The sequence below is a fragment of the Brevundimonas diminuta 3F5N genome (genome assembly GCF_900163625.1).
GTDB lineage: Bacteria > Pseudomonadota > Alphaproteobacteria > Caulobacterales > Caulobacteraceae > Brevundimonas > Brevundimonas diminuta_A.
The window spans coordinates 1-55,497 of sequence record NZ_FUIE01000044.1 but is presented as its reverse complement, the minus strand read 5'-3'; the positions used below and the strand labels follow the sequence as shown (position 1 = coordinate 55,497).

Genomic DNA, 55,497 nt, shown 5'->3' with positions numbered 1-55,497 from the left:
TGGTTCCGACAGGAACCGGGAAGCCTCTCAGCATCTCGTCGGCTGGCTGCGCCGCCTTGCCGGGACGCTGCACGCGGGTCAGGCGCACGGCGCCGGTTCTGCAGGCGACCGTCAGGGCGTCGTCCAGCACCTGACCGGACGCGCCTTGCCCTTCAGCCAGCACGGACATCAGCGCCTTGATGCGCACCGGTTCGCCGTCAGCCTCGACCTCGAACCAGGCGCCGGGGAAGGGCGATAGGCCGCGGATATGGGCGTCCACCTCGGCGGCGGGGCGGGCCCAGTCGATACGAGCCTCGGCCGAGGTGATCTTCTTGGCGTAGGTCGGCTCGCCGACCTGTTCAGTCTCAGTGAAGGCGCCGCGTTCGATGGCGGCGAGGGCGCGGGGCCACAGGGCGGCGCCGACATGAGCCATGCGGTCGCCCAGCGAGGCGGCCGTGTCGTCGGGGTGGATGTCCATCAGTTCGGACAGGATGATGGCGCCTTCGTCCAGGCCCTCGCTCATCCGCATGATCTGGGCGCCGGTCTGGCGGTCCCCGGCCATGATGGCGCGCTGGATCGGGGCGGCGCCGCGCCAGCGCGGCAGCAGCGACCCATGCAGGTTGAAGCAGCCCAGACGCGGCGCCTCCAACACTTCGGGCTTCAGGATCTGGCCGTAGGCGACGACGCAGGCGGCGTCGAGATCAAGGCTCTGGAAGACGTCGATGGCCTCGGCCGCCTTCATGCTCTCGGGCGTGAAGACCGGCAGGCCCATGGCCTCGGCGAAGGCGTGGACCGGCGACGGCGTCAGCTTCTGGCCCCGGCCCTTGGGGCGCGGCGGCTGCGAATAGACGGCGACGATCTCGTGCCCCGAGGCGATCAGCTCGGCCAGCGACGGCACGGCGAAGTCGGGGGTTCCCATGAAGGCTAGGCGCATGGGCACGCCTTTAGACCGTGAGGCCGATTACATCCAGCGCGTATAGACGCCGCCGCCTTCGTCCCACTCGCCGCCCGCATCCAGCGCGTCGTCGAAATCGAGCAGGCGGTCGATGACCAGACCGGCCACCACGCCGACGGCGGCGACGGCCAGCAGGGTCGCGACGCTGGCGACGCCGACCTTTTCATTGCGGGTCAGGCGGCGGCGGCCGCGCTGGTCGATGATGCGGGTCTTGCGAGCCATCAGGCGGCCATCCTCGCTTGTTTCTTGACCTTGGCGACCGCGCGGTCGCGGCGCAGGCGCGACAGGTGGTCGATGAACAGGACGCCGTTCAGATGGTCCAGCTCGTGCTGGAAGCAGACGGCGTAGAGGCCCTCGATCTCTTCTTCGATCGTCTCGCCTTGATAGTTCATGTAGCGGACGCGCACGCGGGCCGGACGCTCGACGGCGTCGTAATAGGTCGGCACCGACAGGCAGCCCTCCTCGTAGGAGAACATCTCCTCCGACGACCACAGGATCTCGGGGTTGACGAAGAAGCGCGGGTTGCGGCGCTCCAGCGCCTCTTCCTCGGTCTGCGGTTCGTCAGACGCGCCCTCGACCGGCTTGTCGCCCAGGTCCATGACGACCACGCGGGTCAGCTCGCCGATCTGCGGCGCGGCCAGGCCGATGCCCGGCGCGTCGTACATCGTCTCCAGCATGTCATCCATGAGGGCGCGCACGGCGTCGGTGACGCCGCCCTCGACGGGCGCGGCGACGGTCTTCAGGATCGCCAGGTCGGCGGCGTTATCGATAGTCAGGATACGACGAATGGCCATGCGGGGGAGGTAGGGCGGCCGCCCCCGAACGTCAAGAATTACCGACTGCAGCGCTCGGACTTCTCAAACCGCCCTTCAGGCCGGCGGCACTTCGCGCGGCTTGCGCTCCTGGTCGATGGCCACATAGGTGAAGACGCCCTCGGTCACGCGGACCGACAGGGCCTCGGCCTGGCCGCGCGCGCGTTTCCACGCTTCGACGTGGACGCGGATCGAGGTGCGGCCGACGCGGATGATCTTGGCGTAGGTGGATACTTCGTCGCCGACCGAGACCGGCTGGTGGAAGACCATGCCGTCCAGGGCCACGGTGGCGCAGCGGCCGCCTGCGCGCTCGAACGCCGGGGTCGCCCCGGCCAGGTCCATCTGCGCCAGCAGCCAGCCGCCGAAGATGTCGCCCTCGGGATTGGTGTCGGCGGGCATGGCGATGACGCGGCCGACGGGCTGGCCCTCGGGCAGGGTGGCGGCGGTTTTGTCGACGTCAGACACAATGACCTCTCGAGCGGCTTTATCGGGGTCGGTTCATGCGCTTGTGCGTGATCGGGTGCAAGTCGTTCTCGTTTTCGTCGAAGTCGCTCCGGAGCATCGTCGACGCCAGTTCGTTTCAGACGTAGCACCGGATAGCCGCAGGACGTCAGCGGGGTTGCGCCGCTTTCAGCCTCGTCACGGCGCGGGCCAATTCGGTCTCGTCCAGGCTGGCGAAACCGATGCGGAAGGCGTTGGCGTGGTGGCCGGGCTGGAGTTGAAGCTGGCCGCCGTGCGTCAGGATCAGGCCTGACCGCTCGGCCTCGGCGGCCCAGGCGGCGGCGTCGATGTCCGGGTTCACGCGCAGCCAAAGGGCCAGCCCGCCTGCCGGTTTGTCGAAGGCGACGGCGTCGCCCAGCCGGGCGGCGATTTCGGCGCATAGCAGGTCGCGGCGTTGCTCATAGATCTTGCGCGCCTTGCGGGCGTGGCGGCCCAGGTCGCCGTCATCGATCAGCCGGGCCAGCGCCCGTTCCAGCGGCAAGTCGCCCTGGCGGTCGATGGCCTCGCGCCGCGCGGTCATGGCCTGGATCAGGTCCGGCGCGCCCGTCGCATAGCCGATGCGGACTACGGGCGACAGCAGCTTGGACACCGAGCCGATATGGATGATGCGATCCTGATCGCGCCCCTGGCTCAGGGCGCGGGCGGCCAGCGGCAGGACCGGGCGGCCCTCGAAACGGTATTCATGGTCATAGTCGTCCTCGATCAGGATCAGGCCATGGCGACGCGCCAGCTCCAGCAGGCGCAGACGCCGCCCGGCGCCCAGAGTCACCGTGGTCGGGAACTGATGGTGGGGCGTGACATAGACGGCGCGGATCGTCGGGTCGCGCGCCAGCAGGGCCTCCAGCTGCTCTACGTCCAGCCCCTGCGCATCGACTGGGGCGCCGACCACTCGGGCGCCCGCCGCGCGAAACGCCTTCCACGCCAGCGGATAGCCGGGATCCTCGACCGCGATGGCGTCGCCGGGGTTCAGGACGGCGGCGGCCAGAAACAGGGCCATCTGGCTGCCGCGCGTGATCAGGATGTCGTCGGCGCCGACCGTCAGGCCGCGCTCGGTCGACAGATAGCGGGCCAGCGCCGTCCGCAGCGACGGCGCGCCGCGCGGATCGCCGTATCCGGGCAGGGACTTCAGCTCGGCGGCGGTCATCGATCGCCGGAAGGCCCTGGCCAACTCCAGCCCCGGCATCAGGCGCGCATCGGGCGCCCCGTCCGAAAACTGCATCGGCGCCGGTGCGGCTCGGGCCTGCGACAGGGGCGAGGCGAGGCGCGCGGCGGCGGGGCGCACGCCCCAGTTCTGCGTGCCCAGATCGGGCAGATCGCGGGCGACGAAGGTGCCGCGCGACGCCTCGGCCGTCAGCCAGCCTTGCAGCACCAGTTCCTGATAGGCGGCGTCGACGGTGTTGCGGTGAACGCCCAGGGCGCCGGCAAGGGCGCGGGTGCCGGGCAGGCGGTCGCCGGGCTTCAGCCGCCCGCGCTCGATCTCGCGGATGACCGACCCCGCCAGATTGATGAACAGGGGCCGGGCGGCGTCTTCGATCAGTTCAATGACGACGGCGCTGCGCCCCATAATCCGGCCTATCAAGTTTCAGGAAAGCGGCTCTTCTGACGGTGCCGATAGGCCGGGTATCCCACGCGCACTCCCAGGCAGCAACACCGCTGCGGGATCAGAAACAAGGGATAGTGTCATGGCCGAGAAAGCCGTTTTCTATCACGCAGGCTGCACGGTCTGCGTCGACGCCGAGCAGCGCTTCGTCGGCGCGCTGAACCCGGCGGCCTATGAGGTCGAGGTGGTTCACCTGGGCGAGACGCCGCAGCGCCTGGCTGAAGCCGAGGCCGCCGGCGTGCAGTCGGTTCCGGCCATCGTCATGGGCGGCGCCGTCTATCACATCAATCACGGCGCGGACCTTTCGGCCCTGCGTTGACGCTCTTCGGCCTGGCTTCAGTCCCCCGAAGCCAGCCGCTCGGCGGGTCGGCGACCCTCCTCCTCACCGGCCGACCCGCCGTCTTTCACTGGAATGACGGAGACGACATGGTTTTCGATCTGGCGACACGGGCTCTGGACCCGGAACTGGCTCATGCTCTGGCTCTGGAGCAGAAACGTCAGCAGGACAGTATTGAGCTGATCGCCTCCGAGAACATCGTCAGCGCCGCCGTGCGCCAGGCGCAAGGCTCCGTCCTGACCAACAAATACGCCGAGGGCTATCCGGGCCGTCGCTACTACGGCGGGTGCGAGGCGGTCGACATCGCCGAGAAACTGGCCATCGAGCGCGCCTGCACCCTGTTCGACACGGCCTACGCCAACGTCCAGCCGCATTCGGGCGTCAACGCCAACCTGGCCGTGCTGTTCGCCCTGATCAAGCCGGGCGACCGCATCATGGGGCTGGACCTGGCCTGCGGCGGCCACCTGACGCACGGCTCGCCCGTCAGCCTGTCGGGCCAGTGGTTCGAGGTCAGCGCCTATCGGGTGCGCGAAGACGACGACCTGATCGACTATGACGACATGGAGCAGCGCGTCCTTCAGGACCGGCCGCGTCTGATCTATGCGGGCGGCTCGGCCTATCCGCGCCGTATCGACTTCGCCCGGATGCGCCAGATCGCAGACAGGGTCGGCGCATACTTGGTGGCCGACGTGGCCCACTACGCCGGGCTGATCGCGGCGGGCCTCTATCCCAATCCGACGCCGCACGCCCATGTCACCACCTCGACCACGCACAAGACCCTGCGCGGCCCGCGCGGCGGCCTGATCCTGTGCAACGACCCGGAACTGGCGCGGCGCATCGACAAGGCGGTCTTCCCCGGCACGCAGGGCGGGCCGCTGATGCACGTCATCGCCGGCAAGGCGGCGGCCTTCCACGAGGCGCTGCAACCGGACTTCGTCGAATACTCCAGGGCGGTGATCGAGAACGCCCGCGCGCTGGGCCAGACGCTGGCTGACGGAGGCTTGCGCCTCGTCTCGGGCGGGACGGACTGCCATCTGGTGCTGGTCGACCTGCGCCCCTTCGGCCTGACCGGCAAGGCGGCGGTCGAGGCGCTGGAGGATCACGGCCTGATCGCCAACAAGAACTCGGTCCCTTATGACACGGCCTCGCCCATGGTGACGTCGGGGCTGCGGCTGGGCTCGCCGTCCTCGACCTCGCGCGGGTTCGACGCCGAGGCGTTCCGCACGGTCGGCGGCATGATCCTGACCATCCTCAAGGGGCTGCGCGACGGCGATCTCGACAGCGCGGCGGTGAAGGCGCAGGGAAGAGAACTGACGCGGGCCTGGCCGATCGCCGGACCGGCGCTGACGCCCGCTTAAGGAGGTTCCGAACGCGCGTGCGGGTCATCTCGATTCAGAGCCAGGTCGTCTACGGCCACGTCGGCAACAGCGCGGCGGTCCAGCCGATGCAGGCCATGGGACTGGAGGTGGCGGCGGTGCCGACCACCCTTTTGTCCAATCACCCGCACTATCCCACAATGCGCGGCCGGATTCTGGAGACGGAACTGGTCGCCGACCTGCTGCTGGGGGTCGAGGAGCGCGACCTGCCCATGACATCCGGGGCGGTGGTGACGGGCTATATGGGCTCGGCCGCCAATGCGGCGGCGACGGCGGGCTTCCTGCGTCGCTGGAAGGCGAAGAACCCCGCGCTTCTGCACATCTGCGACCCGGTGATCGGCGACGATGATCTGGGCGTCTTCGTCGCCGAGGGTCTGATCGAACAGTTCCGCGACGAGCTGACGCCGATGGCCGACATCATCACCCCCAACCAGTTTGAGCTGGGCCGACTGGTCGGCGAACGGCCCGATACGGTCGAGGGGGTGATCGAGGCGGCGCGCATCCTGAACGCCCGCGGCACGGGGCGGACAGTGGTGACGGGCTGCGTCCTGACCGACACTGCGCCGGGCGAGGTCGAGACGGTGGCCGTCGAGGGCGGCGTCGCCCATCGCACCTCCATCCCCCGTATCCCGATCCGGCCCAGCGGCACGGGCGATCTGTTCACCGCCTATCTGACCGGCTGGCTGATGCGCGGCGAGGGTCTGGTCGAGGCCGCCGCCCGCGCCACCGCCGGGGTCCAGACCGTTCTGCTGCGGACCCAGGCGGCGGGCGCCTTCGAGATGCGCCTGACCGAAGGCTAAAAGCCTCAGCCGAAGCTAGCAACGGCGGCGATCACCCGGTCCTGCACGGCTTCGTCCAGATAGGCGCTCATCGGCAGGCTGATGACCCGTTCCGCCTTGGCCTCGGTCACGGCCAGACCGCCGGGGCCGACCGGGTGCTGGCGATAGGCGGGCTGGCGGTGCAGCGGGATCGGATAATAGACGGCGGTCGGCACGCCCTGCGTCTTCAGATGGGCGGCCAGGGCGTCGCGGTCGTCATGCTCGACGGTGAACTGGGCCCAGACCGAACGGCCGCCTGGAATGACCACCGGCGTCGCCGCCACATGACCGGCCAGCCCCCGCACATAGCGGTCGGCGATGCGGTTGCGGCGCTCGATCTCGTCCGGGAAGATCTTCAGCTTCTCCAGCAGGACGACGGCCTGCAGCGTGTCCAGCCGCCCGTTCATGCCCAAGCGCGGGTTCAGGTATTTCGGGTCGTGGGTGAAGCCCTGCGCCGCCGCATCCGCCGCCGTCGCCTGTCCGTGGACGCGCAGGGAAACGAGCTGATCCATCAGCGCCTCGTCCTTCAGCAGCACTGCCCCGCCGTCGCCGTAGGCGCCCAGCGGCTTGGCCGGGAAGAAGCTCAGCGTCGTGGCGTCGGCCCAGTGGATCGGGTGCTGGCCGTTCAGGGTGCAGCCGAAGCCCTGCGCCGAATCCGCGATCAGTTTCAGCCCATGTTTCTGTGCGATCTGCGACAGGGCGGGATAGTCGGCGGGCTGGCCGAACAGGTCCACGGCGATGACGGCGCGGGGCTTCAGCACGCCCTCGCGCTCGACCGCCTCGACGGCGGCGCGCAGATGGTCGGGGTCGATCGTCCAGGTGTCGGGGCGGATGTCGATGAAGACGGGCGTGGCGCCCGCCAACGCGACCACCTCGGCCGTGGCGGCGAAGGTGAAGGCGGGGCAGAAGACGGCGTCGCCCGGCCCCACGTTCCACGCCATCATCAGCAGCACCAGCGCATCCGTCCCGTTGGAGCAGGACAGGGTGTGGGGCGCCTGGCCGAAGTCGCACAGGGCCTGTTCCAAGGCGCCGACCGCCGGACCCATGATGTACTGGCCGCTGGCGGCGACCTCCATCAGGGCGGCGTCGATGGTCGCGCCGATGCGGCGGCGCTGGCTGAGAAGATCGATAAAGGGAATTGTCACGCGGTTACTCCGGGGAGGGAATGGTGATCAGGTCGGTCTGGGGTCAGGCCAGACCGGGCCAGTAGTGGGCGTTCGGCGTCGGGCGCGGGCCGAAGATGGCCTGGCCGACGCGCACCACGGTCGCGCCTTCGCGCACCGCCAGTTCGTAGTCGCCGGTCATGCCCATCGACAGGCCGGTGATGCGCGCATCGATGCGCTCGGCCTTGTCGCGCAGGGATCGCAGCAGGGTGAAGCAGGGCCGCACCCGATCCGCATCGTCACTGAATATGGCCAGCGTCATCAGCCCCTGCGGCTTCAGCCGGGGGAAGGCTTCCAGCCGTTCGATGAAGTCGAGCGCGTCGTCGGGGTGCAGGCCGAACTTGCTCTCCTCGCCCGAGGTGTTGACCTGGACATAGACGTTCATGTCGCGGCCGTCGGTCTCCAGCCGCTTGTCCAGCACCTCTGCCAGCTTGAGGCTGTCCAGCGCATGAAACTCGTCCGCCAGACGGGTCAGGTATTTGACCTTGTTCGACTGAAGGTGGCCGACGACGTGCCAACGTATCGACAGGTCGGCCATGGCCTCGGCCTTGTCGCGAGCCTCCTGCAGCTTGTTCTCGCCGAAGTCGGTGACGCCCGCCGCCCAGGCCAGGCGCAGGATCTCGGCCGGAACCGTCTTGGTGATCGGCAACAGGCGCACGCTGTCGATCGGCCGCCCGACCTGTTCGCAGGCGGCGGCGATGCGGCGATGAACCAGCGCCAGATTGGCGGCGAACCGCTCGCGCGGATCAGGACCGAACCGTTCGATGTTCTCAGGCGAAAGGGTCACGAAACATACTCCCGACACAGGCGGCGGCCCAGCCGCGCGATGACTTCATAGTCGATGGTCGCGCCGTCCAGCGCCAGTTGTTCCGGCGTGCGGTTCGGCCCCAGCAACTCTACCTGATCGCCCGCCTTCAGCGCGTCGGGCGGCAGGGCGCTGACGTCCACGACCAGACTGTCCATCGAGATGCGCCCGACGAAGGGTAGCAGGCACCCCTCGAATGCAGCGGCGCCGCTCGCCGACAATTGACGCGGCCAGCCGTCGGCATAGCCCACGCCGATGGTCGCCAGACGCATCCCCTTCGCCGCCGTGACGGCCCAGCCGTAGCCGACGCCCGCGCCCGCGGGCACGGCGCGCGTCTGGATGATGCGGCCCGTCACCTCGACCACGGGCTGCATGGGCCGCGCCGATGGCGAGGCGTCCAGACCGAACAGGGCGGCCCCGACCCGGCACAGGTCATAGTGATAGTCTTCGCCCAGCCAGCACCCGGCCGAGTTGGCCAGCGAGCGCGGCGCGTCCGGCGGCGCGTGGGCCAGAATGCGCTCGAAGGCCTGACGTTGCCGCGCATTGCCCGCATGGCCGGGCGTGTCGGCGACGGCCAGGTGGCTGAGGATCAGGCGCGGCGCGATCCAGCGGATCGGGCCCTCCGGGTCGAAGGCGAATGCGGCGTCCTCGGGCGGCAGGCCCAGCCGCGACATGCCGGTGTCGAACTGGATCGCCGCCGCCAGCGGCCGCCCGACCGCCCGGCCCAGACGCGCCCAGCCCTCCATCTGTTCGCGGCTGTTCAGCGCCGGGATCGCCCCGGCGGCCAGGGCGGCGTATTCGGCGCCCGGCGCCAGACCGTTCAGCACGAACAGTTCGGCGTCGGCGGGCAGGACGCGGCGCAGATCCACCGCCTCGAACAGATGGGCGACGAAGAAGGCCCGGCACCCGGCGTCATAGAGGGCGGGCGCGATGCGGGCCGCGCCCAGACCATAGGCGTCGGCCTTGACCACGGCGGCGCAGGCGGCGGGCGCGATCTGGTCCCGCATGGCGCGATAGTTGGCGGCGAGGGCGCTCAGGGAGACGCGAATTCGACCGCCGCCGTGGTCGGATCGGCGGCCCGGCTGGTCGGTTGGAAGCAGGGCGAGGGCAGACAAGGATGGATGCTTTCACGGCGTCGGCTCACCGCCGACGCCTGCACCCTAGACGACGCTGTCCCGGCCATTCCCCGCCACGTCGGCGCAGATCGTCAGACCGCTTTGTAAGCGTCGATCACGCGGGGAAGATTTTCGCCAGCCGGTCGACGGCGGCGCCGATCTCGGCCGGGGTCGAGGCGGCGAAGCCCATCAGCCAGCCGGGACGGCCCGCGCCCGCGTCGTGCAGGGGCGTAAGCCCGGTCAGGTGGACGCCGACGCGCCGGGCCGCGCGCACCGTCTCGGCCTCGTCAAAGCCGTCCTTCAGGAAGCAGGGCATCTGTAGCCCTCCGGCGGGCCGGTCGGGCGTGACGACGTGGGGCAGGCGCGCCGTCACCGCCGCCTCCAGCGCATCCAGCCGTTCCGCATAGACGCCGCGCATGGTGCGGACATAGGCGCCGAACCGGCCGTCCTCGATGAAGCGGGCCAGCGTCAGTTGCGCCACTGAGGCGGTGAAGCCGTCCATCAGGCTGCGCGCCGCGACCATCGGCTCGACCAGCGGGCGCGGCAGGATCAGATAGGCCAGCCTCAGACCCGGAAACAGCGACTTGGTGAAGGTGCCCAGATACAGGGTCCGGTCATGCGGGTCCAAGCCCTGAACGCAGGCGGTGGGCCGTCCGGCGTAGTGGAACTCGCTGTCGTAATCGTCTTCCAGAATCCAGGCGTCATGCTCGGCCGCCCACTGGATCAGGGCCAGCCGCCGGTCCAGCGACAGGGTGCGTCCGGTTGGAAACTGGTGCGAGGGGGTGACGAAGACCGCCCGCCCGTCCTCGCGTCGGGCCAGCAGGTCGTTGGTCCGCATTCCCTGCGCATCGACCGCCACGGGCAGCCGCTTCAAACCCGCCGCATCCAGCGCCTTGGCGGCGCCCTGATAGGCCGGGTCTTCGATGAAGACGCCGTCGCCGGGGTCGGCCAGCACCCGCGCGCACAGGGACAGGGCCTGCTGCGAACTGGTCAGGATCAGGATCTGGTCGGGATCGGCCCGCGCCCCGCGTTCCAGGTTCACATAGCCGGCGATGGCACGGCGCAGGCGCGGATGGCCCTGCGGGTCGCCGTGGTGCAGGGCGGCGGCGCCCTCCTCGCGCAGGGTCTGACGATGCAGCCGGTCCCACTGGGCGAAGGGAAACAGCCGCGTCTCCGGCACGCCGGGCGAGAAGGCCAGTGGGGCGTAAGGGTCGCGCAGACCCCCGCTGTCGGCCATCGCCTGCCCGCGTTTGCTCAGGGTCGGCGCCGTCGCCGGTTGCAGGGCGGGACGGCGGCCCGCCGGGCGCAGCACTCCGCGCTTCAGGCCCAGTTCGGTCAGTTCGCAGACGAAGCTGCCGCTGCCGACGCGCCGCTCGATGAAGCCCTCGGCGTGAAGCTGGGCATAGGCCGTCTCGACCGTATCGCGCGACACGCCCAGCGACCGGGCCAACGTCCGCGACGAGGGCAGAGGCCGCCCCGCCGTCAGCGACCGCTCGACGATCAACTGGCGCACGGCGCGCTGGATGCGGGCGTGCAGGGGCAGGCCGGACTGGGCCGGGTGGTCCATGAAGGCTTGAACGGATTCCAGTTGGGCGCGCTTCAGCAATGGTCTGCGGCTTCTTTCCAAAGTGGCCGGAATGATCCGGCCAATGCAGCGTTAGGTGTCACGCCCCCGGCGGGATGGCAATGTCGCCGCCCGTCCTGTGATGGGATGTGATGTCATGGGCGCTTTCGACTTCGCCGACTTCTTCAGCCGCGATCTGGACGATCTGAAGGAGGAGGGCCGCTATCGCGTCTTCGCCGATCTGGAGCGGCTGGCGCCTGATACCCCCTATGCGCGCGATCACCGGCGCGGGCGGACCATCACCATCTGGTGCTCGAACGACTATCTGTCGATGGGCGTCCACCCCGAGGTGGTCGAGGCGGCGCAAGGCGCGATCCGGACCTATGGCGCGGGCGCGGGCGGCACGCGCAACATCTCGGGCACCAGCCACGAACATGTCCTGCTGGAGCGCGACCTGGCCGATCTGCACGGCAAGGCGGCGGCGCTGCTGTTCACCTCGGGCTATGCTGCCAATGACGCGGCCTTGTCGACGCTGGCGTCGCGCCTGCCGGGGGCGGTGATCTTTTCCGACGCCCTGAACCACGCCTCCATGATCGAGGGGATGCGGCGCTCGGGCGTGGAGAAGCACATCTTCGCCCACAACGACTGGCGCGATCTGGATCGGCTGATGAGCGGGGTCTGCCGCTATCGGCCCAAGCTGGTCTGTTTCGAGAGCTGCTATTCGATGGACGGCGACTTCGCCCCCATCGCCGCCATCTGCGACGTGGCCGAAAAGCACGGCGCCTTCACCTATCTGGACGAGGTGCACGCCGTGGGCCTGTACGGCGCGCGCGGCGCGGGCGTGGCCGAGCGCGACGGCCAGTCGCACCGCATCAGCATGATTCAGGGCACCCTCAGCAAGGGGTTCGGCGCCATGGGCGGCTATGTGGCGGGCGATGTGGCGGCGGTCGACTTCGTGCGCAGCCACGCGCCGGGCTTCATCTTCAGCACGGCCCTGCCGCCCTCGGTGGTGGCCGGGGTGCGGGCGGCCCTGCGCCATCTGAAGGCCGACGGCGCGCCGCGTCGGGCGCTGGCCGCGCGCGCCGCCTCGATCAAGGCGGGGATGCAGCGGCTGGGCCTGCCGGTCCTGCCCAGCCCCAGCCACATCCTGCCGGTGATGATCGGCGATGCGGCCACGGCGCGGGCGGTGACGGACGCCCTGATGGATGAGCACGGCGTCTATATCCAGCCGGTCAACTTCCCCACCGTGCCGCGCGGGACCGAGCGGTTGCGCGTCACGCCGACGCCGCTGCACAACGACGACGACGAGGATCATCTGCTGGAGGCTCTGGCCGCCGTCTGGGCCGACAACGCCGACTGGCGCCGGTTCTCGGCCTCGGCCCTGCGGACGCTGGAACCGGCCTGAGCCTCAGTCGGCGGTCGCGGCCGCCTTCCACCGCTCCAGATACTCCAGCCGCCTCAGCACCTTTGAGCCGGGGTCCAGCAGGATGTGCGCGCCCGGCGGCGCCTCGAACGTCGCGCGCCCGTCGGTCATGGGCAGGGTGTGCAGGACGCCGTCCACCTCGATCTCGACCGGCAGGGGGAAGGGGCGGCCGTTTGCGGTCTTCCACTCCAGCGTCACCCGCTCGCCCTGCCGCGTCATGATCAGATCGGGCAGGGCGGCCTGATAGAGGTAGACGTCGAAGAACCAGCCCATGTCGCGCCCCGTCACCTCATTGACGATGGCGACATAGTCCGGCGTCGTGGCGTAGCGCGGCCGGAAGTTCCCCGGCTGCGGATCGGGGCGGCCATAGACCAGGCGGCGCAGGCTCTCATAGAAGGCGTCGTCGCCGATGTGCAGGCGCAGGGTGTGGGCGATTAGCGCGCCCTTGTAATAGAGATCCAGCGCCGGGCCGGTCTTGTCGTCATAGACGGTCCCCGCGTCCTGCGACTTGCCCGACACGACCGGGAAGCGGTTGGCCAGGGTCAGCCGCATGGTCTGAAGCTCGGCCTGCATGGCCCGCTCTCCGTTCAGCCAGCGGGCGTAGAGGGGCTGCATATAGGTGCCGAACCCCTCATGCAGCCACATGTCGTCCCAGTCGGCGTTGGTCAGTTGGTTGCCGAACCATTCGTGCGCCAGTTCGTGCTGCAGCAGCCAGTCGTAGCCCTTGCCGTCCAGCTTGTAGCCGTTGCCGTAGGCGTTGATGGTCTGGTGCTCCATGCCCAGGTGCGGGGTCTCGACCACGCCCATCTTCTCGTCGCCGAAGGGGAAGGGGCCGATGCTTGCCTCATAGAAGTCGAGCATCTGCGGGAACTCGTCGAACAGCGCCTGCGCCTTGGCCGGATCGGCCGAGGCCAGACGCCAGAAACGCAAGGGGATCTCATTGCCGAACCGGCTGCGATAGTCGGCGGCCATCTCCACATAGGGGCCGACGTTCAAGCTGATGGCGTAGGTGTCGGGCTGGCGCGCGGTCCAGTTCCAGGTGGTCGTGCCGTCGCCGTTGTCGGACTTGCCGAGGAAGCGGCCGTTGGCGGGGGCGCTGAGGCTTGAGGGGACGGTGATGTGCAGATCCACCCGCTCCGGCTCGCCCTGCGGATGGTCGATGCAGGGCCAGAACAGGTCGCAGCCCTCGCCCTGAACCGCGCTGGCGATCCATGGCTGGCCGTCGGGCGTCGTGGTCCAGACGAAGCCGCCGTCCCACGGCGCGCGCCTGGCTTGATGCGGGCGGCCCGAATAGGCGATGCGGACGGAGACGCTTTCACCGGCTGTCAGCGGGCGGGGCGGGGGGATGGTCAGTCGCCCCTCGGGGTTGGACCAGTCGGCGACCGCCAGACCATCGACCGTGATGGACGCGATGGCGAAGACCGCATCCAGTTCGACCACCACGGCCGCCGTCGGCGCTGTGGCGGTGAAGTCGAGGACGGCGACGCCCTCGATCGACTGGGTGTCTGGCAGAAGTCTGAAGGACAGGTCCGCCTTGTCGAAGCGCAGGGCCAGCTGCTCCATCGTGCGCGGCGTGCCGCTGGACAGGGTGAAGGCGGAGGTTTCGCGCGCGGTCTCCTGCGCCAGAGCCCTTGATGTCAGGGCGGGCGACGTCAGCAGGGCTGTGGTCAGGCAGAGGACGGCGAGAGGGCGCAAGGCGATGGCTCCGGCTGGGCAAGCCGCGAGGGTAACGGGTCAGCGCGCAAAAGAAAAAGGCCGGTGTCTCCACCGGCCTCTTCAAAATCCGTCAGTCGACGCCGATCAGGCGGCGGCTTGCTCGGCCAGCTTGGCGCGGACCTGACGCTTGATGCGCAGGGCGGCGATCGACAGCTGCTCGTCGCGAGCCTTGACGATGAAGGCGTCCAGGCCGCCCTTGAAGTCCAGGGTCCGCAGGGCGGCGTTCGAGATACGCAGCGAGAAGGTCTGGCCCAGAGCTTCCGACTGAACCTTGACCGTCTTCAGCGACGGCAGGAAACGGCGCTTGGTCTTGATGTTGGAGTGGCTCACGTGATGGCCGACCATGGGGCCGATTCCGGTGAGTTCGCAGCGACGCGACATCTGAAGATCCTCAAGGTCACATCCGCGATACCGGTGCGGACGCATGAAACAGGGACGCGGCGAGCAAGGAGGCCCGCGCGAGAGGGGGCCGTATAGAGGAAGGACTCGCCGGGCGTCAAGGCTGGAGTCGTCGTCCGGCGCGACAGAGTCATTGTGAAGGCCAAGAGTCATTGTGAAGGCAAGGGATCGCCTTCGTTCAGCAGTCGTTCAAGGCGTGACTATATAGAGCAGATCCATGATGAGTCCCATGAACGGCAAATCCATGAAGACCTTGATCCCCTTCGCCCGGCTGATGGCCGTGGCCGCTCCCGTGGTCGCCGGCGCCGTGATGCTGGCCGCGCCCGCGTCCGCGCCCCAGGCGCAGTCGGCGGCGCAGACCGAAGTCCTGCCTGGATACTGGGAATACACAACCAGCGTCATGGGCGCGCGCGACACTGAACAGAAGTGCGTGAGGCCCAGCGAGATCAACCGATTCTTCGGCGGCCTGTCGACGCGCAAATGGCGGTGCACCTATCCGACCCGCCAGGTCGGCGACGGCCGCGCGCGCTTTGAAGGCAGCTGTCAGGACCGCAAGGGCCGCCGCATCAACGTGCGCCTGAACGGCACCTATGAAGAGCAGGCCTTCCGCTTCAACGGCGGCGCCCAACTAGCGCGCGGCACGCCCTATATTCCGGCCAGCATCACCGCGCGCCGTCTGGCCGCCCAGTGCCCGGCCGGGGCGGAATATTTCTGATCTGGCTTTGAGAGCGTAGGAGGCCGGGACGCGCGTCTCGGTCTCTTTTTCTTCGCCTTATTCAGCCGGGCGCTCGGGCGTGGGCCTGGCCGGCAGAAGGGTCTTGGCGAAGATCGCCAGGCCGCCGTTCAGCGCCGCATAGGCGATCAGGCCGATCACCAGGCCCCAGAAGGCTCCGCCGATCCCGAACAGTTGGATATTGGCCGCCGCCGCCAGGAAGGTGATCAGGGCAGCCTCGCGCGATGCCGGTTCGGCCAGGGCGCCCGCCAGGCTGCCGCCGATGGCGCCCAGCAGGGCCAGCCCCGCCAGGGTGGTGATGAAGACGGCGGGCAGGGCCATGAAGACCGCCGCCAGCGTCACCCCGAACACCCCGATCAGGATGTAGAACACCCCCGCCGCCACGCCCGCGATCCAGCGCTTGGACGGGTCTTCGTGCGTCTCCTTGCCGGTGCAGATGGCGGCGGTGATGGCGGCCACATTGAAGGCGTGCGAGCCGAAGGGCGCCATCAGCAGCGACCCCAGCCCCGTCACCGTGACCAGGGGGTTGGCGCTAACGGCGTAACCGTCGTTCCGCAGCACCAGCATCCCCGGCATGTACTGGCCGGTCAGGGTGATCAGGAACATGGGGATGGCCAGGCTCAGCAGCGCCTTGAACGAGAAGACGGGCATGGTGAAGACAGGCGCCGCCAGCTTCAGCTCCAGCCCCGACAGGTCGACCCGCCCCTGCGTCAGCAGGAAGCCCAGCCCCAGTACGAGGATTCCCACCACCGCATAGCGCGCCGTGAACCGCTTCAGCACGACGTAGGTCAGGATCAGCAGGCCCGCCAGCACAGGATCGACGCCCACCCCGCCGAAGGCTTGAATGCCGAAGGGCAGCAATATGCCCGCCAGCAGGGCGGCGGCGATGGCGGGGGGGATCAGGCGGATCACCCTGTCGAACCCGCCGGACAGCCCCAGGACGACAAAGGCCGCCGCCGAGATCAGATAGGCGCCGATCGCTTCGGCGTAGGAGGTCGCCGCCAGGGCCGTGACCAGGAAGGCCGCCGCGGGCGTCGACCAGGCGGTGATGATCGGCGCCTTGTAGCGCCAGCTCAGCCACAGGCCCGTCGTCCCCACGCCGATGGAGATCGACCAGACCCAGGAGGCGGTCAGCTCAGGACTGAGGCCCGCGACCTTGGCCGCCTGGAACACCAGGATGAAGGTGCCGCCATAGTTGACGATGACCGAGATCAGTCCGGCGACGACGGGGTGCAGCAGGTCGCTCCACCGCAGGGATGGAGAGGGGGTGAGCATGGACATAGGAAGGGCCTCTGCGAACGACGACGATGCGCGCGCTCCTAGAGGATCAATGGCTGGTCAGGCCTGTCCATTCATGGCCATCTTGCCAGACCATTCGGTTTCGCTGAGCGCTTGCCGACGGCGCTCATGAAAAAGGCCCGGCGTCGCCGCCGGGCCTTTCGCGTCGTTTGCGGATCGCCTGAGGTCAGGCGGCCTCGGCTTCAGCCTCGGCGGCCGGAGCGACCGGCTTCTTGGCGCTGAGCGACTTGCCCAGCAGGGCCATGGCCGCGTCCTTGTCGATCTTGTTGGCGGCGGCGACTTCGCGGGCCATGCGGTCCAGGGCCGATTCATAGAGCTGGCGCTCGGAATAGGACTGTTCCGGCTGGGTCTCGGCGCGGTGCAGGTCGCGGACCACTTCGGCGATGGAGATCAGGTCGCCCGAGTTGATCTTGGCTTCATACTCCTGGGCGCGGCGCGACCACATGGTGCGCTTGACGCGGGCGCGGCCCTTCAGCGTGGTCAGGGCCTTGGAGACGGTGTCGTCGGCGGCCAGGGTGCGCAGACCGGCGGTCTTGGCCTTCTTGGTCGGGACGCGCAGGGTCATCTTCTCGTGTTCGAAGGTCACGACATAGACTTCCAGCGCCATGCCGGCGACTTCCTGAGTCTCGATCGCGGCGACCTTGCCGACGCCGTGTGCGGGATAGACCACCGCATCGCCAACCTTGAATTCCAGACCGGTCTTGCTCGTCATGTCATTCCTTTCCCGAACCGTAGGGATGAGAGCGTCGCCGCGCAGATAGTGAAAAACCGCCCCTCCGCCGAGCGCTGGGCCCGGCGGTTGAGGCGGAGGATCGCACTGTCAGACGCGAAAACGGATCACCAAACCCCTGGCCGACCTCGTCTCTAGCGGCGAGGTTCTGTCGTAAATGCGGGCGGCGCGCAGAGTTGCGGAACCGCCCGTTTCGAATAGGGAGGAACCTATCATAAAATTAGGAAATCTCAAAACATCCACAGGGCGAGCGGCGAAGACCGGCGCATTGTGACTGCATTGTGGCGAATTCTTAGGAGCCCTTGCCCGGCTTGGGGCTGAAGTACTTCTCGAACTTGCCGGTTTCGCGCTCATACTGTTCGCGATCCGCCGGGGGCACGCCCTTGACCGTGATGTTGGGCCAGACCTTGGCGTATTCGGCGTTGACCTGCAGCCACTTGCCGTCGGGCTCGTCCTCGGTGTCGGGGACGATGGCGTCGACGGGGCATTCCGGCTCGCACACGCCGCAATCGATGCACTCGTCCGGTGCGATGACCAGGAAGTTCTCTCCCTCATAGAAGCAGTCCACCGGACACACTTCGACGCAGTCCATGAACTTACACTTCACGCAGGCGTCGGTGACGATGTAGGTCATGGCGTTCGGGCGGGCCTGTGGCAGCGAGGGATGTCGAGGGCGGGCACATGGCCCCGACGGAACCAACTGTCAACCGAGGGCGCTGTTGCAAAGCTGTTCAGGCCCGATGTCGTCGGGTCCTGCTCTACATTCATGACGCCCGATCATCGTCCAGCAGGAGGCCCCGCCATGCGTTTCATCCCCCGTTCCATCGCTCATTCCGCCATCGGCCGCATCGGCGCCGCGAGCCTGGCGCTCAGCCTGCTGGCCGGCGGCGCGGTCGTCGCCCAATCCGCCCTGACCAAGGTTCCGTCCGAGGTCCAGTCCGGCGACTACAAGCTGGACCCGGCGCACGGCAAGATCACCTGGTCGGTCGATCACCTGGGCTTCTCGACCTATGTCGGCCAGTTCGTGAACGTTCAGGCCGAGCTGAAGCTGGACCCGGCTGATCCGTCCGCCAGCACCCTGACCGCGACCATTCCCCTGACGGATGTGGCGTCGAACTCCGACGGGCTGAACCGCCACCTGCAGACGCCGGACTTCTTCGACACCGCCAACCATCCGGTGGCGACTTTCCGCTCGACCCGGATCGTAGTCGACGCCGATGATCGCGACGAGGCGACGGTCCACGGCGAGCTGACCCTGCGCGGCGTGACCCGTCCGGTGGTCATGGAGGTCGAGTTCAATCAGGCCGGCCCGACGCGCGGCGGCTACAAGGCGGGCTTCGACGGCGAGGCGACCATCAAGCGGTCCGACTTCGGCATCAACTTCGGCCTGCCCGCACTGGGCGATGAGGTGAAGCTGCACATCGAAGGCGAGTTCGTGAAGGCGGCGGGCTAGGTCGGCGCGTCCAGCACGTCATAAAGGGCGCGGGCTTCCTCGGGCGGGCCGCGCCTTTCGCCCATCTGCACCACGCGCACGGCGATCAGCCGGCCGCCTTGGGCGAACAGAACCTCGTCGCCGGGGTGGACGCTGCGGCTGGGCTTGTCGAGCCGGGTCTGGGCGCCGTGGTGCGTCAGGCGGATCGCGCCCCGTTCGACCATGGCGGCGGCCAGGCTGCGGGTCTTGGCGAAGCGCGCGCGCCACAGCCAGACATCGATGCGGCAGCTCTCGGCGCTCATTCGGTCGATTGAGCGGTCGGTTGGGCGGCCGTTTGGGCGCCGGGCCGCCGAGGCCGACGGCGAGGCCGGCGAGCGGCCTTCGGCTTGGCCGGCGCCGCGGGTCGCGGCGGCTGCGTCAACTGGGCCAGGGCGGCGAAAGGCGAATCCTTGGGCGGCGGCGCGGGCTTGCCGGAGCGCGGCGCCTGTTCGGCGCGCGGCGTGCGCAGGGCGGCCTGGATCGCCTTCGCCTGATCCGCCGTCCAGCCCAGAGCGTTCAGCGCCTCATCCGACAGCGGCGCCTTGCCTGCCGCCCGCTGGGCCTCGGCGAAGGCTTCCAGCGCCTCGACCGGCGCGGTCCATCGCCCGATCGCGCGCCGCCCGAACGCCGACAGGGCGCGCGCGGACGGCGGCGGTTCCGGCAGGATCAGCAGGCCGTCGCCCGCCAGCCCCTGTGTCGCCTCGCGCGGCAGGAAGGCCTGGGCCAGGGCCGCGCCGCGCGGCTTCATCACGCCGGGCAGCCAGACCGAATGAGCGCCGACGCGGATGGCGAAGGTTTTCAGCGTGCGCCGCTCATGCTGACTCAGGGCCGCCAGATCGCGCTCGACCTCGCGCCGGGGGATCAGGCCCCCCGCCTCGATCAGCCGGAACGCCAGCCCGCGCGGCAGCCCGGTCAGGGCGCCGCTCTCGATGGCGTGGCGCAGGCGTTTCAGCGGCTTCAGCGCCCGCCCGGCCTCGCCCGCCAGCCAGGCCTCCATGCGCCGCTCGGCCCGCTCGCGCGCCGGGACCGGCCCCAGTTCGCCCAGCAGCCGCACGCGCGGCGAGAAGGGATCTTCATTGATGATGCGCCCGGTCAGGGCGTCGGTCCACAGCACGCCGCCATCGGGCATGACGGAAAAGGCCGCGTCTTCGTCCGCCGCCAACCGCCCCAGACGCCGCGCCACCTCCGGCCCCACGGCCCGCGTCGCCGCCTGCCGCAGCGCCCGGTCGGCCAGCGCCGATCCGCCCGCATCGACCGTGAAATACACCCCGTCCAGATGGCCGACCACCTCGCCCTCGACCGTGACTTCGCCGTCGTCCGCCACGCCCGCCAGCACGTCCGAACGCACGTTCAGCGCTCGCATCAGGGCCGCCGTGCGCCGGTCGACGAACCGCGCCGTCAGCCGTTCGTGCAGCACGTCGCTGAGCCGTTCCTCCAGCGCCTTGGTCCGGTCGCGCCATTCCTGCGCGCCCGCCATCCAATCGGGCCGGTTGGCGATGTAGCTCAGCGTCCGCACCCCCGACAGCCGCGCCGAAAGCTGGTCGATCTGGCCGTCGTCGCGATCCAGGTCGTTGAAGCGCGGCGCCACCCAGTCCTCGGTCAACCGCCCGCGACGGCTGGTCAGGGCGGTGAAGATTTCCTTCGACAGTCGGGCGTGTTCGTCCAGCGTCGTCTTCTGGAAATCCGGCAACTGGCACGCCTCCCACAGACGCATCAGGGCGCCGCGCGAGCGGGCGATCTTCTTGACGTCTTCATCGGCCGCAAAGCGCCGCAGCAGGGTCTCGTCCAGCGCCTGTGCGGTCAGCCGCAGCCCATGGCGATCCGGCGTCACCGTCAGCGACCGCAACAGGTCGGGCAGGGTGTCGAAGTCCAGCCGCCCGCTGCGCCACTCGGCCGCTTCGACCGGATCGAAGCGATGCTCGACCACCTGTTCGACCAGATCCTCGTCCAGCTCTTCCGCCTCGCCGGTGACGCCGAAGGTGCCGTCGCGCAGATGCCGCCCCGCGCGCCCGGCGATCTGGCCGATCTCGGCGGCGTGCAGCCAGCGCGTGCGCCGCCCGTCGAACTTCCTCAAACCGGCGAAGGCCACATGGTCCACGTCCATGTTCAGCCCCATGCCGATGGCGTCGGTGGCGACCAGGAAGTCCACCTCGCCCGACTGGAACAGCTCGACCTGGGCGTTGCGGGTGCGCGGGCTGAGCGAGCCCATGACCACCGCCGCCCCGCCCCTCTGGCGGCGCAGCAGTTCGGCGATGGCGTAGACCTGCTCGGTCGAGAAGGCGACCACGGCGCTGCGGCGGGGCAGGCGGGTCAGCTTCTTCGACCCGGCGTAAGACAGGGTCGACAGCCGGTCGCGGGTCACGATCTCCGCATCCGGAACCAGCGACCGCATCAACGGCGCCATCGTCCCGGCGCCCAGGAACATGGTCTCGAACCGACCGCGCGCGTGCAGCAGCCTCTGGGTGAAGACGTGGCCGCGCTCCGGATCGGCGACCAGCTGGATCTCGTCCACCGCCAGGAAATCGACCGACCGCTCCAGCGGCATGGCCTCGACCGTACAGACGAAATAGGCCGGGCGCGGCGGGACGATCTTCTCCTCGCCGGTGATCAGGGCGACCGAGGCCGCTCCGCGCCGCTTGACGATCCGCTCATAGATCTCGCGCGCCAGCAGACGCAGCGGCAGGCCGATCGTGCCGGACGCGTGGCCCAGCATGCGCTCGACCGCCAGATGGGTCTTGCCGGTGTTGGTGGGGCCCAGGATCGCCGTGACGCGCGATGGAGCCATGCCTGCGGAACGGTCGCTCATGACCGGCCCAAGGTGGCGAACCCCGCCGACTTTCACAAGCGGCGCGGCGGTTTGGATGCGGGCGAAGAAGGAATGGTAAGCGGAACCTTACCGGCCCCTGGAACACGGGCGAAACGAATCATGACCGAATCGGCGACGTCTGCCGATTCAGGCTTTGTTCCATACTAGGGATTGTAGCTTAACGGCTCTTAACCACAAGGCGGGACCGCCGCATGCGGCTGGTGACGCGAAGGGAAACCGCAGGGGCTTCCCTGACGCCGCAACCTCCTTTAGGCAGTGACGCCGTGGCCCCGTAGCTCAGCTGCATAGAGCAAGGCTTTCCTAAAGCCGAGGTCGGAGGTTGGAGTCCTCCCGGGGTCGCCATCACCTCAATCCGAACAGTCGGCCGGGTCATTGCGCCGCCGCACGTTTCAGTTCTTCGGGGCGATGCAGGCGGCCGTTCTCCACCACGGCCGCGACGCGCGCCAGAGCACGGATGTCGAGCGACGGATCGGCCTCCAGGAACAGGATGTCGGCTTCCATGCCGACGGCGATGCGTCCTGTGCGATCGTCCATCTTCAGCGAGCGCGCCGCGTTGCTGGTCGCTATCGCCAGGACGTCCCAGGCCGGAATGCCGGCTTCAACGTGCAGCTCCGCCTCGCGAGCGAGACTGACGCCCGGCGCTACGAAGGGGTTGTTCATGTCGGTGCCGAGGGTCAGAGGCACGCCCGCTTCGTGCAACATGCGAACGAAGCGCTGCACCTTGGGCCAGATCGCTTTCGCGCGGGCGTAGTCTTCCGGCTCCCAACCCAGATCGAAGCGGAAGGCCGTGCGCCAGTTCTCCGCCATGCTGGGGTGGGCCCAATCCACGTCCTTCTCGCGATAGGCGAGGTCATCACCATTGAAGGCGAGGCTGAAGGCGATCAACGTCGCATCCACTGAAACGCCCTGGTCCGCCAGCGCGCGGATCATGGCCTGGATTTCGGGACTGTCGAGATCGGCCTGTTCATACCATTCGAAGAAGGCAAAGGCGCCGGGCCGCCGCTCGGCCAGATAGTCGGCGCGCCTGTCCGGCGGCAGCAGGTCCGGTGAAATCGGCATGGCGTGGACCAGGGAATTCACCCCCAGCCGCACAGCTTCGGTCCAGCTCACATCGCCCAGGTGGGCGATGACGGGCACGTCGGCGGCGCGAGCGGCGGCGATCCCCGCCGCCAGGTCCTCAGGAGTCAGGGCTTCGTACAGCTTGACGTAGTTCACGCCGGCCGCGGCCTGCGCCTTCACCCGGCCGGCCACGCCATGCGCTGCGTCGACACGATCGACCAGGCCGACCACCGGGAAGGCGGAGCGGTCGATCACCGCGCCTGCAATCCGTGCTTCGGGCCCCGTCAGTCGTTCCTCGGCGACGGCTTGGCGATAGGCGATCATGCGCGCCGTATCCCCGCCCGTATCCCGGATCGTCGTCACCCCGGCCGCCAGCAGCATCAGGGCGTCATGACGGGTGATGGCGTCGTTCCCGGCCACCACCAGACTGACTTCGCCCTCCGCATCGACCTGTGGCGTCACCGGACCCAAGGTGATGTGAGCGTGGGTGTCGAAAAGGCCCGGCATGGCGAAACGACCGCTCATGTCCGTGTGAGCAGCCTTGGCGTAACGCTCGGGCGCGCGACCTTCGCCCATCGCTTCGATGCGTTCGCCGCGCACGACGAGGTAATGACCCGGCAGGCGACGCTGCGTCAGAGGGTCAAGGATGGTGACGCCGGTATAGACAGTCGTATCGTCGGCAAGGGCGGACGACGCCGCGCCGAACATCAGGACGGCGAGAAGCAGGGACTTTGTGCGCAAGGGTCAGGCCTTCTGTGAGGGCGCGTTCCGTCGCTCAACGGCGTCGCGCAGGAATGTCAGGGCGTCTTTCAGGGCCGGATCGGCCATCATGCGAGCGGCGACACGGCGAAGGGCGTCAGCCTGGTCAGTATTTGCGGCAGGCAGGTCGAGCGCCTCGGCCAGGCCGAGCCAACGTTCGGCCAGCGCCTGGGCTCGACGAGATCCCGGCTCGCCTTCCGCTGCGGCGATGACCGCTTCCGCCAGAAGGTCGCGGATGCTTGCCTCAGTGGCAGGGTCGGCCCCGCGTCCATCGATGACGGCGTCGACCGCAGCCTGCTCGCTCCCGTCCAGCGTCGCCGTCTGGATGGCGGCCCGCACGTCAGCCAATTCCAGGGCCGGCGCGGGCGCTAGGTCGCGCGCCAACTCCAGCAACAGAGCATCCGACACCTGCCCCTCGCTCGCCAGTTGGTCCCGCGCCCGCTGAACCCGTTTCAGCCGATCCCGTGCGGCGCGTATGGTCGTCGCCAGATGCTGGGCCTGAAGCTCCATGATCCGACCGATCGCCATGTCGTCCTGATCAAGCGCGTCTTTGATCTGTTTGAGCGACAGGCCCAGCGCCTTGAGCGCCAAGACCTGATGCAGGCGCGCGACGTGCTGGGGCCCATACAGACGCCACCCGCCTTCGCGCCGGTCAGGCGTCAGCAGGCCCGCCTTCTCATAGACCCGCAACGCCTTGATCGACGTGTTGACCTGGCGCGCCAGCTCGCCTGGCCCCAGCCAGCGCGGCCTCGTCGGAGATGAAAAGCTGTTCGACATGAGGCGATCTTGGGACCGGACCCTGGGGTCGGTGCAAGGTCCAACCAGCGTCTTTGTCGAGACGGATGCGCCCCTGTGACGTTGCGCCTCAGAGTTTTGCGTGCGGCGGCCTCAAGGGGCTGAGTCTTCTCTCAGGAAGGCCGGGGTGCCGACGTAGAGCAGCAGGACTTCTTCGTCGGAATCATTGCGGACGAAATGGATGACGCGTCCGTCGAAATGCATCCCGTCGCCAGGACCGAGCCGCGCTTCAACGTCGCCGGCGACTGCGGTCAGGGTTCCCTTGATGACGTATCGGAAAATCTCGCCGTTGTGGGAGTCCGGCGGAAAGGCGAATCCCGGCGGAATACGAACCAGAACCGCATCCATCTTGCGGTCCGGCAGTTCGGACGAAAGGTCGACGTATCCCACGACGGAATCGATATCGACGGTCTTGGGCGCCGAGGCGCGGAACACGATCTGGTTGGTCTGGGGCCATTCCATGAAGTGGGACACCTCCACCTCCAGTCCCTTGGCCAGACTCATCAGGGACCAGACCGACGGTGTGGTGAGGTTGCGTTCGGCCTGTGAAATGAACGGAGCGGACAGGCCGCTGCGGGTCGCCAGCTCCTGAAGCGTCAACCCCAGAGCCTTGCGACGTGCCTTGATGCGATCCCCGATCGGCAGCTTCCGTGTCTGGGATCGCGTCTCGAACTTCAGAAACGCGCTGCTCTTGTCGCGATGAGTCGTCATTCTTTATTCTGCAACGCCCGTTCGTGGTCACATGGTCGAAGCGCTTTCTCGCCAGATACGGCGGCGAGCCAGCCTTGCGCCGAATGCAGCGGTCGCCGCCTTCGTTCCGTGCGCCTGAGCACAGTGACAGCGGGTCAGGGTCGCCGCAATCCAAACAAACCTTCGACACGATGATGATCGCGCGTTCCGAAGAATTTCATGAAAAGCGCGTGCATATCAAAATTTTTGAAGCTCCAAATTTATTGCGGCCTTTAAGGATGTGAGGCAAGAATGTGATGCTTTTGTGAGGGGTGGGCGCCAATGAAATTCGCATCAAAACTATATGTCGGCGCTGCAGCGGCGGCGCTTGGCATGGCGGCCTTCCCGGCGGCGGCTCAGATTGAGGCCACGCAGGACGACAATGCGGCGACGGCTGTTGAAGAGATCGTCGTCACCGGCAGCCGCATTCGACGCAGCGGCGTCCAGACGCCGACCCCGACCACCATCATCAACGCCGAAACGATCCGCCGGTCGGGCGTTAGCGAAATCGCCGACCTCGTGAACGAGATTCCGAGCCTGTTCGTCTCGCAGAACAACCAGACCTCGAACCAGCAGGGCAACGCGGGCCTGAACGCGCTGGATCTGCGCGGCCTCGGCACCGAGCGTACGCTGGTTCTGGTCAACGGCCGTCGTCGCGTGCCCGCCATGCCGGGTTCCTCGGCCGTCGATATCAGCGCCATTCCTTCGGCCCTGGTCGAGCGGGTCGACGTGATCACTGGCGGCGCCTCGGCGCTGTACGGCGCGGACGCCGTGGCCGGCGTGGCCAACTTCATCCTGAAGCAGGACTATGAAGGGCTGGAGTTCACCGGCACCTATTCCGGTTCGACGCGCGGCGACCTGCAGGGCTACGACGCCAGCGTTCTGGTGGGTCGGAATTTCCACGACAACCGGGGCAACGTCACCCTGTTCGGCAGCTACAACCAGCACAACGACGCTGTCTTCGGCCAGGACCGGCCTTGGACCGCGGGCGGCGCGCCTTTCTATATTCGAGGCGAAGACGGCAAGTACACGCTGACCGACGGCAACCGCCAAGTGTACGATCTCGACAGCGCCGTCGTTCAGCTGGGCGGGCCGGGCAACCTCTATACGTTCAACCCGGACGGCAGCCTGCGTCGTCCCGTGTATGGCCCCAGCGGTCTGCTGGGCGCCACCACGGGCAATCCTTCTCTGATCAGCTTCCGTACCGATGGGGGCGAGTTCGGCGGACGCTATGACGATTGGGCGTTGGCGGTGCCGAGCGAGCGATATTCGGTCGCCGTTTCGAGCAACTATCAGATCACCGAGAACATCAAGCTGTTCGGCGACCTGACCTACGCCCAGACCGACTCCAAGGGCCTTTATCGCGCCTATTCGGCCTATGGTACGGACGTTCTCTCGGCCAGCAATCCGTTCATCACGTCGGAAATGATCGCGGCCAATGGCGGCGTGGCGACGGGCATCGGCTTTGCGCGGCGCTTCTCGGAACTGGGCCGCCAGGAAACCGAATACGACCGCAACATGTACCAGCTGACCGTCGGCGCCGAGGGTAGGTTCAGCCTGCTGGGCCGCAACGACTGGGAATGGGTCGCGCACTATTCGAACGGCCGCACGCGCCAGGAAGTGCGCACCCGGAACGCCACCGCCAACGGCCGTTATATCCAGGCGCTGAATGCGGTCGCCGGCCCCAACGGCTCGGTTGTCTGCGCCGATCCGTCCAACGGCTGCGTGCCGCTGAACCCGTTCAAGCCGCTGACGCAGGACGTCATCGACTTCATCCAGTACGACACCAGCCCCTCGGTTCAGACCCTGAAGCAGGAAGTCGTGTCGGCTTATGTGACCGGGTCCGCCTTCGACTTGCCGGCTGGTCCGGTTCAGGTGGTGTTCGGGGCCGAGTATCGCACCGAAAGCAACGACATCGGCGCGACCCCGGAATACGACCCGCTGAGCCCGAAATTCGATGAGAGCATCGGCACGACCGCCACGTCTCTGGTGGGGGATTATGACGTCGCCGAGGTGTTCGCCGAAGTGCGCGTGCCCCTGATCAGCAACGTCACCGGCATCGAGGATCTGTCGTTCGAAGGCGCCGTGCGTCAGTCGGACTACAGCACCGCCGGTGAAACCACGGCGTACAAGGCCTCGCTGAACTAGACCCCGGTCAGCGACATCCGTTTCCGCGGCACCTATGGTCAATCGGTGCGCGCGCCCAACATCAGCGAGCTGTTCACGGCCGGACAGGTGGGCGGCGCATGGCTGGCCGACCCCTGCAACTACCATGACGTCGTCAACCGCGTGGACCGGACCGATTTCACGGCCGCCAACTGCGCGGCGATCAAGCCGCAGAATGTGAACACCTACTGGCAGTGGCTGGATGTGATTCAGTCGGGCAATGAGGGCCTGGGCGTCGAAACGGCCCAGACCTATACCGCCGGGGTCGTGATCCAGCCGCGCTGGATTCCGAACTTCTCGCTGACGGTCGACTATTTCGACATTGAACTGGAAGACGCCATCGGTTCGTTCGGCGCGCAGGCCATTCTGAACAAGTGCGTGGACCTGCAGTCCATGAACAACATGTTCTGCGGCCTGGTCGAGCGCGATCCGACGACCAACAATCTGGTCGCCGTGAACGTGCAGGAGCTGAACATGTCGATGTTCAAGACTCGCGGCATCGATTTCGAGGCCAACTACCGCTTCGATCTGAGCTCGGTCGGCATGGGCGAGGAAGCCGGTTCGATTTCGATCAACGCCGTCTACACCAAGCTGCTGGAGCGCAGCTTCATCCTGGACGCCAGCGACGCTTCGACCATCGACGAGACGGTGGGCCTGTTCGGCGCGCCCGAATGGAAGGGCGCCATCCGCACCACCTGGAACGCCGGACCGTGGACGGCCAACTGGACCCTGCGCCACTTCAGCCCGATGCGACCCGGCAGCCATGTCACGCCCGACCTGTACGACGTGACGGAAACCGACCACGTCTTCTACAGCGACCTGTCGGCCTCTTATGAGGTGAACGAGCGCGTCTCGCTTTATGGCGGTCTGCGCAACGCCTTCGATGAGGCCCCGCCGCGTATTCCGGGCGCGGAGGCTGGCGGCGCCAACTTCGAGTACGGCTATCAGGCCGGCACCTATGACGTGATCGGGCGCACCTTCTATATCGGCGTGACCCTGCGTCGATAGGCCGAGCTCAAACCACGAAGAGGCGAACGCCTCTTCGACTGCTCTTCAATCAGGCGGCGTCGGCTTACCGGAGCCGCCTGATGTCTTTCAGGGAAAGCACAGGGACCCCGCCATGAGAACTTTGCTCCTGACGGCGTGCGCCGTCTCGTCCATCCTGGTCGGCGCCGCCCCGGCCCTTGCAGCCGACGTTTCGCCGCCTGCGGCCCGGATGCAGGAGGCGGGGACGCGCCTGAAGGCTCTTTATGAGGCGGAAACCGACGCCGGCATGGCCCGCTACGGCATCGTCAAGCGGGCGGACGGCGAGTACAGCCCGGCTGTTCGCCATGAGAACGTCGATCCCGCTTCGCAACAGGAGCGCCTGACCTATGTTCGGGGGCTGCTGCGCCAGCTGGACGCCATTCCGCTGGACGATTTGTCGGCCGAGGATCGCATCAACGCCGCCGTCTTCCGCACCAATCTGGAGCACGCCCTGGTCGACGGCCAGTTCCGTCAATGGGAGATGCCGTTCAACAGCGACAGCTCATTCTGGACCTATCTGGACCAGCCCGGCGCCCTGCGCACGGCCGAGGAGTATCGCGCCTATATCTCGCGGATGCGCGACACGCCGCGCTACTTCGACCAGCACCTGTCCAACATGCGCGACGGTCTGGCGCGCGGGTTCAGCGTGCCGCGCGTGACGCTGGAGGGGCGCGAAGCCTCCATCACCAACTTCATCACCGACACGGCTGAAGCCAACGCCTTCTATGCGGCCTTCCGCCAGATGCCGGCGACCATTCCGGCTGAAGAGCAGACCCGCCTGCGTGCCGAGGCGGCGGCGGCCGTCAATGAGGCGGTGATCCCGGCCTATAAGGTCCTGCTGGCCTTCTATCTGGATGAGTATCAGCCCCGCGCCCGCACCGGACTGGCGGCCCGCGACATGCCCGACGGCGCCGCCTACTACGAAGCCCAGGTGCGCAAATACACGACGCTGGAGTTGAGCGGCGAAGAGATCCACCAGATTGGTTTGTCCGAGGTCGCCCGCATCCAGGCCGAGATGCGCCAGACGATGGCGGACGCAGGCTTCCAGGGGTCGTTCGACGAATTCCTGCACTTCCTGCGCACGGACCCGCAATTCTACGCCAAGACGCCGGACGAACTGATGATGGTCTCGGCCTGGGTGGCCAAGCGCGCCGACGGCCAGATTGGCAAGCTGATCGGCGCCCTGCCGCGCCGCCGCTTCACCATCATTCCGGTGCCTGATGCGCTGGCGCCCTTCTACACGGCGGGGCGCGGCGGGTTGGAATCCTGCCAGATGAACACCTACGACCTGCCCAGCCGGCCGCTGTACAATATCCCGGCCCTGACCTTGCATGAGTGCGCGCCGGGCCATAGCTTCCAGATGGCCCTGGCTGAGGAGCAGGCCGATGGGCCCGCCTTCCGTCGCCACACCTATTTCTCGGGCTATGGCGAGGGCTGGGGACTCTACACCGAATGGCTGGGCGTCGAGATGGGCATTTATCGCACGCCCTATGAGAACTTCGGCCGCCTCAGCTATGAGATGTGGCGCGCCGCGCGTCTGGTGATCGACACGGGGGTTCATCTCAAGGGTTGGTCGCGCGAACAGGCCATTGACTATCTGGCGGGTCATACGGCCCTGTCGCGCCACGAGGTCGAGACCGAGGTCGATCGCTACATCAGCTGGCCGGGCCAGGCCCTGTCCTACAAGCTGGGCGAACTGACCATCCGCCGTCTGCGCACCGAAGCCGAAGCCGCTCTGGGCGAGAACTTCGACCCTCGCCCCTTCCACGATGAAATCCTGGCCCTGGGGTCCGTGCCCCTGACCACGCTGGAAGAGCATATGCGGGCCTATATCGCTCGTGGCGGCAAGCCTCCTGAAGCGGCGCAAGGCGTCGTCGCTCCGCCCCAGTCCTAGGAGCGGAAAGCTCATGTCGGACATCAGCATGCTCAACCGGCGCCGCGCCTTGTTTCTGGGCGTCGCGACGGGGGCGGGCCTGCTTTGTCCGGCCGTTGCGGCGGCCCGGCCGGAGCCGGCGTGGGGCCTCTATCCGCCGACGCCCATGGAGCCTGTGATCGACCTCTATGGCGAGGTCGCGGTCGAGGACCCCTATCGCTGGCTGGAAGCGGACATCCGCACGTCCGAGCGGGTGCAGGCCTGGACCACGGCGCAGAACGCCGTCTCCGACGCCTATCTGGAGGGCCTGGACGGGCGCGAGCAAATCCGCGCCCGCCTGGACGCCCTGTTCGACATTGAAACCATCGGCCCGATCGCCACGGCCGGAGAGGCCCAGTTCTTCATGCGTCGCGCCAGAGGCGAGGAACAATCCTCCCTATGGGTGCGCCATGGCGAGACGGGCGAGGCGCGCAGGTTGCTGGACCCCGCGCAATGGTCCGCCGCCGGTACGGCGGCGCTGGCGGGCTATGCGGTGTCGCCTGACGGCCGCTATGTCGCCTATGCCCGGCAGGACGCCGGTTCCGACTGGCGCGTCTGGCGCGTGCTGGATCGCAACAGCGGTCAGACTCTGGCTGACGCCATTCACTGGAACAAATACTCCAACGCCTTTTGGGCCGCAGACGGTTCGGGCTTCTACTACGCGCGCTTCCCCCAGCCTGATGCGATGTTCCTGTCGGGCAACAGCGGGCAGCAGCTCTATTTCCACCGGCTCGGCGAGCCTCAGGACGCTGACGTCCTGATCTACGAGGACAAGGCCAACCCGGACTATATGTTCATCGGCCAACTGTCCGCCGATGGCCGCTACCTGCTCATCAACACCGGCTATGCAGGCGGCGGGCTCACCCTTCTTTACAAGGATTTGAGCCAGGCCGGTTCGGACTTCATGCCGATCGACCTCGGCCCCGCCGAGCCGCTCGCGGGCAACTATTTCATCGGCTCGCGAGGCGCGACGCTTTATGTGCTGACCAGCGTGGGCGCCGCCAATTGGCGCCTGGTTTCCGTGGACGCCGAGCATCCTGGAGAAAACAAGGAGGTCGTGCCCGAGCGGGGGTTCCCGCTGCGAGGCGCGCTGTTGGCCGGCGACGCCCTCATTCTGAAGTATCTGACGGACGGCAGCGACACCCTCGTCAGTCGTTCGTTGCGCAATGGTCGTGAGCGCGCCATCTCGCTGCCGGGCTTCGGCGTGGTCCAGGGGCTGTCGCGCGCGGCGCAGCCTGGCCAGATCTATTATCAGTATTCCGGCTTCGCTCAGCCGCTGACCACCTATCGGTACGATGTCGCGCGCCGACGCTCCGTGGTCGTCGACAAGCCGCAAGGCCCGATCGATCCCTCCGCCTATCAGGTTGAACGCGTGGTCGTGACGGCGCGCGACGGCAACCGCGTTCCCCTGTTCATCGCGTCCCGCAAGGGCCTGGCGCGGCGCGGCGACGCCCCGACCATCCTGTACGGTTACGGCGGTTTCGGCGCCTCCTATCCGCCTGACTTCAGGCCGGAGCAGGTGACGTGGATGGATATGGGCGGGGTGTTCGCCATCGCCGCCCTTCCTGGCGACGGCGTCTATGGCGAGGTCTCTCACAGGGCCGGGATGCTGGCGAACAAGCCGGCGGTGTTCGACGCCTTCAACGACTGCGCGGTTCACCTGATCGCGTCCGGCTATACGCGGCCCGAACGGCTTGCGGCCTTCGGCTACAGCAACGGCGGTCTGCTGGTCGGGGGCGCCGTCGCCCGCCGCCCGGACCTCTATGCGGCGGCCATGCCGACCGTGGGCGTTCTGGACATGCTGCGCTTCACCCAGTTCACGAACGGCCGGTTGTGGGTTCGCGAATACGGCGATCCTCAGGACGCCGCCCTGTTCCCCATCCTGCACGGTTACTCGCCCTACCATGCCGCCGTGCGGGGGCGACGTTATCCAGCCTTGCTGATCGGCACGGGAGACACGGATGACCGCGTCGCGCCGATGCACAGCTTCAAATACGCCGCCCGCCTGCAGGCGCTGGCCGATCCTGCACGACCGGTTCTGTTGACGGTCGACAAGGATTCCGGCCACGGCGCAGGCAACAGTCGATCCAAGACCGCCAAGAGCGCCGCCGACCGTCTGGTCTTCGCGGCGCGTCACCTGGGGCTGACGGTCGACGCCCTGGAGTGACGACTAAGCGAGCACAAGAACGTCTGCGCACTGCCGTCGCCGACAGGCTTTCAACGAGTCCTTCCCCCGTCTTCAGAAGTTATTGCGAGGATTTCTGGGGGGCTAAGCAGCGGGGAAAGCCCTAACTGCTTGAAAAGAATGGTGGACGCGACAGGGATTGAACCTGTGACCCCTACGATGTCAACGTAGTGCTCTCCCGCTGAGCTACGCGTCCGCCTGTTCTGCGGCCCGTCCGACTGGTGTGTCGGTGGGCGGGAAGGCGGCGTCTATAACCCGCAGTTTGCGGGGGCTGCAAGGGGCTTTGACGCCTTTCTTCGACTTTTCTTTTGGTTAGGCCGCGATCATGCGTTCGACCTCGTTCACTAGGTCGCGCAGGTGGACGGGTTTGGACAGGACCTTGGCCTGGGGCGAGGCCTGGGCGGCGCTGAGGGCCACGGCGGCGAAGCCGGTGATGAACATGATGCGCAGGCCCGGCTGGCGGGCGGCGGCGACGCGGGCGACCTCGATGCCGTCGGCGCCCGGCATGACGATGTCGGTCAGCAGCAGGTCGTAGGGCCCTTGGTCCAGGGCGTCGATGGCGTCGTCGCCGTTTTCGCAGGCCACGACCTCATGCTCGGCCCGTTCCAGGGCGCGGGTCAGGAAGCCGCGAAGAGAGTTGTCGTCTTCGGCCAGAAGAATGCGCGCCATGATCGTATCGAAACCGTTGGGGAATTGGCGGCCAGCCTAGGCCCTGCGGAGTAAACCGGCGATGAAGACGAACGGGGGCGCGGCGGCATCGGGGCGCCCTTCCGCTGCGAAGCAGGGTATGGCGAAGGCATGGATGCGCCTCAGCCGCCCTTCTGGATCGTTCCGGCGGACGCCGGGCGGGCGACGCCTCTGGTGTTCGCCTCGCCGCATTCGGGCGATCTCTACCCTGAGGACATGGGGACGACGGCTTCGGCGCGGGCGGTCCGCAGCGCCGAAGACGCGGCGGTGGATCAGTTGATCGACTGCGGGCCCGGGGAGGGGGCGAGCCTGATCGCGGCGCGCGTCGGTCGGGCCTATGTCGATCTGAACCGGGCGCCGGACGAGTGGGATCCGGCCCTGATCGTCGATGCGGTCGCGCCGCGCGCCAGCGCCAAGGCTCAGGCCGGCTATGGCGTGGTGGCGCGGCTGGCGGGGGATGGGACACCGCTTTATGGGCGTCGGTTGACGCGGGCCGAGGCGGAAGCGCGGGTGGCGCGGGTGCACGCCCCCTATCACGCGGCGCTGGCGGGGATGATGCAAGCGACGCGGACGCGGTTCGGGCGGGCGGTGCTGATTGACTGGCACTCCATGCCTGCGCGGGCGACGAACGGGGTCGTGGACGTGGTGCTGGGGGACCGGCACGGGACGAGTTGCGAGGCCTTGCTGATGCGACGGCTGCGGCGGCTGTTCGAGGCGCAGGGGCTGACGGTCGGGCTGAACCGGCCTTATGCGGGCGGTTATGCGACCCAGACCTGGGGGCGGCCGGATGAGGGCTTTCAGGCGGTTCAGGTGGAGCTGAGCCGCGGATTGTACTGGGATGAGGCGGCCTGGGCGCCGTCGCCGGGCTGGAAGCGCTGCCGCTCGGCCCTGCGTCGGGTGATCGCCGAGCTTTGCGCCGACCAGCGCGCCTGAGGGCGGCGATCGAGGCAAAAAAAGAGCCGCGCCAAACGGCGCGGCTTTGGAAAGTCTATAGGGAGGAAACGCCCAGGAAGGGCAAGACGCTCGAAAGCGTCGAAAACCAAGCTAGTTTGCAGCGCACAAAAACACAAGCCTGGATTCAATCTTATACAATCACGGGATGTTACGGAGTTTGGCGCTCAATCCCATGATCCTGAAACGTGGACGCGTTTGGCCGATTTCGCAGATGCGAGATAATCAGCCCCGTTCCAGCAGGCGGCGGGCCTGCCGGATCGCGCTGGCGGCGGGCGAGGCCAGCTGGCGCCAGGCCAGAAGGGCGAACACCGACACCGCTCCGAGCATCAGCCACAGCGGCCCGAACAGCCAGGCGGCGGCCGCCAGGGCGAAATAATAACCGCGAACGCCCTGGTTGAAGCTGGTGAGGGCGGGGTTCAGCACGCGGGCCACGGCGCGGCCATAGGCGACGCGGTCGGCCTCTTCATGGATTTCCGGCGCGGCGCCGATCAGGGCGACGGTGTAGTTCAGCTGACGCAGCGCCCAGATGAAGTCGAGGAAGCCGCGCGCCAAGCATAGCAGCACCACGGCCAGCTTGGCCTCCATCAGGCGCGGGGCGACAGGCTCGGCGCCGACGGCGGCGAAGCCGCGCATGGCCGCCTCGCCCCCGAACAGTACGCCGGCCACGGCGGCGATCAGCAGCAGGTTGGTCGAGGCGAAGAAGGAGGCGGAGTTGATCGAATGGCCCATCAGCTGGCTGTCGATCAGTCGCATCTCGCGATGGGTCATGGCGCGCATCCAGGCGTCGCGCACCGACAGCATGTCCATGTTGAGGGAGCCGCTGCGTCGCGCCACAAGGCGGATCAGCGGGCCGTAGCCCAGCCAGGCGACGACAAAGATGAACAGGGCGATCCAATCGAACAGACTCATGCCTGATTGACGCCACGTCGGACCGCGCAAGGCAAGCTTGATCGCCGCGACGCTTGCCGTAAAGGCGCGCAAAGCTTATCACGCGCGTCAAATCTCCCCGTTCGCACCTGCAACAAGAGCGCATCATGAACATCGACGCCATCCCGGTCGGCCCCAACGCGCCGTGGGACATCAACGTCATCATCGAGATCCCGCAAGGCGGCCTGCCGGTGAAGTATGAGATGGACAAGGAATCGGGCGCCCTGTTCGTCGACCGCTTCCTGCACACCGCCATGTACTATCCGGGCAACTACGGCTTCGTGCCGCACACGCTGTCGGACGACGGCGACCCCTGCGACGTCATCGTGCTGAATCCGACGCCGGTGGTGCCGGGCTGCGTCATCCGCTCGCGCCCGATCGGCGTGCTGAAGATGGTCGACGAGGCCGGCGGCGACGAGAAGATCCTGGCGGTGCCGGTCGACAAGCTGAACCCTTACTACACCGAGGTCTCCAGCTACCGTCAGCTGCCCGCCATCCTGATCGAGCAGATCGAGCACTTCTTCACCCGCTACAAGGATCTGGAGAAGGGCAAGTCGGTCACGGTCAACGGTTGGGGCGACGCTGGCGAAGCCGCTGAACTGATCGCCGCCGGCATGGCCGCCCACCAGGCCAAGCTGGCCGCCAAGGGCGACGTCGCCGCCTGATTGGCTTTGGCGCTTGAATATGAAGGGGCCCCGCTTGAAACGGCGGGGTCTTTTTTGTGCGGTTGAGTGCGACATTCTCCCTCCCCGTCCCGGGGAGGGGGGCTGAGCCTGAAAGGCGAAGCCGGGTGGGGGCGGCAAGGCAAATCCAGCGCTGAGGCCAGCCAGGTCGCGTTCCAAATCACCAAGCCCTCCCCACCCGGTCGCTGCGCGACCACCCTCCCCAGAAGGGGAGGGAGAGGCTCAGCCCTTCTTTCTGAACGCCGCGATCGCCTCGACCGTCCGGCGCACCTTGGTCTCGATCCCGGCCCAGTCCTTCGCCTGGATCGCCGCGTCGGTGATCAGCTTCGACCCCATGCCCGCCGCCACGATGCCCGAGCCGAACCATTTGGCGATGGAGGCCTCGTCCGGGTCGACGCCGCCGGTCGGCATGATTTTGGTCCAGGGCATCGGCCCCAGCACGGCCTTGACGAAGTCCGGCCCGCCCACCGAGGCGCCGGGGAACAGTTTGACGATCTCGCAGCCCAGCTCCTGCGCCTCGGAGATGTCGCGAACCGAGCCGCAGCCGGGCGAATAGGCTGTCTGGCGACGGTTGCAGACCTTGGCGACTTCGGGGACCAGGCAGGGGCTGATGACGAAACGCGCGCCCGACGCCAGGTAGAGGGCCGCCGTCGGCGCATCCAGGATCGAGCCGACGCCCATGATGATGTCGGGGTCGGTGCGCGCGAACTGCTTCGACAGGGCGGTGAAGGTCTCCCAGGCGAAATCGCCGCGATTGGTGAACTCGATCGCCTTGGCGCCGCCGCGGGCGCAGGCCCGGATCACCTCGGCGCAGACCTCGACGTCGGGGTGATAGAAGACCGGCACCACGCCCTGGGTTTCAAGGGCGGTGAGCACGCTGAGGCGGTCGTGGCGCATGGGGTCTCCTTCGCAAGCCTGACGCCCGCAGATCGACGGTCGCCGCCCTTGGCGTCAAGGGCGGTCGGGATCAATCCTGGTAAGCGTCGCTATTCGGCGGTCGCCAGCTCCACCAGTCGCTTCACCATGGCGCTGTCGGGATCGGCCAACGGGTCCAGTATGGTGAAGTGGTCGGCGCCCTCTACGATCTCGACATGGGTGTCGGCGCCCTTGCCCCCCCAGGCGGCGGCCATTTCGCGACTCTGACGGACGAACTCATTGCTTTCGTTTCCGCCCACCCAGCAGTCTAGGGCGGTGCCGCCGGGCGTCGCCCCGTTCGGCGCGGGCCAGTGGATCGGCGACAGGGCGCGCGCGACCGGCGCATCCAGGCCCAGAGCCTCGTTCAGCGAGGTGTGGATCAGCGGCTCCAGATCGAACACGCCCGAGATCGCCAGCGCCGCCCGCGCTCGACCTTCGGACAGCATCCCCGCGGCCATATGCCCCCCGACCGAATGGCCGAACACCAGTGGGCGCTTGCCGGTGCGGGCGCGCACGGCCTCGGTCGCCTGGCGCATCTGGCCGATGATCTTGCCGACCGCGACGCCGGGGGCGAGGTCATAGCCCGGCACGACGACGCTGATCCCATGCTCCAGCAGGGCGGGCGCCACCCAGGCGAACCAGCCCCGGTCCAGCGCCTGCCAATAGCCGCCGTGCATGAAGACGGCGACCGGCGCGCCGGGGCCGGCGTCGAACCATTCCATCTTCTGTCGTTCGGACGGGCCGTATTCGATCGTCTCGGGACGGCGGGCGTCGATCACCCGCAGCGATTCCTTGCGCCAGCGATCCAGAATGGCGGGGTGGCCCGGCACGCGGGCGCGGTTGTTATAGGCCGCCTCATAGGCCGCGGCCCGTTCCATCTGCGTCGCCTCGGGCGACAAAGCCTTACCCATGTCGTCTCCATCCGCTAGAGACCTCCGCTTGAACGGGAGGCTTGAAGGCCATGATGACCGCCATTTTCGTCTTCATCAAATGCGAGTTGGGCTACGCCAACGATGTTGCGGCCGATCTGGTCGACAATGTCGAGAATGTGAGCGAGGTCTATTCGACTTCGGGCCAGCACGACCTGCTGGCCAAGTTCCAATTGCCCAAGGACGCCGACATTGGGACCTTCGTGACGAAGCAGGTGCAGACGCGTCCGCACATCCGCGACACCTTCACCGTCATCACCTTCTCGCCCTTCCTGCCCAGCAAGAAGTAGGTTCCGTTTTTAAAAAGGACCGGCTAGCGTCCTTCCCTAGCAAGAACGCGAGGGAGGGCGGCCATGGCCGATCTGGAGACGTTCCGCGCCGAGACGCGCGCCTGGCTGGAGGCGAACTGCCCGCCTGAGTGTCGCGGCGCGCCGCCGCTTGAGGCGGACATGGTGTGGGGCGGGCGCAACGCCGTCTTTCCGACCCCTGCGCATAAGGTCTGGCTGGACCGCATGGCCGAACGCGGCTGGACCGCGCCGGAATGGCCGCGCGAATACGGCGGCGGCGGGCTGAGCCGCGAAGAGGCCAAGGTGCTGGCCGCCGAGCTGCGCCGCATCAAGGCGCATTCTGCGCTCTACAGCTTCGGCGTCTGGATGCTGGGCCCGGCCCTGCTGGCCTTCGGCACGGAAGAACAGAAGCAGCGCTTCCTGCCGCCCATCGTGCGCGGCGAAATCCGTTGGTGTCAGGGGTACTCTGAGCCGGGCGCCGGTTCCAACCTCGCCTCGATCCAGACCCGCGCGGCGGACCAGGGCGACCACTGGATCGTCAACGGCCAGAAGATCTGGACCTCCTACGCCGACAAGGCCGACTGGATCTTCTGTCTGGTCCGCACCGACCCCGAGGCGCCCAAGCATCTGGGCATCAGCTTCGTGCTGTTCGACATGGCGACGCCGGGCGTGACGACGCGGCCCATCACCTTGATCAGCGGCAAGTCGCCCTTCTGCGAGACCTTCTTCGACGACGTGCGGGTAGAAAAAGAGAACCTGGTGGGCGTGCTGAACCGGGGCTGGGACGTGGCCAAGGCCCTGCTGGCGCATGAGCGGACCATGATCGGCGCCATGGGCGACACCGGCGTCGGCCGTCCTCTGGGGCAGGTCGCGGCCGATAATCTGGGACTGGATGAAGCTGGACGATTGGACGAGCCGCTATTGCGCGCCCGCATCGCCGACTACGACATCGACGCCGCCGCCTTCCGTCTGGCGATGGAGCGGGCGGGCGATCAGATGAAGGCGAAACAGGCCCATCCGGCCATCGCCTCCATGCTGAAATACTACGGCTCGGAACTGAACAAGCGCCGCCACGAACTGGCCATGGCGGCGGGCGGATCGGACGCGCTGGAATGGGAGGGCGAGCGCTCGAAAGACGGTCAGGCCGCCCGCGACTGGCTGCGCACCAAGGCCAACTCCATCGAAGGCGGCACCAGCGAAGTCCAGCTGAACATCATCGCCAAACACCTGCTGCAACTGCCGGGAGCCTGAGTCCATGCCCCTGATCTTGACCGAAGAGCAGATCATGCTTCAGGACGCCGCCGACGGCTTCCTGAACGAACGCGCGCCCATCGCCCATCTGCGCCAGTTGCGCGACAGCCGCGACCCTGACGGCGTCTCACGCGACCTGTGGCGGGCGTTCGGCGAGATGGGCTTTTCCGGCGTCGTCATCCCCGAGGAAGACGGCGGCTCGGGCCTCGGCGCCGTCGAGGCGGGCGTCATCGCCGAGAGTCTAGGCCGTACCCTGACGCCGTCGCCCTTCATGGGCTCGTCCGTGCTGGCGGCGACGGTGCTGAAGGCGGCGGGGTCGCAGACGCAGAAGGCTTGGCTGGGCCGGATCGCGGCGGGCGAGGCCATCCTCAGCCTCGCCGTCGACGAAGGGCCCAAACACGCGCCCGCAAAGATCGCTGCGCACGCCGAACGCTCCGGTAATGGTTTCAAACTGGACGGCGCCAAGGGCTTCGTGCTGGACGGCCATGTCGCCGACGCGCTGATCGTCGCGGCGCAAACCGACGACGGCCTGACCCTGTTCCTGATCGATCCGGCGACGCCGGGCGTCTCGGTCGAGCGCACCGTCATGGTCGACGCCCACAACGCCGCCCGTGTGACCTTGGCGGGCGTTCAGGTCGACGCCGACGCCGTCATCGGCGTCGTGGGTGAGGGGCAGGGACCGCTGGACGCCGCCCTGACGCTAGGCCGCGCCTGCGCTGCTTCGTCGCTGGTCGGAGCGGGGGATCAGGCGTTCAGGGTGACGCTCGACTATCTGAAAACCCGCAAGCAATTCGGCCGACTGATCGGCGAGTTTCAGGCCCTGCAGCACCGCGCCGCCCACCTGTTCACCGAGTTGGAGCTGGCTAAGGCGGCGACGCTGGCCGCGCTTCAGGCCATCGACGCGGGCCGCCCCGACGCCGAGCAGGCCGCGGGTATCGCCAAGGCCAAGGCTGGTCGCGTCGCCGAACTGGCGGTGCAGGAGGCGGTCCAGATGCACGGCGGCGTCGGCATGACGGACGAGTTCGACGTCGGCCTGTTCATGAAGCGCGTCCGCGTCCTGAACGAACTGCTCGGCGACGCCCATTTCCACGCCGAGCGTCTGGCGCGCGCGCAGGGCTTTTAACCCCTTCTCCCCTTGAGGGAGAAGGTGGCCTGCGAAGCAGGTCGGATGAGGGGTGTCAGCGCGTCCTGATCTGGTTAAGCTTTGCGCTATGGAGAAGCCCTCCGACAGAAGCCGCACATTCGCTCGCCGGTCACGCAGCGCGCCGACTGAGGCTGAAGCCGCGCTCTGGGGGCTCCTGAAAGAGCGGCGGCTGCATGGATTCAAATTCCGCAGGCAGGTTCCGATCGGTCCCTATGTCGCAGACTTCGCCTGCCACGCCCTCAAGCTGGTCGTCGAAGTCGACGGCGGGATCCATCGCCTGACCGAAGCACGGGACGCCGACCGTGACGCCTGGTTGGCCGAGGCTGGCTATACGGTGCTGCGCTTCGACAACTCCGCGATACTGCACAACCCGAACTTCGTGTTCGACGCAGTGCGCCGACACGTTGAAGGGCGGCGCTAACACCCCTCATCCGTCTTGCTCCGCAAGCCACCTTCTCCCTCAAGGGGAGAAGGATGATGCGTTTGATCCAGGGCAAAGCTGGACCGTGCCGGGGTGACGCATCGGTCTCGCCCGGCTAAACCTCCCGCAAGGGAGAAACGACATGACGCGATCCAACGCGCCCGCCTATCAGACAGGCTTCGCCAACCACTTCGCCACCGAGGCGATGGACGGCGCCCTGCCGGTCGGCCGCAACTCGCCGCAGCGCCCGGCGCTGGGCCTCTATGCCGAACAGCTGTCGGGCGCGGCCTTCACCGCCCCGCGCGACCACAATCTGCGCAGCTGGCTGTATCGCCTGCGGCCCTCGGCCCAGCACGGGCCGTATCAGCCGTTCGCGCAAGGCCGTGTGCGCTCCGGCCCCTTCACCGAGACGCCGCCCAATCCCAACCGGATGCGCTGGGATCCGCTGACCATGCCGGACCAGCCGACCGACTGGGTCGAGGGGCTGACCACCTATGGTGGTAACGGCGACGCCGATTCCGGGACGGGCGTGGGCGTCCACCTCTATGTCGCCAACCGTTCGATGGTCGACCGCGTCTTCTATTCCGCCGACGGCGAATTGCTGATCGTGCCGCAGCAAGGGGCGCAGCGCTTCGTCACCGAGATGGGCGTGATCGAGGCCGCGCCGGGCCACATCGTCGTCATCCCGCGCGGCGTGCGCTTCCGGGTCGAGGTGGATGGCGAAGTTCGCGGCTATGTCTGCGAGAACTACGGTTCGCCCTTCCGCCTGCCGGACCTCGGCCCCATCGGCTCGAACGGCCTGGCCAATCCGCGCGACTTCGAGACGCCGGTCGCCACCTTCGAGGACGTGGATCGCCCGACGCAGTGCGTACAGAAATACGGCGGCCAGCTGTGGGCTACGACCTTCGACCACAGCCCGCTGGACGTTGTGGCGTGGCACGGCAACTACGCCCCCTATCGCTATGACACGGCGCGGTTCAACACCATCGGCACGGTCAGCTTCGACCACCCGGACCCGTCGATCTTCACTGTCCTGACCTCGCCCAGCGACACGCCCGGCACGGCCAACTGCGACTTCGTCATCTTCCCGCCGCGCTGGATGGTGGCCGAGGACACCTTCCGCCCGCCGTGGTTCCACCGCAACGTCATGAGCGAGTTCATGGGGCTGATCTTCGGCGAGTATGACGCCAAGGCGGGCGGCTTCGCCCCCGGCGGCGCCTCGTTGCACAACCGCATGAGCGGCCACGGCCCGGACCAGGCCAGCTGGGACGGCGCGACGAAGGCGGATCTCAAGCCGCACAAGATCGAGAACACCCTGGCCTTCATGTTCGAGACGCGGATGCCGATCCGCACCACGGCCTGGGCCGAACAGACGCCGTTGATGCAGCTCGACTACGACGACTGCTGGACCGGCTTTGAAAAGGGCAAGGTCTGAAGCCTTCCCCTGATCCGATATGAAAAGGGCCCCGCCGCGATCGCGACGGGGCCCTTCTTCTATGCGAGGTCCGTTTAGGACTTCGGCGGCGTGTTCGAGGTGGTCATGCCGCCATCGATGTTGCCGGCCTCGGCCTTGATGGCGTCGGCCTTCTCATCGGCCTTTTTCTCCACGGCGTCAGCCTGAGCGTTCAGGGCGTCGGCCTGGGCCGCGGTCGGGGCGGCGTCGGCCTGGTTCTCAAGCTGGGTCGCCGTCACATCGGCCTGGGCCTCCACGGCGTCGGCGCGGGCGTCGGCTTCCTTTTCGGCCGGGTTCTGGCAGGCGGCTAGGCCGGTCAGGGCGGCGACGGAGACGGCGGCGAGAACGAGTTTGCGCATGGTGATGCTCCAGATGGTTGAACCTTGGAAACTCGCTGGATCACATTCGGTTCACGCGTCCGTGATCACATTTTCAGCCCGCCTCGGCGAATGCCACGCGCGCGGCGCCCAGAAGGGCGGCGTGTTTATGCAGGATCACCTTGGTCGGAATAGCGGCCATATAGTCCTGGAACCGACCCTTGCGCTCGAACCGTCGACGGAAGGGGCTGGCCTGGATGAAGGGCAGGATGCGCGGCACGATCCCGCCGGCGATATAGACCCCGCCGCGCGCCCCGGTGGTCAGGGCGATGTCCCCAGCCGCCGCGCCCAGCATGGCGCAGAAACGGGCCAGGGTGGCGCCGCAGGGGCTGTTCGGATCGTCCAGCGCCTGGGCCGTGATCTGGGCGGGGTCGTCGATATGGGTCTCGCGGCCGTCGATCTCGGCCAGTGCGCGGTGCAGGTTCAGCAGGCCCGGCCCGCAGATCAGCCGTTCGATCGAGACGCGGTCATACCGGCGGCGCAGGATGCGCAGCACTTCGTCCTCGACAGGATCGCCGGGCGCGAAACAGGCGTGGCCGCCCTCGCTGGGCAGGGCCATCTCGCGGCCGTGAGCATCACGCGCCAAGGCGGAGACGCCGAAGCCCGTTCCCGGTCCGACCAGGGCGATGGCGGCGTGCGGGTCGCCCTGGGCCGGGCCGCCCAGAGACGCCAGTTCGTCTTCGGGCACGACCGGCGCGCCCCAGGCCAGGGCCTCGAAATCGTTGATCAGCCGGATCGGGTTCAGCCCCAGCGTCTGAAGCTCGCCCTCCGATACGCGCCAGGGCGAGTTGGTCAGGTCGATGGCGCCGTCCGTCACCGGCCCGGCCACGGCGATGACGCCGCCCGTCGGCTGGACCGGGCAGCCGTCGAGATAGGCCTTCACCCCCTCCAGAAAGGTCGGGTGGGTCTCGGCGGGAAAGCTCTCGAAATGCTCCAGTCGAGGGCGACCGTCGACCATGCGGGCCAGGGCGAAGCGGGCGTTGGTGCCGCCGACGTCGCCGACCAGAAGCAGGGGATCGGTCATGCGGCTCTCCTTCAGGCGTCGACCGTCCGGTCGACGAGATTGGGGTCGGGCGGGCCGTCGTCATGGCCATCGGCGCCGATGGCGGAGGCGAAGCAGACGCTGGCCCCTGCTTCCGCCGCCGACACCGCCTGGCGGAAGGCGCCGAACAGCTCGCGGCCATAGCCCCAGGACGAGCCCTCGGCATGGGCGCGCGAGCGTGTCGCCGCCGGACGGGCGGACAGGTCGCCGACGTCGACCGTGGTCAGCACTCCGGCCTCGGGGTCCAGACGAATGACGTCGCCGTCGCGGACATGGGCCAGCGGCCCGCCCGCCAGCGCCTCGGGGCTGACGTGGATGGCGGCGGGCGTCTTGCCGCTGGCGCCCGACATGCGGCCGTCGGTGACGAAGGCGACCTTGAAGCCCTTGTCCTGCAGCACGCTCAGCGCCGGGGATAGGCTGTGCAGTTCCGGCATTCCATTGGCGCGCGGTCCCTGAAAGCGCAGCACCACCACGACGTCGCGGTTCAGCTTCCCGTCCTTGAAGGCCTGAAGCGCGTCTTCCTGCGTCTCGAACACGGCGGCGGGAGCCTCGACGATGCGGTTCTCAGGCTTCACTGCCGAGATCTTGATGACCGCTCGGCCCAGATCGCCCTGCACCAGCCGCAGGCCGCCCTCGCGGTCGAACGGGTCGGAGGCGGGGCGCAGGATGCTGAGATCCAGACTCTGCTTCACCGTGTCGCGCCAGACCAGTTCGCCGTCCTCCAGCCGCGGCTCCTTGAAATAAGCCTCCAGTCCTCGGCCCATGATGGTCGTCACATCGGGATGCAGGTTGCCCGCCTCGACCAGTTCTCGGGTGACGAAGGCGACACCGCCGGCCGCCTGGAAGGCGTTCACATCGGCTGAACCGTTCGGATAGACGCGCGCCAGCAGCGGCGTGACCGAGGACAGCTGGTCCATGTCGGTCCAGTCGATCAGCACCCCCGCCGCCCGCGCCATGGCGACCAGATGGATGGCGTGATTGGTCGAGCCGCCGGTGGCCAGCAGGGCGACGATCATGTTGACGATGGTCTTTTCCGACACGACGTCGGCCAGTCGACCTTTGCCTTCGCGCGCCAGTTCGATCGCCCGCTTGGCCGCCGCCGCCGTCAGGGCGTCGCGCAGGCCCGTATCCGGGTGGACGAAGGCGGTCGAGGGCATATGCAGCCCGGCGATCTCCATCATCATCTGGTTGGAGTTGGCCGTGCCGTAGAAGGTGCAGGTGCCGGGCGAATGATAGGAGGCGATCTCGCTTTTCAGCAGTTCGGCGCGGTCGATCAGCCCCTGCGCATATTCGGCGCGGACGCGGGCCTTCTCGGCGTTGGGAAGGCCGCTGGGCATCGGCCCGGCCGGGGCGAAGACGACGGGCAGATGGCCGAACGCCAGCGCCCCCATGAACAGGCCCGGCACGATCTTGTCGCACACCCCCAGCATCAGGGCGGCGTCGAAGGCGTCGTGGGTCAGGGCCACTCCCGTCGACATGGCGATGACGTCGCGGCTGAACAGGCTCAGCTCCATGCCGGGGCGTCCTTGGGTGACGCCGTCGCACATGGCCGGGGTTCCGCCTGCCACCTGCGCCGTGGCGTCGACCTCGCGTGCGGCGTGTCTGATGATATCGGGAAAGCGTTCGAACGGCTGATGCGCCGACAGCATGTCGTTATAGGCGGTGACGACGCCGAGGTTGGGCTGGGCGCCGGTCATGGCCGTCAGCTTGTCGGCCACGGTTTGACCGGCGAAGGCGTGGGCCCAGTTGGCGCAGGACAGCTTGGCCCGCCCGGACCCCGACCCCGTCGCCGCGTCCATGCGGCGCAGATAGTCGGCGCGGGTCTTGCGGCTGCGTTCGACGATGCGGGCGGTGACCTCGGCCACCACAGGATTGAGCGCCATCACCCGGCCTCCGTCCACAACACTTCAAGGGGGGCGTTCGCCGCGATCAGGGCAGCGACAGGGCTGACGGCGGGGTCGCCCGCCGCCTCGCGCTCGAACACGGCGCGCTTCTTCGCCCCGGTCAGGGCCAACACCACGCGCCGGGCGCCGGCCAGCCACGAAAGGTTGAGCGTCAGCCGCTCCTGCGGCGGCGCCGCGCCGTCGCGCCCGGCGGGCACGCCATAGACGGCGGGTTTCAGGCTCGGCGTCAGCAGGGTGGTCAGCGTCGGACTGCCGGGGAACATCGAACAGATATGCCCATCCTCGCCCATGCCCAGCAGGACGGCGTCCAGCGCCCGCCCCTCGGCGGTCAATGCCTGAGAGGCGAGGGCGGCGGCCCGATCCACCGTCACCGCGGGGCTATAGAGCGGGATGAAACGTGCGGTGGCGGCCGGTCCGATCAGCAGGGAGCGCTTCAACAGGGCCGCGTTCGAGTCCGGCGACGCCTCGGGCACATAACGCTCGTCCACCAGCGTCGCCGTGACCTTGGTCCAGTCGAGATCGCTCTGCGCCAACCGCGTATAGATGGGTGACGGCGTCGACCCGCCCGACCCGGCGAACAGAGCGCGGCCGTCAGCGGCCAGCGCATCCGCCAGCGCGCCGGCCAGCCGGTCGGCGGCGGCGTCCGCCCAAGCATCGCGGCTATGAAAATTCTGGATCATGCCGACACTTCCCTTCTCCCCTCGGGGGAGAAGGTGGGCCGCAGCGGGGCTCGGATGAGGGGGCGGCCGGATATGGTCGCGACGTCAAAGGTCGAGCGGGCGGACACAGCCCCCTCATCCGACCTGCTCCGCAGGCCACCTTCTCCCTCGAGGGGAGAAGGAAAGCAGTGGGCGTTTCTCATCGCACGTTCCACTTCCGCCCTGTGCGCGACAGCAGCACGTCGGCCGCCTCCGGCCCCCAGCTTCCCGCCGGGTAATCCAGCGGCCGACACTCGCGGCAGGCCCAGGCGTCCGCCACCTCATCGACCCATTTCCACGCCTGCTCGGCCTCGTCGCGGCGCACGAACAGGGTAGAGTCGCCGTGCAGGGCGTCCAGCAGCAGCCGTTCATAGGCCACGCGGCGACGCGGCGGCGCGCCATCCTTGCCGTCCTGCCCCCACGACAGGCTCATCCGGATCGGCTGAAGCTGCATCCGCTGCTCCAGCCCCGGCTTCTTGTTCATCACCGACAGGGCGATGTCCTCGTCCGGCTGCAGCTCGATCACCAGCCGGTTGTCATAGATGTCTCCGCGCTCTCCATGTCCGAAGATGGAGTGGGGCACCGGCTTGAACTGGATGACGATCTCGGTGCGCTTTTCGGATAGCCGCTTGCCGGTCCGCATGAAGAAGGGCACCCCCGCCCAGCGCCAGTTGTCGATATCGGCGCGGATGGCCACGAAGGTTTCGGTGTCCGACGGTTGGCCGCGCTCGGTCCGGTAGCTTTCGACCGGGCGCCCCTCGACCTCTCCCGCCGTATACTGGCCGCGCACGGTGACGCGCTCGGCGTCCTCGGCCATGACGGGGCGAAGTGAGCGCAGCACCTTCACCTTCTCATTGCGCACCGAGTCCGGGTCCAGATCGCTGGGCGGTTCCATCGCCACCAGGCACAGCAGCTGCAGCATATGGTTCTGCACCATGTCCCGCAGGGCGCCGTATTCGTCGTAATAGGGCCAGCGATCGCCGACGCCGACCGTCTCTCCGATCGTGATCTGCACATGGTCGACGGTCAGATTGTTCCACAACGGTTCGAAGATGGCGTTGCCGAAGCGCAGGGCGATCAGGTTCTGCACCGTCTCCTTGCCGAGGTAGTGGTCGATGCGGAACACCTGCCGCTCGTCAAAGGCGTGGGCCACGGCGTCGTCGATTTCGCGGAAGCTTTCCAGATCACGGCCGACCGGCTTTTCCAGCACGATGCGGTCGTCAGGTCCGGCCAGACCCGCCGTCTTCATCGCCGTGACGATGCGGCCATACAGCGACGGCGACACCGCCAGAAAGGCCGTGACCGCGCCCTCGCCGCAGCGCGCCTTCAGCGGCTTCAGGCTTTCGGCGTCTGTGGCGTCGAGCGCTAGGTATTCCAGCCGCCTGGCCAGTCGGCGCCAGCTGTCTTCGCTCCAGGCGCCGTCGGCCTCGGCGCGGGGCTGCACCGCCGCGCGCACGCGGTCCAGATAGGCGTCGGTCGTCTCCTCCGTGCGGGCGGCGGCGATGATCTTCAACCCGTCCGGCAGCAGGCCGTCGTGATCCAGAAAATACAGCGACGGCAGCAACATCCGCAGGGCGAGGTCGCCCCCGCCTCCGAACAGTATCAGCGTCGCCATCCAGGTCTCCTTCGCTTGAGGCCGACCCGCACAGCGGGCCGTCAGCCTTTGCCGTCGGCCTTCATCGTGGCCGCTTCCGCCCGCCGGGCCAAGACGTCCAGCACGTCCTGAAACACCATGTCACGCGCGTGCAGAAGCACCAGCAGGTGATAGATCAAATCCGCCGCCTCGCTGGCGAGTTCCGCATCATCTCCCGCCGCCCCGGCCAGAGCCGTCTCGACACCCTCTTCGCCGACTTTCTGCGCCGCGCGTTTGGGGCCTTGGGCGATCAGGCGGGCGGTCCAGCTGTCGTTGGGATCAGCCTGAGCCCGGACATGGATGGTGCGCTCCAGCCGCCCGATGCGGCCCAGCCCCGGCGCGTCCTCGTCGCCGAAGCAGCTGATGCGGTTCAGATGGCAGGCGTTGCCGACCGGGCGCACCTTTACCACCACGGCATCGCCGTCGCAGTCGGGCGTCACCGAGACGACATTGAGGAAGTCGCCCGAGGTCTCGCCCTTGCGCCATCGCCCCCCGCGCGAGCGTGAAAAGAAGGTCGCCTGTCCGCTGTCCAGCGTCTCACGCAGCGCCGCTTCGTCCATATAGGCCAGCGTCAGCACCTGAAGGGTGTCGGCGTCCTGCACCACGGCGGGGATCAGGCCGCCGCCCTTGGCGAAGTCGATCTTGGAAATGTCGAACGCCATCATATCCTCATCTCCACGCCCTGCTGGTCCAGATAACGCTTCAACTCGGGGATCGCGATCGCGCCCGAGTGGAACACGCTGGCCGCCAGCGCGCCCGACACGTCGGCCTCCACGAACACCTCGCGGAAATGCTCAGCCGCGCCCGCTCCGCCGGACGCCACCAGCGGGATCGTTAGTCGCCTGCGCGCCTCGGCCAACTGAGCCACGTCATACCCTTTGCGCACTCCGTCCTGATCAATGCAGTTCAGCACGATCTCACCCGCGCCCAACCCTTGCGCCTCGACGATCCAGTCCATCGTCAGCCGCCCGGCGCCGCGCCGGGCGTGCGGATCGCCGGTGTATTGATGCACCCGCCATTCGCCGTCCTGAAAGGCGCTGTCGACGCCGACGACAACGCATTGGCGCCCCAGCCGCGCGGCCATCTCGCCGATCAGTTCGGGCCGCTCCAGCGCGGGCGAGTTGATCGACACCTTGTCCGCCCCGTGGTCGAGACAGCGCGCCGCCTGCTCCACCGTGCGGACGCCGCCCGCCACGCAGAAGGGGATGTCCAGCAGCCGGGCGATATCCTGCACCCAGCCATAGTCCAGCGTTCGCCCTTCCGGGCTGGCGGTGATGTCGTAGAAGACCAGTTCGTCGGCGCCCTGATCGCGATAGCGCGCGGCCAGTTCGGCGGCGTCGCCCATGTCGACGTGCCCCTCGAACCGCACGCCCTTGACCACGCGGCCGTCCTTCACGTCGAGGCAGGGGATGATGCGCCTAGCGGTCATTGGCCGAAACCGGGACCCTGTTCACGGCCTTGATGGCTTCGGCCACGGTAAAGCGGCCGGCATAGAGGGCGCGGCCGATAATGGCCCCGGCGCAGCCGATCGCCTTGGCTGCGATCAGGTCGTCGAGGTCGGCTGCCCCGCCTGAAGCTTGAATCTCCAGCTCAGGCCGACGGTTGATGGCCTCGGAAAGCAGTCCTTGATTCAGGCCGGTCATGGCGCCGTCACGACCGACGTCCGTGATCAGGATATGGCGCAGCATTCCGACTGGGTAGCGATCCAGCACGCTCCACAGATCCACACCCGATGACTGGGTCCAGCCCTTCAGGGCGGGCACGGGCTGACCGTCCTCATACTTGACGTCGAGGGCCAGGGTGATGACCTCGGGGCCGAACTGTTCCAGCCATTTCAGCACCTGATCCGTATCGGTGACGGCCAGAGATCCGATGACGACACGGCTGATGCCGGCGCCCAACAGGTGCTCGATATCCTTTGCCGAGCGGACGCCGCCGCCGGATTGGACCTTGATGTGCACGGCCCGGGCCATGTCGCCGATCAGTTCATACTGGCGCGCCTCGCCCGCTTTGGCGCCGTCCAGGTCGATGACGTGGATCCACTCGGCGCCCTCGGCGGCAAAGGCCGCCAGCCGGTTGGCGGGATGGGCGTCATAACGGGTCACGTGACTGAAATCGCCGTGCAGAAGGCGAACCGCATGGCCGTCGATCAGGTCAATGGCGGGATAGATGATCACGCGGGCAACTCCAGAAAGTTCTTCAAGATACGCGCGCCGGCGGCGGCGGACCGTTCCGGGTGAAACTGGCAGCCCCAGCGGTTGCCGCTGTTGACCACGGCGGGGACAGCGATGCCGTAGTCGGCGGCGGCGAGGGTCGCCGGGCCGTCGGGGCAGACGAAGCCATGGACGAAGTAGGCCCAGTCGCCGTCTTTCACGCCGTCCAACAGCGGGTCGTCGCGACGGATCGTCAGGCGGCTCCAGCCCATGTGCGGCGAAGGGCGCGACGGCGCGGGAAGGATGGCCTCGACCCGGCCGGGGATCAGACCCAGCAGGTCGGCGCCCCCATTTTCGGCATCCTCGTCCTCTGCGCTGGCGTCGAACAGCAACTGCTGGCCCAGGCAGACGCCCAGCAAGGGACGAGGGAACCGCCGCAGCGGCTCGATCAGGCCCAGCGTTTTCAGCCGCTGCATGGCATAACCGGCCGCGCCGACGCCGGGCAGGATGATCCGCTCGGCCTCGGCCACATCGGCAGGGTCGTCGGTGATCCGCACCCGCGCGCCCAGCCGCTCCAGCGCGAACCGCACCGAGGCCACATTGCCCGAGCCGTAACCGATCAGGGTGATCTCGCTCATCCTTCTCCCCTCGGGGGAGAAGGTGGGCGCCGAAGGCGCTCGGATGAGGGGGCTGTGTCCGCAGGCAGGACGGCTGACGTTGAGGGTGAGGCGGTCAGCCCCCTCATCCGACCTGCTCCGCAGGCCGCCTTCTCCCCCGAGGGGAGAAGGAAGGCGGACGCGGCCATCACAGCAGGCCCTTGGTGCTGGGCACGACATCGCCCTCCACCCGGATCGCCTGACGCAGGGCGCGCCCCAGCGCCTTAAACACGGCCTCGGTCTTGTGGTGGTCGTCGTCGCCGGTGACGCGGACATGGATCGCTGCGCCCAGATTCTCGGCCAGCGACCGCACGACGTGCGCCGTCAGGTCAGTGCGGTAATCGCCCAGCATCGGCGTGGCGAACGCCCCCTCGAACACCGGATAGGGTCGCCCCGACAGGTCGATGGAGACGCTGGCCTCAGCCTCGTCCATCGGCAGGACGAAGCCATAGCGGCCGATGCCGCGCCGCTCGCCCAGCGCCTGTTTCAGCGCCTGACCCAGCGCAATGGCGCAGTCCTCGATCGTGTGGTGCGGGTCGATGTGCAGGTCGCCCTCGCACGACAGGCGGATGGAGAAGCCTCCGTGCGCCGCCACCTGTTCGATCATGTGGTCGAAGAAGCCGACGCCGGTTTCGATTTTCACCGGCCCGACGCTGTCCAGATCGACGGCGCAGACGATGCGCGTCTCCTTTGTGTCGCGGATGGCCTGACCCGTGCGGTTGCGTCGCGCGGCCGGGCTGGCGGCGCCGAGCGCGGCCAGCAGGCGGTCGTTGACCTCGGGCTTCAGCGAGACGGGCAGGCGCACCCGTTCGCCCGCCGGATCGGCGGCCAGACCATAGCGGCGCAGGGCCTCGACCACGCCCGCCGGATCGGAGGGTTTGGCGATGATCACCGGCCCGACCCCGGCCTCCAGCGCCATGATGCGCGACAGGGCCTCGGCGACGCGGGCGCGCTCGCGGCGCACCCCGGTGATGCGTTCGGCCGTCTCCATCATCCGCGACGGATCCAGCGCCTGCAGGGCCAGCCGCACCGAAACCTCGGGCAGGGCGTAGGGCTCCAGCACGCTCGCCAGCCGGGCGAGCGTCTGCGCTTGCGCCACCGCCGCCCCGACCCGCGCCCCGGCCAGCCCATAGGCCAGCGACAGGCTGCGCAGCACGATCAGATTGGCGTGGCCCTTCACCACGGCGGCGGCGGACGGCGCCTCGGCGAACTCGACCAGCCCCTCGTCCACGACCAGCAGGGCGGGGGCGACGCGCTCGGCCATCTCGGCCACGGCCTCGGGCGAGCCGAGGGCGCGGATGACCACGGCGGCGGTGTCGGCCTTGGCAGCCGGTCGGGCATAGAGGATGGCCACCCTCTGATAGGGTTCGGCGTCCGGCGCCTGCACCTTCAGTCCGTCGCGCGCAGCCAGGCGCCAGACCAGCTCCAGCCCGTGCGTCAGCCCGCGTGTCGGCAGCACCTGATCGGCGCCGACGCCGTAGAGCGCGGCCATGCGGGTCGCCAGCGGGGCAGGCTCGACGGGGTAGCGATCCAGGCCGTCTCCGCCGGAGACGAGGGGCGGATAGGGCGCGGGCAGCGTCATGACCCTTCTCCCCTCGGGGGAGAAGGTGGCTCGCGTAGCGAGACGGATGAGGGGGCGGTGTCCAAAGGCGAGACGGAGGAGGGCGAAGCCAGCACACCCCTCATCCGAGCGCCTCTGGCGCCCACCTTCTCCCTCAAGGGGAGAAGGAAGCGATCGTTCATCATCCCGCGGTCCTCAGGTCGGCGGCTCTGGCGTGGGCCTCCAGCCCCTCCAACCGGGCCAGGGCGGCGGCGACGGGGGCCAGGGCGGCGGCGCCCTGTTCGCTGACGGTCTGGACCGACATGGTGGTCATGAAGCTGGCGGTGGTCACGCCGCCCAGCGTCCGCGCCGCGCCGTCGGTCGGCAGGACGTGGCTCGGCCCCGCCGCATAGTCGCCCAGCGTTTCCGCCGCCCAGCGCCCGACGAAGACGGCGCCCGCCGCGCTGATCCGCTCGACCAGCCGCTCGGCTTCCTGCGTCTGGATCGACAGGTGTTCGGGGCCATAGAGGTTCGCCACCTCGCACGCCTCGGTCCTGTCGCGCACGCGGATGGCGCGGGCTTCGGCCAGAGACGCGCGGGCGATGGCGGCGCGAGGCAGGCGCTCCACCTGACGCTCGACCTCGGCGATGATCTCGCTCAGGGCCGTGCCGCTGTCAGACACCAGAATGACCTGCGCGTCCGCGTCATGCTCGGCCTGGCTCAACAGGTCGGCGGCGACGATCTCGAAATCGGCGTCGCGGTCGGCGATGACCAGCAGTTCCGACGGCCCCGCCGGCAGGTCTTGCGCCGGGCCGCCGGGCAGGGCGGAGGCGTATCGCTTGGCCTCGGCCACATAGGCGTTGCCGGGGCCGAACAGCTTGTCGACGGGCGCGATGACGCCGTCTTCTAGCTTCGCGCCGAAGGTCAGGGCGGCGATGGCCTGCGCCCCGCCCAGCAGCCACAGCTCGTCCAGCCCCGCCTCGGCGGCGGCGGCGATCATGGCCGGGTGGACCGAGCCGTCCTTCGACGGCGGCGTCACGGCGACGCGCCGCCCGACCCCGGCCACGCCTGCCGGAATGGCCAGCATCAGCAGCGACGAGAATAACGGCGCCGTCCCGCCCGGAACATAGAGCCCGGCCGAGCGGATCGGCCGCCAGACCAGTTTGGACTTCACGCCCGGTGTGGTCTCGATGAAGGCGGTGTCCTCGGGCCTCGTGGCCTGATGGAAGACGCGCACATTGTCGGCGGCGACGCGCAGGGCGCGTGCGGCGGCGGGCGGCAGGTCGCGGCGGGCCTTGGTCGCGGCGGCCTCGGTGATGGCGATGCGGCGCGGCGGGGCGCCGTCCAGCCGGGTCGCCCAGTCGGTCACGGCCTCGCCGCCGCGCGCCCGTACGTCGTCGAAGATCTCGCGCACCACGCTGGAGACGAAACCTTCGGTGCGGCGTTGCGGGCGGGCCAGGGCGGCTTTGCGCCCGGCGGCGTCGAGTTGGTTCCAGTCGATACGCTTCATCACATCATCTTCTCGATGGGCAGGACCAGGATGGCCGACGCCCCTTCAGCCTTCAGTTTCTCCAGCGTCTCCCAGAAGACCGCCTCCTGGCAGACGGCGTGGACGGCCACGGCGTCGTCACGGCCCGACAGGGGCATGACGGTCGGCGACCCTGCGCCGGGCAGCAAGGCGGTGATCCGGTCCAGCGCCGTGCGGGGCGCGTTCAGCATCACGTATTTGGCCCCTTGTGAGGACACCACGCCCGCCATCCGCTCGACGATGGAGTCCAGCAGGTGCTGAAGCCCGGCCTCGGGCGGGGTCGGCGACTTGATCAGCACGGCCTGGCTGTCCAGCACCGTGTCGCGCGCGCTCAGACCGTTGGCCTCCAGCGTCGCGCCTGTGGAGACCAGATCGCAGATGGCGGCGGCCAGCTTCAGCCGAGGGGCCACTTCGACCGCGCCGCGCATGGTGACGATGTCCGCATCCACGCCCGCCTCATCCAGAAAGCGGCGCAGAACCTTAGGATAGGAGGTGGCGATCCGTAGGCCCTGCAATGACGCCGGCCCGGCGTAGTCCAGCGCCGGCGGCGTCGCGATCTTCAGCGTGCAGCGGCCGAAGCCCAGCGGCATGACGACCTCGGCGTTCGGCCCGCCGTTCTTCACTTCCTCCAGCACGTTCTCGCCGACGATGCCCAGATCGCAGACCCCGTCCGCCACGAAGGTCGGAATGTCGTCGTCGCGCACCCGCAGCAGGTCGATCGGATAGTTCTCGATCCGATACAGCAGGTCGTTGTTTCCTTTGACCACGCGCAGGCCCGCATCGCGGACCAGATCGAGGCTGCGTTCGGCCAGGCGGCCGGATTTCTGGACGGCGATACGCAGCCGCCCCTGAACCGTGCTCATGATGTCAACTCAGGCTTTCAGTCTGTCCAGCACCAGCCGATAGCCCTGGTGCGGCATGTCCTTCAGGGAGCGCGCGACGCGCACCACGGTGGTCGGGCTGGCCGGGGCCTCGGCGGCGATCTCGCGATAGGTCTTGTCCCCGGCATCCAGCATCCGCGCGACCTGCCACCGCTCGGCCATGGCGCGCAGCTCGGCCGGGGTGCATAGGTCGGCCAGAAAGGCGTCCGCCTCCTCCCGCGTTTTCAGCGAGAGCAGGGCGTCCAGCAGGGCGATCTTGGCGGCGTCGGTGCTCATGGCGCGTTCCATTATGCTGTAACAATGGAACGGTCAAGAGGTGAGTTGACGTCACCTCTTTTTCCTCCCCACGTGTGGGGAGGGGGACCACGTAGTGGTGGAGGGGCTATGCCGCCGACCGTCGAAATCTATCGTCGCGCGTCCAAGATGCGTCGCGCCCTGACGCCGCCCGAGGCGCGGCTATGGACGCAGATCAAAGGCGGCGGCCTCGAAGGACTGAAATTCCGCCGCCAGCATTCGGTCGGCCCCTACATCCTCGACTTCTACTGCCCTGCCGCGCGCCTCGCTGTGGAGGTCGACGGCGCAACGCACGACGACCGGGGCCAAATCGCTCACGACTCGCGACGAACCGCATGGTTGAAAACGCAGGGGATTGAGGTTCTGCGCATCCGGGCCACGGATGTTCGGGATCATCTCGACGGCGTTCTGGCCGTGATCCTGCTTCACGCGACGGGGCGGTAAAGAGCCCCTCCACCACTTCGTGGTCCCCCTCCCCATTGGCATAGGGGAGGAAAATGCTGACGGCCACTCGCTAGTCGCGCTTGGCCACTCTATCTGTCCGCCATGAGCAAGGTAGTGATCATCGGCGCGGGACACGCGGGGGGCTCGGCGGCGGCGCTGCTGAGGCAGTATGGGTTCGAGGGAGAGATCGTCCTGGCGGGGCAGGAGGTTGCGCCGCCCTATCAGCGGCCGCCCCTGTCCAAGGCCTGGCTGAAGGGGGAGGCGGGTCTGGAAGACCTGCTGTTGCGCCCCGAAAGCTTCTACGCCGAGCAGAATATCGCGCTGCGCACCGGCGTCACGGCGACCGCCATCGACGCGGGTGCGAAAACCGTCACCTTCGCCGACGGCACGGTCGAGCCTTACGATGTGCTGATCCTGGCCACCGGCTCGACGGCCCGCAAAC

At 68.0% G+C, this 55,497-nt stretch carries 55 protein-coding genes and 2 tRNA genes (1 of these 57 only partly in view); 20 read left to right on the top strand and 37 right to left on the bottom strand.

The window, feature by feature from the left end; genetic code table 11:
- From fmt to pdxR (FM111_RS08370), 5 genes are all read right to left on the bottom strand, one after another.
- Window positions 1-913, bottom strand: partial view of a methionyl-tRNA formyltransferase gene (fmt, locus tag FM111_RS08390; RefSeq protein WP_087140510.1) — the 5' portion only. 56 nt of this gene lie to the left of the window's left edge; only the first 913 of its 969 coding nucleotides appear in the window; the start codon lies at window positions 911-913; the stop codon falls past the left edge of the window.
- Window positions 914-940: 27 nt separating this feature from the next.
- Window positions 941-1,156, bottom strand: coding sequence for a hypothetical protein (locus FM111_RS08385; RefSeq protein ID WP_003166203.1), 216 nt, complete (start codon window positions 1,154-1,156; stop codon window positions 941-943).
- On the bottom strand, window positions 1,156-1,728 hold the full coding sequence (def, locus tag FM111_RS08380) for a peptide deformylase (protein WP_087140509.1): 573 nt from the start codon (window positions 1,726-1,728) through the stop codon (window positions 1,156-1,158). Before def ends, FM111_RS08385 begins: the two co-directional genes overlap by 1 nt.
- A 75-nt stretch (window positions 1,729-1,803) precedes the next feature.
- On the bottom strand, window positions 1,804-2,211 hold the full coding sequence (locus FM111_RS08375; RefSeq protein WP_087140508.1) for an acyl-CoA thioesterase: 408 nt from the start codon (window positions 2,209-2,211) through the stop codon (window positions 1,804-1,806).
- Between the two features lie 145 nt (window positions 2,212-2,356).
- The gene (gene pdxR, locus FM111_RS08370; protein WP_087140507.1) at window positions 2,357-3,811 is read right to left on the bottom strand and encodes a MocR-like pyridoxine biosynthesis transcription factor PdxR; all 1,455 of its coding nucleotides are present in this window, start codon (window positions 3,809-3,811) and stop codon (window positions 2,357-2,359) included.
- A gap of 118 nt (window positions 3,812-3,929) precedes the next feature.
- Between pdxR (FM111_RS08370) and FM111_RS08365 the strand changes: the two genes are divergently transcribed.
- The 3 genes from FM111_RS08365 (at window position 3,930) to pdxY (ending at window position 6,360) form a co-directional block, all read left to right on the top strand.
- Window positions 3,930-4,166 carry a thioredoxin gene (locus tag FM111_RS08365; protein ID WP_087140506.1) on the top strand — a complete coding sequence of 79 codons (237 nt, stop codon included), beginning with the start codon at window positions 3,930-3,932 and terminating at the stop codon, window positions 4,164-4,166.
- 107 nt (window positions 4,167-4,273) lie between these two features.
- On the top strand, window positions 4,274-5,542 hold the full coding sequence (gene glyA, locus FM111_RS08360; protein WP_087140505.1) for a serine hydroxymethyltransferase: 1,269 nt from the start codon (window positions 4,274-4,276) through the stop codon (window positions 5,540-5,542).
- Window positions 5,543-5,559: 17 nt separating this feature from the next.
- A complete protein-coding gene (pdxY, locus tag FM111_RS08355; protein WP_087140504.1) occupies window positions 5,560-6,360 on the top strand; it encodes a pyridoxal kinase in 801 nt (266 codons plus the stop codon).
- A 5-nt stretch (window positions 6,361-6,365) separates the two neighbouring features.
- Here the strand turns inward: pdxY and FM111_RS08350 are convergent, their stop codons facing one another.
- From FM111_RS08350 to pdxR (FM111_RS08335), 4 genes are all read right to left on the bottom strand, one after another.
- On the bottom strand, window positions 6,366-7,523 hold the full coding sequence (locus tag FM111_RS08350) for a DegT/DnrJ/EryC1/StrS family aminotransferase (RefSeq protein ID WP_087140503.1): 1,158 nt from the start codon (window positions 7,521-7,523) through the stop codon (window positions 6,366-6,368).
- A 43-nt stretch (window positions 7,524-7,566) separates the two neighbouring features.
- Window positions 7,567-8,328 (bottom strand): YggS family pyridoxal phosphate-dependent enzyme, encoded by a 762-nt coding sequence (locus FM111_RS08345; protein ID WP_087140502.1) that lies wholly within the window; start codon window positions 8,326-8,328, stop codon window positions 7,567-7,569.
- Window positions 8,325-9,461, bottom strand: coding sequence for an alanine racemase (gene alr, locus FM111_RS08340; RefSeq protein WP_256968159.1), 1,137 nt, complete (start codon window positions 9,459-9,461; stop codon window positions 8,325-8,327). Before alr ends, FM111_RS08345 begins: the two co-directional genes overlap by 4 nt.
- A 115-nt stretch (window positions 9,462-9,576) precedes the next feature.
- A complete protein-coding gene (gene pdxR / locus FM111_RS08335) occupies window positions 9,577-11,067 on the bottom strand; it encodes a MocR-like pyridoxine biosynthesis transcription factor PdxR (RefSeq protein ID WP_087140501.1) in 1,491 nt (496 codons plus the stop codon).
- A gap of 115 nt (window positions 11,068-11,182) precedes the next feature.
- Here pdxR (FM111_RS08335) and hemA point away from each other — a divergent pair, with 115 nt between their 5' ends.
- Window positions 11,183-12,430 (top strand): 5-aminolevulinate synthase, encoded by a 1,248-nt coding sequence (hemA, locus tag FM111_RS08330; RefSeq protein WP_087140500.1) that lies wholly within the window; start codon window positions 11,183-11,185, stop codon window positions 12,428-12,430.
- Window positions 12,431-12,433: 3 nt separating this feature from the next.
- On the opposite strand, the gene FM111_RS08325 is transcribed toward hemA, so the two are convergent.
- Together FM111_RS08325 and rpmB are read right to left on the bottom strand one after the other, a co-directional pair.
- The gene (locus FM111_RS08325) at window positions 12,434-14,143 is read right to left on the bottom strand and encodes a M1 family metallopeptidase (RefSeq protein WP_087140499.1); all 1,710 of its coding nucleotides are present in this window, start codon (window positions 14,141-14,143) and stop codon (window positions 12,434-12,436) included.
- Window positions 14,144-14,248: 105 nt separating this feature from the next.
- Window positions 14,249-14,545, bottom strand: coding sequence for a 50S ribosomal protein L28 (gene rpmB / locus FM111_RS08320; RefSeq protein WP_087140498.1), 297 nt, complete (start codon window positions 14,543-14,545; stop codon window positions 14,249-14,251).
- Between the two features lie 247 nt (window positions 14,546-14,792).
- On the opposite strand from rpmB, the gene FM111_RS08315 reads away from it, so the two are divergent.
- Window positions 14,793-15,278, top strand: coding sequence for a DUF3617 domain-containing protein (locus tag FM111_RS08315; protein WP_256968158.1), 486 nt, complete (start codon window positions 14,793-14,795; stop codon window positions 15,276-15,278).
- 57 nt (window positions 15,279-15,335) lie between these two features.
- On the opposite strand, the gene FM111_RS08310 is transcribed toward FM111_RS08315, so the two are convergent.
- The 3 genes from FM111_RS08310 to fdxA form a co-directional block, all read right to left on the bottom strand.
- Complete coding sequence (locus tag FM111_RS08310) at window positions 15,336-16,577, bottom strand: benzoate/H(+) symporter BenE family transporter (protein ID WP_087140496.1); 1,242 nt, start codon at window positions 16,575-16,577, stop codon at window positions 15,336-15,338.
- Window positions 16,578-16,761: 184 nt separating this feature from the next.
- A complete protein-coding gene (locus FM111_RS08305) occupies window positions 16,762-17,307 on the bottom strand; it encodes a CarD family transcriptional regulator (RefSeq protein WP_046652322.1) in 546 nt (181 codons plus the stop codon).
- A gap of 310 nt (window positions 17,308-17,617) precedes the next feature.
- Window positions 17,618-17,959 carry a ferredoxin FdxA gene (gene fdxA, locus FM111_RS08300; protein ID WP_003166185.1) on the bottom strand — a complete coding sequence of 114 codons (342 nt, stop codon included), beginning with the start codon at window positions 17,957-17,959 and terminating at the stop codon, window positions 17,618-17,620.
- 168 nt (window positions 17,960-18,127) lie between these two features.
- On the opposite strand from fdxA, the gene FM111_RS08295 reads away from it, so the two are divergent.
- Window positions 18,128-18,778 carry a YceI family protein gene (locus tag FM111_RS08295; RefSeq protein ID WP_087140495.1) on the top strand — a complete coding sequence of 217 codons (651 nt, stop codon included), beginning with the start codon at window positions 18,128-18,130 and terminating at the stop codon, window positions 18,776-18,778.
- On the opposite strand, the gene FM111_RS08290 is transcribed toward FM111_RS08295, so the two are convergent.
- Window positions 18,775-19,059, bottom strand: a complete 285-nt coding sequence (locus tag FM111_RS08290; protein WP_087140494.1) for an RNA-binding S4 domain-containing protein — start codon at window positions 19,057-19,059, stop codon at window positions 18,775-18,777. The two genes, FM111_RS08295 and FM111_RS08290, sit on opposite strands and share 4 nt — an antisense overlap.
- Window positions 19,056-21,602 carry a helicase-related protein gene (locus FM111_RS08285; RefSeq protein WP_087140493.1) on the bottom strand — a complete coding sequence of 849 codons (2,547 nt, stop codon included), beginning with the start codon at window positions 21,600-21,602 and terminating at the stop codon, window positions 19,056-19,058. Before FM111_RS08285 ends, FM111_RS08290 begins: the two co-directional genes overlap by 4 nt.
- Before the next feature lie 286 nt (window positions 21,603-21,888).
- Here FM111_RS08285 and FM111_RS08280 point away from each other — a divergent pair.
- Window positions 21,889-21,965: transfer RNA gene (locus FM111_RS08280), tRNA-Arg, on the top strand.
- Window positions 21,966-21,992: 27 nt separating this feature from the next.
- On the opposite strand, the gene FM111_RS08275 is transcribed toward FM111_RS08280, so the two are convergent.
- The 3 genes from FM111_RS08275 to FM111_RS08265 all read right to left on the bottom strand — a co-directional run bounded on the left by FM111_RS08275 (window position 21,993) and on the right by FM111_RS08265 (window position 24,947).
- Window positions 21,993-23,423: an amidohydrolase family protein gene (locus tag FM111_RS08275; protein WP_087140492.1), complete on the bottom strand. Its 1,431-nt coding sequence runs from the start codon at window positions 23,421-23,423 to the stop codon at window positions 21,993-21,995.
- A gap of 3 nt (window positions 23,424-23,426) precedes the next feature.
- Window positions 23,427-24,218 (bottom strand): MerR family transcriptional regulator, encoded by a 792-nt coding sequence (locus tag FM111_RS08270; RefSeq protein WP_087140491.1) that lies wholly within the window; start codon window positions 24,216-24,218, stop codon window positions 23,427-23,429.
- 111 nt (window positions 24,219-24,329) lie between these two features.
- Window positions 24,330-24,947, bottom strand: coding sequence for a helix-turn-helix domain-containing protein (locus FM111_RS08265; RefSeq protein ID WP_087140490.1), 618 nt, complete (start codon window positions 24,945-24,947; stop codon window positions 24,330-24,332).
- 300 nt (window positions 24,948-25,247) lie between these two features.
- On the opposite strand from FM111_RS08265, the gene FM111_RS08260 reads away from it, so the two are divergent.
- From FM111_RS08260 to FM111_RS08245, 4 genes are all read left to right on the top strand, one after another.
- The gene (locus FM111_RS08260; protein ID WP_087140489.1) at window positions 25,248-27,113 is read left to right on the top strand and encodes a TonB-dependent receptor plug domain-containing protein; all 1,866 of its coding nucleotides are present in this window, start codon (window positions 25,248-25,250) and stop codon (window positions 27,111-27,113) included.
- Between the two features lie 15 nt (window positions 27,114-27,128).
- Window positions 27,129-28,139 (top strand): TonB-dependent receptor, encoded by a 1,011-nt coding sequence (locus FM111_RS08255; RefSeq protein WP_087140488.1) that lies wholly within the window; start codon window positions 27,129-27,131, stop codon window positions 28,137-28,139.
- 112 nt (window positions 28,140-28,251) lie between these two features.
- Window positions 28,252-30,051 (top strand): DUF885 domain-containing protein, encoded by a 1,800-nt coding sequence (locus FM111_RS08250; RefSeq protein ID WP_087140487.1) that lies wholly within the window; start codon window positions 28,252-28,254, stop codon window positions 30,049-30,051.
- Between the two features lie 13 nt (window positions 30,052-30,064).
- Window positions 30,065-32,236, top strand: coding sequence for a prolyl oligopeptidase family serine peptidase (locus FM111_RS08245; RefSeq protein ID WP_087140486.1), 2,172 nt, complete (start codon window positions 30,065-30,067; stop codon window positions 32,234-32,236).
- 139 nt (window positions 32,237-32,375) lie between these two features.
- On the opposite strand, the gene FM111_RS08240 is transcribed toward FM111_RS08245, so the two are convergent.
- Both FM111_RS08240 and cpdR read right to left on the bottom strand, forming a co-directional pair.
- Window positions 32,376-32,450: transfer RNA gene (locus tag FM111_RS08240), tRNA-Val, on the bottom strand.
- Window positions 32,451-32,566: 116 nt separating this feature from the next.
- Window positions 32,567-32,923, bottom strand: coding sequence for a cell cycle two-component system response regulator CpdR (cpdR, locus tag FM111_RS08235; protein WP_087140485.1), 357 nt, complete (start codon window positions 32,921-32,923; stop codon window positions 32,567-32,569).
- Between the two features lie 129 nt (window positions 32,924-33,052).
- Between cpdR and FM111_RS08230 the strand changes: the two genes are divergently transcribed.
- On the top strand, window positions 33,053-33,874 hold the full coding sequence (locus FM111_RS08230; protein ID WP_087140484.1) for an N-formylglutamate amidohydrolase: 822 nt from the start codon (window positions 33,053-33,055) through the stop codon (window positions 33,872-33,874).
- Between the two features lie 243 nt (window positions 33,875-34,117).
- On the opposite strand, the gene FM111_RS08225 is transcribed toward FM111_RS08230, so the two are convergent.
- A complete protein-coding gene (locus tag FM111_RS08225; RefSeq protein ID WP_087140483.1) occupies window positions 34,118-34,804 on the bottom strand; it encodes a DUF599 domain-containing protein in 687 nt (228 codons plus the stop codon).
- A gap of 125 nt (window positions 34,805-34,929) precedes the next feature.
- On the opposite strand from FM111_RS08225, the gene ppa reads away from it, so the two are divergent.
- Entirely contained in the window at window positions 34,930-35,487 is a 558-nt protein-coding gene (gene ppa / locus FM111_RS08220; protein ID WP_087140482.1) for an inorganic diphosphatase, read from the top strand.
- Window positions 35,488-35,727: 240 nt separating this feature from the next.
- On the opposite strand, the gene FM111_RS08215 is transcribed toward ppa, so the two are convergent.
- Window positions 35,728-36,402 (bottom strand): bifunctional 4-hydroxy-2-oxoglutarate aldolase/2-dehydro-3-deoxy-phosphogluconate aldolase, encoded by a 675-nt coding sequence (locus tag FM111_RS08215; protein ID WP_087140481.1) that lies wholly within the window; start codon window positions 36,400-36,402, stop codon window positions 35,728-35,730.
- A gap of 89 nt (window positions 36,403-36,491) precedes the next feature.
- Window positions 36,492-37,331, bottom strand: a complete 840-nt coding sequence (locus FM111_RS08210; protein WP_087140480.1) for an alpha/beta hydrolase — start codon at window positions 37,329-37,331, stop codon at window positions 36,492-36,494.
- Between the two features lie 50 nt (window positions 37,332-37,381).
- Here FM111_RS08210 and FM111_RS08205 point away from each other — a divergent pair, with 50 nt between their 5' ends.
- The 5 genes from FM111_RS08205 (at window position 37,382) to hmgA (ending at window position 41,887) form a co-directional block, all read left to right on the top strand.
- Window positions 37,382-37,639 carry an Lrp/AsnC ligand binding domain-containing protein gene (locus FM111_RS08205; protein ID WP_040347054.1) on the top strand — a complete coding sequence of 86 codons (258 nt, stop codon included), beginning with the start codon at window positions 37,382-37,384 and terminating at the stop codon, window positions 37,637-37,639.
- Between the two features lie 63 nt (window positions 37,640-37,702).
- Complete coding sequence (locus tag FM111_RS08200) at window positions 37,703-38,887, top strand: acyl-CoA dehydrogenase family protein (protein ID WP_087140479.1); 1,185 nt, start codon at window positions 37,703-37,705, stop codon at window positions 38,885-38,887.
- Between the two features lie 4 nt (window positions 38,888-38,891).
- On the top strand, window positions 38,892-40,010 hold the full coding sequence (locus FM111_RS08195; RefSeq protein ID WP_087140478.1) for an acyl-CoA dehydrogenase family protein: 1,119 nt from the start codon (window positions 38,892-38,894) through the stop codon (window positions 40,008-40,010).
- Between the two features lie 88 nt (window positions 40,011-40,098).
- Window positions 40,099-40,452, top strand: coding sequence for an endonuclease domain-containing protein (locus tag FM111_RS08190; protein ID WP_087140477.1), 354 nt, complete (start codon window positions 40,099-40,101; stop codon window positions 40,450-40,452).
- Window positions 40,453-40,594: 142 nt separating this feature from the next.
- Entirely contained in the window at window positions 40,595-41,887 is a 1,293-nt protein-coding gene (gene hmgA / locus FM111_RS08185; RefSeq protein WP_087140476.1) for a homogentisate 1,2-dioxygenase, read from the top strand.
- A 74-nt stretch (window positions 41,888-41,961) separates the two neighbouring features.
- Here hmgA and FM111_RS08180 read toward each other — a convergent pair whose 3' ends face one another.
- From FM111_RS08180 to FM111_RS08120, 13 genes are all read right to left on the bottom strand, one after another.
- Complete coding sequence (locus FM111_RS08180) at window positions 41,962-42,264, bottom strand: hypothetical protein (protein ID WP_087140475.1); 303 nt, start codon at window positions 42,262-42,264, stop codon at window positions 41,962-41,964.
- A 73-nt stretch (window positions 42,265-42,337) separates the two neighbouring features.
- On the bottom strand, window positions 42,338-43,306 hold the full coding sequence (gene glk / locus FM111_RS08175; RefSeq protein WP_087140474.1) for a glucokinase: 969 nt from the start codon (window positions 43,304-43,306) through the stop codon (window positions 42,338-42,340).
- 11 nt (window positions 43,307-43,317) lie between these two features.
- Window positions 43,318-45,207 carry a phosphogluconate dehydratase gene (edd, locus tag FM111_RS08170; protein WP_087140473.1) on the bottom strand — a complete coding sequence of 630 codons (1,890 nt, stop codon included), beginning with the start codon at window positions 45,205-45,207 and terminating at the stop codon, window positions 43,318-43,320.
- The gene (gene pgl, locus FM111_RS08165) at window positions 45,207-45,908 is read right to left on the bottom strand and encodes a 6-phosphogluconolactonase (protein ID WP_087140472.1); all 702 of its coding nucleotides are present in this window, start codon (window positions 45,906-45,908) and stop codon (window positions 45,207-45,209) included. Before pgl ends, edd begins: the two co-directional genes overlap by 1 nt.
- A gap of 178 nt (window positions 45,909-46,086) precedes the next feature.
- Window positions 46,087-47,541 (bottom strand): glucose-6-phosphate dehydrogenase, encoded by a 1,455-nt coding sequence (zwf, locus tag FM111_RS08160; protein ID WP_087140471.1) that lies wholly within the window; start codon window positions 47,539-47,541, stop codon window positions 46,087-46,089.
- A 41-nt stretch (window positions 47,542-47,582) separates the two neighbouring features.
- Window positions 47,583-48,221 carry a bifunctional phosphoribosyl-AMP cyclohydrolase/phosphoribosyl-ATP diphosphatase HisIE gene (gene hisIE, locus FM111_RS08155; protein ID WP_087140470.1) on the bottom strand — a complete coding sequence of 213 codons (639 nt, stop codon included), beginning with the start codon at window positions 48,219-48,221 and terminating at the stop codon, window positions 47,583-47,585.
- On the bottom strand, window positions 48,221-48,988 hold the full coding sequence (hisF, locus tag FM111_RS08150) for an imidazole glycerol phosphate synthase subunit HisF (protein ID WP_087140469.1): 768 nt from the start codon (window positions 48,986-48,988) through the stop codon (window positions 48,221-48,223). The genes hisIE and hisF overlap by 1 nt, the downstream gene beginning before the upstream one ends.
- Window positions 48,978-49,736 (bottom strand): 1-(5-phosphoribosyl)-5-[(5-phosphoribosylamino)methylideneamino]imidazole-4-carboxamide isomerase, encoded by a 759-nt coding sequence (gene hisA, locus FM111_RS08145; protein ID WP_087140468.1) that lies wholly within the window; start codon window positions 49,734-49,736, stop codon window positions 48,978-48,980. The genes hisF and hisA overlap by 11 nt, the downstream gene beginning before the upstream one ends.
- A complete protein-coding gene (gene hisH, locus FM111_RS08140) occupies window positions 49,733-50,350 on the bottom strand; it encodes an imidazole glycerol phosphate synthase subunit HisH (protein WP_087140467.1) in 618 nt (205 codons plus the stop codon). Before hisH ends, hisA begins: the two co-directional genes overlap by 4 nt.
- A gap of 166 nt (window positions 50,351-50,516) precedes the next feature.
- Complete coding sequence (gene hisB / locus FM111_RS08135; protein WP_087140466.1) at window positions 50,517-51,950, bottom strand: imidazoleglycerol-phosphate dehydratase HisB; 1,434 nt, start codon at window positions 51,948-51,950, stop codon at window positions 50,517-50,519.
- Between the two features lie 160 nt (window positions 51,951-52,110).
- On the bottom strand, window positions 52,111-53,418 hold the full coding sequence (gene hisD, locus FM111_RS08130; RefSeq protein ID WP_087140465.1) for a histidinol dehydrogenase: 1,308 nt from the start codon (window positions 53,416-53,418) through the stop codon (window positions 52,111-52,113).
- A complete protein-coding gene (gene hisG, locus FM111_RS08125; protein ID WP_087140464.1) occupies window positions 53,418-54,299 on the bottom strand; it encodes an ATP phosphoribosyltransferase in 882 nt (293 codons plus the stop codon). Before hisG ends, hisD begins: the two co-directional genes overlap by 1 nt.
- Window positions 54,300-54,308: 9 nt before the next feature.
- Window positions 54,309-54,605 (bottom strand): YerC/YecD family TrpR-related protein, encoded by a 297-nt coding sequence (locus FM111_RS08120; protein ID WP_087140463.1) that lies wholly within the window; start codon window positions 54,603-54,605, stop codon window positions 54,309-54,311.
- A 96-nt stretch (window positions 54,606-54,701) separates the two neighbouring features.
- Between FM111_RS08120 and FM111_RS08115 the strand changes: the two genes are divergently transcribed.
- Both FM111_RS08115 and FM111_RS08110 read left to right on the top strand, forming a co-directional pair.
- Window positions 54,702-55,055, top strand: coding sequence for an endonuclease domain-containing protein (locus FM111_RS08115; protein ID WP_087140462.1), 354 nt, complete (start codon window positions 54,702-54,704; stop codon window positions 55,053-55,055).
- A gap of 102 nt (window positions 55,056-55,157) precedes the next feature.
- Window positions 55,158-55,497 (top strand): FAD-dependent oxidoreductase (locus FM111_RS08110; RefSeq protein ID WP_179205056.1); only part of this gene is annotated, 340 nt, incomplete at its 3' end.

Excerpts from the sequence above, each read along its gene's own strand:
- FM111_RS08385 (WP_003166203.1), bottom strand. The coding sequence starts at position 1,156 with ATGGCTCGCAAGACCCGCATCATCGACCAGCGCGGCCGCCGCCGCCTG.
- def (WP_087140509.1), bottom strand. The coding sequence starts at position 1,728 with ATGGCCATTCGTCGTATCCTGACTATCGATAACGCCGCCGACCTGGCG.
- pdxR (WP_087140507.1), bottom strand. The coding sequence starts at position 3,811 with ATGGGGCGCAGCGCCGTCGTCATTGAACTGATCGAAGACGCCGCCCGG.
- FM111_RS08365 (WP_087140506.1), top strand. The coding sequence starts at position 3,930 with ATGGCCGAGAAAGCCGTTTTCTATCACGCAGGCTGCACGGTCTGCGTC.
- glyA (WP_087140505.1), top strand. The coding sequence starts at position 4,274 with ATGGTTTTCGATCTGGCGACACGGGCTCTGGACCCGGAACTGGCTCAT.
- hemA (WP_087140500.1), top strand. The coding sequence starts at position 11,183 with ATGGGCGCTTTCGACTTCGCCGACTTCTTCAGCCGCGATCTGGACGAT.
- rpmB (WP_087140498.1), bottom strand. The coding sequence starts at position 14,545 with ATGTCGCGTCGCTGCGAACTCACCGGAATCGGCCCCATGGTCGGCCAT.
- FM111_RS08315 (WP_256968158.1), top strand. The coding sequence starts at position 14,793 with ATGAACGGCAAATCCATGAAGACCTTGATCCCCTTCGCCCGGCTGATG.
- FM111_RS08310 (WP_087140496.1), bottom strand. The coding sequence starts at position 16,577 with ATGTCCATGCTCACCCCCTCTCCATCCCTGCGGTGGAGCGACCTGCTG.
- FM111_RS08305 (WP_046652322.1), bottom strand. The coding sequence starts at position 17,307 with ATGACGAGCAAGACCGGTCTGGAATTCAAGGTTGGCGATGCGGTGGTC.
- fdxA (WP_003166185.1), bottom strand. The coding sequence starts at position 17,959 with ATGACCTACATCGTCACCGACGCCTGCGTGAAGTGTAAGTTCATGGAC.
- FM111_RS08295 (WP_087140495.1), top strand. The coding sequence starts at position 18,128 with ATGCGTTTCATCCCCCGTTCCATCGCTCATTCCGCCATCGGCCGCATC.
- FM111_RS08290 (WP_087140494.1), bottom strand. The coding sequence starts at position 19,059 with ATGAGCGCCGAGAGCTGCCGCATCGATGTCTGGCTGTGGCGCGCGCGC.
- FM111_RS08285 (WP_087140493.1), bottom strand. The coding sequence starts at position 21,602 with ATGAGCGACCGTTCCGCAGGCATGGCTCCATCGCGCGTCACGGCGATC.
- FM111_RS08270 (WP_087140491.1), bottom strand. The coding sequence starts at position 24,218 with ATGTCGAACAGCTTTTCATCTCCGACGAGGCCGCGCTGGCTGGGGCCA.
- FM111_RS08265 (WP_087140490.1), bottom strand. The coding sequence starts at position 24,947 with ATGACGACTCATCGCGACAAGAGCAGCGCGTTTCTGAAGTTCGAGACG.
- FM111_RS08260 (WP_087140489.1), top strand. The coding sequence starts at position 25,248 with ATGAAATTCGCATCAAAACTATATGTCGGCGCTGCAGCGGCGGCGCTT.
- FM111_RS08250 (WP_087140487.1), top strand. The coding sequence starts at position 28,252 with ATGAGAACTTTGCTCCTGACGGCGTGCGCCGTCTCGTCCATCCTGGTC.
- FM111_RS08245 (WP_087140486.1), top strand. The coding sequence starts at position 30,065 with ATGTCGGACATCAGCATGCTCAACCGGCGCCGCGCCTTGTTTCTGGGC.
- cpdR (WP_087140485.1), bottom strand. The coding sequence starts at position 32,923 with ATGGCGCGCATTCTTCTGGCCGAAGACGACAACTCTCTTCGCGGCTTC.
- FM111_RS08230 (WP_087140484.1), top strand. The coding sequence starts at position 33,053 with ATGGATGCGCCTCAGCCGCCCTTCTGGATCGTTCCGGCGGACGCCGGG.
- FM111_RS08225 (WP_087140483.1), bottom strand. The coding sequence starts at position 34,804 with ATGAGTCTGTTCGATTGGATCGCCCTGTTCATCTTTGTCGTCGCCTGG.
- ppa (WP_087140482.1), top strand. The coding sequence starts at position 34,930 with ATGAACATCGACGCCATCCCGGTCGGCCCCAACGCGCCGTGGGACATC.
- FM111_RS08215 (WP_087140481.1), bottom strand. The coding sequence starts at position 36,402 with ATGCGCCACGACCGCCTCAGCGTGCTCACCGCCCTTGAAACCCAGGGC.
- FM111_RS08210 (WP_087140480.1), bottom strand. The coding sequence starts at position 37,331 with ATGGGTAAGGCTTTGTCGCCCGAGGCGACGCAGATGGAACGGGCCGCG.
- FM111_RS08205 (WP_040347054.1), top strand. The coding sequence starts at position 37,382 with ATGATGACCGCCATTTTCGTCTTCATCAAATGCGAGTTGGGCTACGCC.
- FM111_RS08200 (WP_087140479.1), top strand. The coding sequence starts at position 37,703 with ATGGCCGATCTGGAGACGTTCCGCGCCGAGACGCGCGCCTGGCTGGAG.
- FM111_RS08195 (WP_087140478.1), top strand. The coding sequence starts at position 38,892 with ATGCCCCTGATCTTGACCGAAGAGCAGATCATGCTTCAGGACGCCGCC.
- FM111_RS08190 (WP_087140477.1), top strand. The coding sequence starts at position 40,099 with ATGGAGAAGCCCTCCGACAGAAGCCGCACATTCGCTCGCCGGTCACGC.
- hmgA (WP_087140476.1), top strand. The coding sequence starts at position 40,595 with ATGACGCGATCCAACGCGCCCGCCTATCAGACAGGCTTCGCCAACCAC.
- FM111_RS08180 (WP_087140475.1), bottom strand. The coding sequence starts at position 42,264 with ATGCGCAAACTCGTTCTCGCCGCCGTCTCCGTCGCCGCCCTGACCGGC.
- glk (WP_087140474.1), bottom strand. The coding sequence starts at position 43,306 with ATGACCGATCCCCTGCTTCTGGTCGGCGACGTCGGCGGCACCAACGCC.
- edd (WP_087140473.1), bottom strand. The coding sequence starts at position 45,207 with ATGGCGCTCAATCCTGTGGTGGCCGAGGTCACCGCCCGCATCGTCGAA.
- pgl (WP_087140472.1), bottom strand. The coding sequence starts at position 45,908 with ATGATCCAGAATTTTCATAGCCGCGATGCTTGGGCGGACGCCGCCGCC.
- zwf (WP_087140471.1), bottom strand. The coding sequence starts at position 47,541 with ATGGCGACGCTGATACTGTTCGGAGGCGGGGGCGACCTCGCCCTGCGG.
- hisIE (WP_087140470.1), bottom strand. The coding sequence starts at position 48,221 with ATGGCGTTCGACATTTCCAAGATCGACTTCGCCAAGGGCGGCGGCCTG.
- hisF (WP_087140469.1), bottom strand. The coding sequence starts at position 48,988 with ATGACCGCTAGGCGCATCATCCCCTGCCTCGACGTGAAGGACGGCCGC.
- hisH (WP_087140467.1), bottom strand. The coding sequence starts at position 50,350 with ATGAGCGAGATCACCCTGATCGGTTACGGCTCGGGCAATGTGGCCTCG.
- hisB (WP_087140466.1), bottom strand. The coding sequence starts at position 51,950 with ATGACGCTGCCCGCGCCCTATCCGCCCCTCGTCTCCGGCGGAGACGGC.
- hisD (WP_087140465.1), bottom strand. The coding sequence starts at position 53,418 with ATGAAGCGTATCGACTGGAACCAACTCGACGCCGCCGGGCGCAAAGCC.
- hisG (WP_087140464.1), bottom strand. The coding sequence starts at position 54,299 with ATGAGCACGGTTCAGGGGCGGCTGCGTATCGCCGTCCAGAAATCCGGC.
- FM111_RS08120 (WP_087140463.1), bottom strand. The coding sequence starts at position 54,605 with ATGGAACGCGCCATGAGCACCGACGCCGCCAAGATCGCCCTGCTGGAC.
- FM111_RS08115 (WP_087140462.1), top strand. The coding sequence starts at position 54,702 with ATGCCGCCGACCGTCGAAATCTATCGTCGCGCGTCCAAGATGCGTCGC.